Here is a 41226-nt window from a genome sequence, read left to right as displayed (position 1 = left end):
TAGGTTTAGGCACCACCCATTCTGCCTAGAAGCCTCTAACTATTCCCACCCCTCCATCAGAACAGCAAACACGGTCCGGTGAAAGGCCGCGAAAGACGCCGCCGGCGAAAACGGTGTATACTGTTCCCTCGTAATTGACGACATGCGAACAGCATTCGCTTCGGATTCAAAGCCCGGCTGGCTGCCCGGCAGTTCTCAGTGTCGGTACCCCTAGGCGTAGGCGGATACACGTATCCCGTCGAGGCCCATCCCGTGGGGAGACCGGCGGGATGAACCTTGTGTGAACCAGCTATGTTGCAGATATTTCTCATTGCCCTGTCCGTGTCCATGGATGCCTTCGCCGTCTCGATCGGCAAAGGCCTGACCGTACGCCGCCTGCGCGGACTGGATGCGCTGAAGACCGCACTGTGGTTCGGCGGTTTCCAGGCGTTGTTCCCGTTGCTCGGCTACCTGTTCGCCACGACGTTCGCGAGTTACGTGACGGCGATCGACCATTGGATCATCTTCGCGCTGCTGGCGTTCATCGGCGGCAACATGATCCGCGAGGCGTTCGAGGAAGACGAGGAGAACGCGAAGGAGACTGCCGAATTCGATTGGAAGCACATGCTGCCGCTTGCGGTGGCGTGCAGCATCGACGCGTTCGCCGTGGGCGTGAGCTTCGCGTTCATGCAGGTGCATCTGTGGTCGTCGGTGATCATGATCGGCGTGACGACCGGCGCGTTTTCCGCTGCCGGACTGTATATCGGACGCATGTTCGGCGCCCGCTGGCAGAAGCCGGCGCAGATCGCCGGCGGCGTGGTGCTGATCCTGATCGGCGTGAAGGTGCTGCTCGAACATCTCGGCGTGCTGTGAGCCGCCTCCCCAACTACGATCAGACTGCAAAAACGCTCCCCGCGGGGAGCGTTTTCGTTATGCGATCGAAGCCAGGACGGCAGCGATCGGGACAAGCACGCCGGACAGCAGCGTCGGCAGCACGACGATGCCGATCCATGGCCGGATAGCGTGTTCGTCCGGATCGGCTTCGGCCATCCACCAGTTCGAGGCGACGGACAGTCCGACGAACAGCAGCGCCACGACGATCGCGGACGCGATCATGGCCGTATTGTCCGCGCCGGCATCGGGCAACGCCATGTAATCGGGCAGGAACATCCAGCCGGAGGCGGCGATCAGAGCCACGCCGTCAAGCACGCTGTGCGACAGTCCGCGGATGAGATGCGAACGTTCCTCGCGGGCCATCTGTCGGATGAACGAGACGACGATCAGCACGACCAGCAGGCCGCCCACGCCGGCGAACCAGGCGACTTCGCGCGCCGTCGTCATGGATGCGATCGAGGTCGCGGCCCGGTCGCCCGAACCGGACAGCAGATCCGTCATCAGGCCGGTACCGGCAATGCACAGCGACACCGCGCCCGCAAGGAACGCGATCACGCGTCCGGGCACGCCGTCGCGCAACGGCGAGCAGACCGCGAACAGCACCATCAGCACGACCGTCCACGCGAGCACGCCCGTCTCGCCGGCGCCACCGGCGGTCAGCACCAGCATCGGCAACAGCGCCAAAACGGCATACATGGGCGTGTACTTGCTCGAGAACGGCGCGCCCGCCCCACTGGCCACCGTCGCCGTCGACGTATCAGCATCCTGACGCTTGTCCATATATACGCTCCCTGTTCGCCGCCCACGCCGCCGGACCGGACGCCGTCGGACCGTCACGGTCCATCAGGCCGGGCCGCCGCGGGCCGATCATCACGACTTCTGCATCCTATCCTACGTCCCGGCCCGCCGAATCTCGCGCCCTACGCCGACGCAACCTCCTCGCGAACGGACAAAACCGCACAACCGTGTCCATATCGTGCGCGTACAATAAGTCATCAATCGTGAATGACGATACGATACGAATGAATATCGCGTGAACGCGGCACAACCGCACGCGATCACACGAATCGTACGAATCATACGGTTCCCGCATCGGAACAGGTTCAAGGGGGCGACAGTGACGGACCTTACGTTGATGACGTTCGCGGCTGACCCCGCGACCGTTCTGCCGTCCCTCGCCCTGCTGTCGCATCGCGTGCGCGTGTTGCCGATGGACGCCGCAAGTCTCGTGAAAATGCCGGAGAACACGATCCTGTTCCTCGACGCGCGCGACGACCTGGCCACGGCGAAGACGCTGTGCCGGCTCATCCATGCCTCCGGACTGTCCACGCCGATCGTGCTCGTGCTCACCGAGGGCGGGTTCACGGTCGTGAACTCCACGTGGGGCATCGCCGACGTGGTGGTGTCCTCCGCGTCCCCCGCCGAAGTCGAAGGGCGTCTGCGACTCGTGTCCGAACGCGGCAACTCGCCTCTGGCCGCAGGCACGGCGGGCGGCGCGACCGGCGGCGACGCGGGCACCGTAAGCGCCGACGGGCAGATCCGTTCGGGCGATCTCGTGGTCGACACGAATGGCTATACGGCCTCCCTGCACGGTCATCCGATCGATCTGGCGTATAAGGAATTCGAACTGCTCAAGTATCTCGTGCAGCATCCGGGCCGCGTGTTCACGCGCGCGCAGCTGCTGCAGGAGGTGTGGGGCTACGACTATTACGGCGGCACCCGTACCGTCGACGTGCATATCCGTCGTCTGCGCGCCAAGCTGGGCGGCGAATACGAGCATCTCATCGGCACCGTGCGCAATGTCGGCTACCGTTTCGACCCGCCCGAGAACGAGTCCGACACGGACGCCACGCCCGACGCCGGCAAACGCTGAAGCGGCCGATGCGCGAGTCGAAACAGGCCCGGCTGGCCCGCATGCACGCCGAATACGCGTTGCTGTGCGAGGAGTTTCCCGCGCCGAAGTGCGCCCTGAATTTCTCCGATCCCTTCGAGTTGCTGGTGGCGACGGTGCTCAGCGCCCAGACCACCGACAAGCGCGTCAACTCGGTCACGCCGGCGCTGTTCGCCGCGTATCCGGATGCGGCCGCACTGGCCGCCGCGAACCCGGAAGCGGTCGAGGACATCATCCGCCCGCTCGGTTTCTTCCGTTCGAAGGCGAAGCATCTGCTGGGACTCGCGTCGACGTTGGATCATGAGTTCGCCGGCGTGGTGCCGCGCACGATGGACGAGCTGACCATGCTGCCGGGCGTGGGGCGCAAAACGGCGAACGTGGTGCTCGGCAACGCGTTCGGCGTGCCCGGATTCCCCGTGGACACGCATGTGATGCGCGTGACCGGACGGTTGCGCTGGCGATCCGACTGGAGGATCGCGAAATCGGACCCCGTCAAGGTCGAGGCGGAGATCTGCGCCTGCTTCCCTCCCGAGGAATGGACGGATCTGTCCCACCGTCTGATCCTGCACGGCCGCGCCGTCTGTCACGCCCGCACCCCCGACTGCGGAGCCTGTCCGCTCGCCGGAACCTGCCCGTCCGCGCAGTGACGGGCGACCGCAAGCCCTGACGCAAAACCGACCGCCCCATCCTCGGCACACACCCGAAATGCCCTCCCCCCGCTAGACTGGGCCGCATGCACAAGCAGACGCACAAGCGCAACGACGACAACTCGCTGCGTTCATGGTTGGTTTTCGTGGCGACGGCGGTCGCCCTGTCCGTGATCGTATGGCTCGTCTGGTCGGTGGCCGCGCATCGCAGCGTGCTGCCCGGCATCAGTTCGGCGCAGTCCTCCGCGTCGGTTTCCGTCGGCCTGACCGACGCACCCGATTCGCTTGACATCCGCACCGACGCCGCCCCGGCCGTGGAACGCGCCCTGCTTGGCAACGTGTACGAGACGCTGGTCACGCGCGACGACGACAACGCGATCAAACCGGGACTGGCGAAAAGCTGGAAGGTCTCCGACGACGGACTGACCTACACGTTCACGCTCAATTCCGGCATGCGTTTCTCGAACGGCGACGCGCTCGACTCGTCCGACGTGGTCTGGTCGCTACAGCAAATCGTCCAGAACAAGTACCAGGGCGTGTCCGCCCTGAATGCGCTCAAGTCGGTGACCAACCCGAACGCCACCACCGTCGAACTCATGCTGAGCCATACCGACCCGACGCTGCTGCGCGCGCTGTCGGGCCGCGCCGGCATCGCCTACGACGCGCAGGCGAACCAGGATTACGCGACCGCGGCGTTCGGCTCCGGACCGTTCACGCTCGCCAAGTACGACAAAGGATCGTCGATCGAGCTGACCCGCAACGAACAGTACTGGGGAGACCAGTCCGCCGCGGAGCGCGTCACGCTGCGCTATTACGACGACGAGGCCACGATGGTCAAGGACCTGCAGGACGGCAAGCTCGACATGGCGTTGCCGACGAACACGGACGCGACGAACGCGCTGGTCAACGACGCGAAATTCACGGTGAAGACCGGCTCGTCGACGGCGAAGGTGATGCTCGCGTTCAACAACGACGGCAATTCGATCTTCTCCGACCAGCAGGCGCGCCAGGCGATACGCTACGCGGTCGACACGAAGTCGATCGCCGGATCCCGCTCCGATTCGGCAGGAGCGCTGGGCGGCCCGATCGGCCAGCTTGAGCCCGGCTATGAGGATCTGACCGAACTGTTCCCGTTCGATCAGGCCAAGTCCGTCAGCATGATCTCCTACTTCGCGACCGGCGCCGCGTATTTCGGCGCGATCAATTTCGTCGTGCCGCAGTCGTACGAATCGCTCGGCAAGACGGTCACCGAACAGTTGCAGGCGGTCGGTCTGACCGTGAACATGCAGGTCACGGACGACGCGACGGCCGCACAGCGCGTCAAGGACGGGCAGTACGAGGTCGCGATCACCGTGACGGACGGAACCGACGACGCCGCGGCGTTCGGCACGGCGGACAACGTGTACCGCTATACGAACGGCGAGGCGCAGAGCGCCTGGACGAACGCGATGGCCGCGACGAACGACAAGGACTATCAGGACCGGCTGCACGATTTCGCGCACACGGTCAGCCAGGACGCGGCCTGCGACTGGCTGTACACGAAGAAGACCGTGGTCGCGGCCGCCTCGTCGGTCACCGGATATTCGACGAACATCACCGACCGGTATCTGCCGCTCGCCAAGGTCACGGTGAAGTAGCCGCCGTCCCCGTCCCGCCGCCCCTTGTCACCTAAGCCGCATAAAATCGCGCGTATGAGTGACAGCACCATCATCAACGCAAATCTGACCCCGCTGCCCGACAAGGTGGGCGTGGACGGTCTGGAAGACAAGTGGCGCGCCGAATGGGACGAGTCCGGCGTCTACAAGTTCCGCAACACCCGTGACCGCAAGGCGGTCTATTCGATCGACACGCCGCCGCCCACGGTGTCCGGTCACCTGCACGTCGGCCACGTGTTCTCCTACACGCATACCGACGTGATCGCGCGCTACAAGCGCATGAAGGGCTTCGACGTGTTCTACCCGATGGGTTGGGACGACAACGGCCTGCCGACCGAACGCCGCGTGCAGAACTACTACGGCGTGCGCGTGGACACCTCCATGCCGTACGATCCGGATTTCGTGCCGCCGTTCGAGGGCACGGACGGCAAGAAGATCGACGCCAAGGACCAGGTGCCGATCTCGCGCCGCAACTTCATCGAGCTGTGCGAGAAGCTGACCGCGCAGGACGAGAAGCAGTTCGAGGCGCTGTGGCGCTCCCTCGGCCTGTCGATCGACTGGTCGCAGACCTACCACACCATCGGCGAGCACCCGCAGCGCGTGGCGCAGAAGGCGTTCCTGCGCAACCTCGCCCGCGGCGAGGCGTATCAGAAGGACGCGCCGGGCCTGTGGGACGTGACGTTCCAGACCGCCGTGGCCCAGGCCGAGCTTGAGTCGCGCGAGTACCCGGGCTTCTATCACAAGGTCGCGTTCCGTTTCGAGGACGGCACGCCGATCTACATCGAAACGACCCGTCCGGAACTGCTCGCGGCCTGCACCTCGCTGATCGCGAACCCGGACGACGAGCGCTACAAGCAGTACTTCGGCCAGTACGTGTACTCGCCGCTGTTCAAGGTGAAGGTGCCGATCCTCGCGCACCCGGCCGCCGAGATGGACAAGGGCGCCGGCATCGCGATGTGCTGCACCTTCGGCGACGTGACCGACGTGCAGTGGTGGCGTGACCTGAACCTGCCGACCCGTTCGATCATCCAGCGCAACGGCCGCATCGTCATGGAGACGCCGGATTGGATCGAGGACGAGAACGGCCGTGCGATCTTCGCCGAAACCGCCGGCAAGACCACGTTCTCCGCCCGCAAGATCATCGTCGACCACCTGCGCGAGTCCGGCGATCTGGACGGCGAGCCGACGCCGACCAAGCGTATGACGAACTTCTACGAGAAGGGCGACAAGCCGCTCGAGATCGTCACCTCCCGTCAGTGGTACCTGAAGAACGGCGGCACCGACGCCAAGCTGAACGCCGAGCTGATCGAGCGCGGCAAGGAGCTGGAGTTCCACCCGGACTTCATGCGCGTGCGCTACGAGAACTGGGTGCATGGCCTGAACGGCGACTGGCTGATCTCCCGCCAGCGCTTCTTCGGCGTGCCGTTCCCGCTGTGGTACCCGGTCAAGGAGGACGGTTCGGCCGATTACGATCACCCGATCACGCCGAGCGAGGACATCCTGCCGATCGACCCGACGATCGACGTGCCGGCCGGATACACGGCCGAACAGCGCGACGTGCCGGGCGGCTTCACCGCCGAGCAGGACATCATGGACACGTGGGCGACCTCCTCGCTCACCCCGCAGATCGTGACCCGCTGGGCCGAGCCGGGCGAGGAGAACGAGGCCATCTTCAAGGCCACGTTCCCGATGGATCTGCGTCCGCAGGGCCAGGACATCATCCGCACCTGGCTGTTCTCGACCGTGGACCGCGCGCACTTGGAGAACAAGTGCCTGCCGTGGGCGCACGCGACGCTGTCGGGCTGGATCCTCGATCCGGATCACAAGAAGATGTCGAAGTCCAAGGGCAACGTCGTCGTGCCGAACAAGCCGATCCAGCAGTTCGGCGCGGACGCGGTGCGCTACTGGGCCGCTTCCGCCCGCCTCGGCCTCGACGCGACGTATGACGAGGGCCAGATGAAGATCGGCCGTCGTCTCGCGATCAAGCTGCTCAACGCGACGAAGTTCGCGCTGGCGATCGGCCGCGAAGACGAGAACCATCACGTCGCCGACTCGGCGGTCGCCTCGTGGGATCCGGCCGACGTGACCGAGCCGCTCGACCGCGCCGCGATGGCGAAGATGGCGCTCGTGGTTCGCCAGGCCACCGAGGCGCTCGAATCCTACGAGCACTCGAAGGCGCTGGAGGTCATCGAAAGCTACTTCTGGCAGTTCTGCGACGACTACATTGAGCTGGTCAAGAACCGTGCGTACGGCACGGCCGACGCGACCGGCCATGTGCCGAGCGAGGCCGCGGTGAAGTCCGCGCGCACGACGCTGGGCCTGGGTCTGGACGCGTTCGCGCGCCTGCTCGCCCCGTACCTGCCGTACGCGACCGAAGAGGTGTGGAGCTGGATGCACGCGGGCGCCGGTTCGGTGCACCGCGCCGCCTGGCCGACCCCGGACGTGTACGAGGCCGCCGCGTTCAAGGTCGCTCCGGAGCTGCTCGCCCACGCCGGTGAGGCGCTGGCCGCGCTGCGCGGCATCAAGTCGAAGGCCAAGGTCTCGATGAAGACGCCGATCCTGTCCGTGAAGCTGGGCGTGTCCGATGACGTGCGCGAGTCGCTGGAAAGCGCCGTGAACGACATCGCCGAAGCCGGCCGCGTGGTGGGCCGCATCTCCTTCGTGAGCGCCGCAGCCGCGATCAAGGCCGCGCACGAGACCGCGGAAGCCGCGGCCGACGCAGCCGCCAAGGCGAAGGCCGAAGCCGAAGCCGCCATCAGCGTGATCGTCGAGGACAGCGAACTCGGCGAGCCGCCGGCTCGCAAGAAGTGAGACTTCCTCACATCTTGCTGATGTGACAAATGTGGGCTTCCTCCACTCGGAGGAAGCCCACATCGTTTTTCTGCCCCCTGACAGGGGACTGTCGGGATCGTTCATGAATTTCCGCACGCAATCAGGCTGCCCCCCTGTCAGGGGGGAGCTGTCACGCAGTGACTGAGGGGGTAATCACATCCGTCACAACGTGCGGAACACCAGCAGGAAGCGCGTACCGGCGGCGTCGGCGGAAGCGTCATGACGCGAGGCAAGGTCACCCAGGGATCCGCCGTCGGCGAGCGCCTTCGCGGCCGCCGTGATCATGCCGGACGCGTCGCCGATCAGCAACGTTTCGTCGAGACTGGCGGAGGCGTCGGGACGCAGCAGACTGGCCGGATACAGTCCCTGGAATCCAAAGGCGACGGACGGCGTCTCGTCCACGGTCGTCGCATCGTCGGTCTTGCCGGCGGTTGATGTATCACCGGAATCACCCGAGGAATCGGATGCGTCCGAACCGTCAGCCTCACCGGCATCGGAAGACGATCCCGACCCGGAATCCGAGGACTTCTCTTTCGTGCCGCCGCCGAGCGACGCCACTCCCCCGGCGAAGCTCATCACGTCGTCCTTGCTCATCGACACCTGATCGTCGACCAGACTGGATTCCTGCCCGTCGCTCTGCGCCTTCTGCCGGGCCTTGTTCGCAGCCTTCTCGCGCGCCGCATGCAGCGCCTTGAGCCGTGCCGCCTCGGCCACCGCGGCGATGCCGGCGCCGTTCACGCCGATCTTCGGCTCCTCAGTCTTGCCGATGGCTCCGGATAACCCGCTTCGGCCGGTCGCGACGGCCGAACCGTCGCTCCCGCCGTTCGCCGCGACATCCGTGTCCCCCGCTTCGAACCGGTCCTCGAACCGCAGCAGCAACTGGCGGATCGCCTGCGCCTTGCCGGTGTGCTCGCTGGCGGTGGCGAGCGCCGCCATCGCCGCGTCCACGCTCGCCTGATCGGCCTTGAGATCGGCGTCCGTCGTGAACGATGAGTTCGTCTGTGCGATCGCCTGCTCCTGGTATGCGGCGGCGCCGGCGGACGTGCCGCCGGTCAGCTCGCTCAGATGTTCGGTGTACGTGTCGGTGTATGCCATCGAATACGGGATCATGGCCTGCGACAACTGCGATTGCCCGGCCGCGTATCCGGACGAGCCGAGCTGGGATTCGCGCCCGGCCTCCTGTTCGAGTTCGTCCGCAAGCCCGTTCACGCCCTGTTGACGGATACGCCGAATGATCGCATCCACCTCGTCGGCGGCGCCGGCGTGCCGGTGTGCGGCGCTGACCGCGTTCACCGCGTTGGCGAGGTCGACCACGGCCTTGGCAAGCGGCGTGTCGCCGGTGAGTTCGCCGGCTGTGCCGATGAGCGCCGTCATCTGCGTCTTGGTGCTGATGGACCCGCTCAGATGCGTGGTGTAGGAGCCGACGTATGCGGCCATGTATGCGTCGAACGCCTGTTTGTGTGCTGCGGAACGCTCGGCGATCGTGGAATCGGCGAGCGCGCGTTCCCGATCACGGAGTTCGGTCAGCTGGGCGATCAGGTCGTCGTTGTGCTGGTCGGAGGCGCCGGTCATCCGGTCGGCCAGCGTGGCCGCATCGGAGGACAGTTGCGCCGTCTGCGTGGCGAACGAGGCGGCGTCGGTGGCGGGGATCGCGGCCAGCGTGATCGTGCTCATGGTGAATCGCGTCGCGTTGACGTACACGTTGAGGTCGAGGACGGTGTCGTCGTCCGTGCCGGATTGCGTCACGTCCAGACCGTCGGCGTCGAGCAGGCCGTCCAGCGCGCCGTCATGGTCGGCGGAGAGCGTGCGGTCGTCGCCGACCGCCACGATCACATGGTTCGATCCGTCGGTCGTGACGGTCGTGCCGTCGCTGGTGGACAGGTCGTCGCCGACTTCGGCGGGGATGGTGAACGTCACGACCGGCACGAGCGCGGACGCGGCCTGTGCGATGTCGTGCGAGGCGAGTTCGTTGCGCGTCACGGTGACGTGCACGCCGACCAGTCCGTTCGCGCCGTCGACCGTTGCGGCGTCGGTCTGCGGTCCATCGAGCGAATACGCGACGTGTACGGACCATGGCAGCGCTTCCTGCCCGACCGGAATGCGCCGTACGGAATCGGAACGTCCGCCGCGCAGATACAGTCCACCGGCGCCGGAGTCATCGGCACTCAGGGCGCCGTACACGGCGGTGCCGAGATATTGGCTTGCGGAGCGTGCATCGGATGCGTTCGCAAGGCCGACACCGGAACCGCCGGCGGACAGCATCGCCAGCGTCATCGCCAGGGAGAGAGCGGAGGCGCCGACCTGTGTCAGGAACCGTCCGACCCGGATCATGCGAAAACGTCGAGCACGCCCGGGTCCCCGCCGGCCGCGGCGATGCGCGCATGGCGCTTCTTCGCTTCGGTAACGACGAATTCGCGGTACATTTCGGCGATGTCCGGGTCAAGCCCGGCCGCGACGGCGATGCGGTGGAGACGCTCGATCTGGTAGTCCTCGCGCTTGTAGTCGGCGGGTGCGAAGCCGGCGCGCGCCTTGAGCACGCCCACCTGGGACGTGTATTTGAAACGTTCCGCGAGCAGGGAGACGATGGCCGTGTCCACGTTGTCGATGGACTGGCGCAATGCCTTGATTTTCGCCACGGTTTCGGCGATTTCCGGATGCTCGGCCGCAACGGACGAGTCGATGACCGTTTCGGATTCGGGTGCGTGCGTGTCGTTGGCCGAGGGCAGCCAGTCGCCGTCGGATGCTTGCGTGTCGCTCATGGTTGACAGCCTATCACCGACGTCGCCCGTGCGTCCGGAGCCGGTTCCGAAATGTGTCGGGACTTTCGGGAATGCGGCATCGGCGATACAGTTCAGAAATACGTTTTGAGGATGACGGTGCTTTCGGTGCTCACCGGCACGGTCCGGTGGATGAGATTGAGCAGTTCCTCAAGCTTGCCGGGTGAGGCGACGCGCACGAGCAGCATGAAGCTGGGAGCGCCGGCGACCGAATAGCAGGAGACGATGCCGTCGATGTCGCGCAGCTTGCGCGGGATGTCGGATTCCTTCGAATAGTCGAGCGGGGTGACGGAGACGAATGCGCTGATCGGTTGGCCGCTGCGTTCGTGGTCGATGACGGCCGCATATCCGCGGATGATGCCGCGCCGTTCAAGCTTCTGCACGCGCGTCTGCGCGGCCGATACGGACAAGCCGGAGGCCTTGGCAAGCTGCGACAGCGTAGCGCGACCGTCCGTTTCCAGCATGGAGAGGATGATCATGTCCTTGTCGTCGACGTCGGCGGAGGTTGTCGCCGCGGTGTCGCCCGTCTCGTTCCTGTCATTGCGCACGCTCATGGTTGCTATGGTAGCCGCTTCCACACACCTTCGTATACCTTATTTTTTCCACATAATATGATATAAAGATGTAATATTTACGATATAGAGTGACTTTAGTTGAAAATTTACCAAGAGGTGATCGTATGAGCATTCCGATGATCGCGCAGGGCGCGCTTGGGGTCCCCCGTTCCGGCATCCGTGACGTGTTTGATCGCGTCGAGCGCGTGCCCGACGCGATTTCGCTGTGCGTGGGCGAGCCGAGCTCGACCGCCGCACCGCATATCGTCGAGGCCGCCTGCCGGTCGATTCGCGAAGGGCATACGAAGTACACGAACGTGCTGGGCATCGACGCGTTCCGCGAGGCCGTCGCCGATTATTCGCGCCGCGTGAAGGGACTGTCGTACGATCCGCACACCGAGATCCAGGCCGTGGACGGCGCCACGATCGGCCTGTTCCTCGCCTTGAAGGCGATCGTCAACCCCGGCGACGAGGTGATCATCCCCTCCCCGTTCTTCACGTCGTACGATGCCGAAGTACTGATGTGCGGCGGCAAGCCGGTGACCGTCGCGCTCACGCCGGATCATCAGATGCGGCTGGACGCCGACAACATCGAGGCCGCGATCACGCCGCGCACGCGCGCGGTCATCATCAACTCCCCCGGCAATCCGACCGGCGCGGTCACACCGGCCGACGAGCTGGCGCGTATCGCCGAGGTCTGCAAGCGCCATGATATCTGGGCGATCTCCGACGAGGTCTATCATCCGTTCGTCTTCGGCGACGGCCGGCGCGCGGCCGCCGACTCGCCGTTCCCCGCGGCGCCGTCGATCGCCGCCGTGCCGGGCATGCACGAACGCACCGTCGTGGTCGAAAGCCTGTCGAAGACGTTCGCGATGACCGGCTGGCGCATCGGCTACCTGCTTGGGCCGGACGAGCTGATCGAACAGACCGCCAAGCTTGCCGAGCTCATGCATTCGTCGGTCAATTCGACCGCACAGTATGCGGGCGTCGCCGCGCTTACCGGCCCAATGGATCCGGTGGTCGCCATGCGCGAGGAGTACCGGGCCAAGCGGCAGATCGTGCTCGACGGGCTCGCCGACTGCACGGCGGTGCGGCTGATCGAACCGCAGGGCGCGTTCTACGCGTTCGTGGACATCCGCGCCACGCGCATGGACGCCGACGAGTTCAGCCGCCGCCTGCTGGAGGCCGAGCGCGTCGCCGTCGTGCCCGGCGAGGCGTTCGGCAAGGAGGGCGCCGGATTCGTGCGTCTGTCATACGCCGGCGACGCGAGCGAACTGCGCGAGGGCGTGCGTCGTCTGCGCCGTTTCGCGCAATCCCACGCCGACCCGTTGCTCGGCCGTCACACGCCCGAATTCCATCACCTGGCGATCATGGCCTGATCGCTCGGCGTCACTCCCCTCCGGAGGTCGGATCAACGCCGATCCGACCGCCGAATCGCCTATCAAACATACGGTCATCCACATTTTCTGAGGGCCTCGAAAGTCATCCACAATTATTGTGGACAGACACGCCAACTGTGGATAACCCATGACCGTTCGACCACATGACCGGTTTTTGTCATGCCGCAAACCGTCCTTCCGCTAGCCTGAGCCGACACGGGCATCGCCGCCCGTCGTCGGCTCGGCACGGAAGGGTATATTGTGGAACGACAATGGATAGTGGACACGACATATATCGATGATTGGCTCGATCAACAGGACGACGCAACGGTCGATTGCATCACAGCGGCCATCGATCAGCTCGCACTGTACGGCCCGGCATTAAAACGACCCCTGGTCGGACAAATCAGCGGATCACGTTTTATCAATATGAAAGAACCGCGACCGCCATCAACGGGAAGGAGCGAGATTCGCATACTGTTCGCTTTTGACCCAGAACGCCGGGCAATCATGCTGCTAGCCGGCGATAAGGCGAATGCAGACAGAATCAGACGAGCGCGCCTGTGGAATCGATGGTACGACGATGCGATTCCGCAAGCGGACCTGCTGTTTGAACGACATCTCAGAAAGCTTCAGGAAGGAGTATCCCAATGACCACATATCATCCGCAAACCATGGAAGATTATCGACGCAAGCGCGGCATGACCGATGAAGGCATGGAAGAAGCCCGGCGTATCACCGAACGGTATATCCGCAATTACGAACGTCTGCATCATCCGCTGCGCTATCTGCGCCGGGCCTGCAAGGAACACGCCGATCGCAGGCGCGCTGCGGCGCTGCGATCCGGCAACATGTCGCGGATCACGATCGGGGCGTTGCGTCGGTACGCCGCCGCACACGGCGGTACGGTGCATATTACGGTCGAACTGCCGGACCGTACGTTCTCCGTCTGATCGGTCTGGTCACTCTCCGACGGCGGTCGGATCAACGCCGATCCGACCGCCAGAAGAACGTCGGCCCCGTAGGGTGGTCATGCCTGTGCGGGTTCCGCGGACGTGACAAAGCCGGCTTCCGCGGCACGATAGCGGTCGAGCTCACGTTCCAGCTCTCTGATGTGCAGCGCCTGCTGGTAGATGATGAGATCGCGCAGGTCGAAACGCTTGCCGCGTGACAGCGACGGTTTCACATCCGAGATGTCGAGATCATCGGCGCCGGCAAAGACTCCGGCAAGCTCGTCGGGACTCGGCAACGGCTTGCCGTCGAAGACGGATGTCGCGCCATCCATGCGACGGCGGGCCTTGTCGACGAGTTCCGGCGTCTGCCGCCACCGCGCCATGCACCGTTCGATGCGTTTGGCGCCGATCAGCGTGGGATCGAGTCCCGCGCGCCGAAACATGACGGTGGGTGATTCTCCGGCGAAATAACGGCTCAGGCAGTCGATCTTGAAGTCTTCGGTGTACATGATCCTCGTGGCCGTCACGGTGTCGACCACCGGAAGATTGCCGAGATACGCGACCTCTTCGGCGGTGAACATGTCGGTTCCGCGTTGTGTCGTCATTGACGCCTCCGTTGCTGGACGAGGGGATGCGAAAAACAGAGAGCGGCTCCCCGAGGAATGGATGTGAAGGGGAGCCGCAGTGTAAGTTGCAGGCGTCAGCGCATCAGCGCACGCTTGGCGGAACGGGAGCGCAGGTACACGGTGGCCGCGCCGCCCGCAAGCAGCAGACCGACCAGCGTGAACAGCATCGTGCCCGCCGCACCGGTCAGCGGCAGCTCGGTGATGGACTTGATGTTCCGCACCGTCACTTCAGCGGAGTTCCCGTCGGAGACGAGGCCCCACGTATCGCCGCTCACGGTATATGTCGGCGCGGCCACGGCCTCGTTGCCCTCTCCGGTGATGTTGGCTTCGATCTTGACCGTGAAGCTCAGGCCGATGTTGGCATGACCTTCCGGAGCCGCGATCTCTTCGATCTTGTAGGAGCCCTCGTCAAGTCCCTTAAACGCGATCAATCCGTCGTCACCGGTGGTGAACACTCCAACGGTTTCGTCCTGTCCCTCGCCGCCGGACGGCTGGACATCGAGGTCGCTCCAGCTCATCGACTGCTTGCCCTGGTCATATCCGTAGGCGAGATACTTCTTGGTTTCGGTGTTCTGGATGGTGAACTTCGCGCCCTTCAGCACATCGCCGGTGACCTTGTCGGTCTTCTTCAGCGTGTAATCGAAGTTGAATACCTTGACCGGCACGCCCGGGATCTTGTCCTTGTCCTCGTTGCTGGACGGATTGTGCGGATACTCGACGAACGGACGGTTGGCCGCGCCCTGCTCGCTGATCGTTCCGGTCACCGTGGCTGCATAGGTGATGGTGACGCCCTGGCCGACCAGCTTGTCGTTATCGAACACGGTATCGTCCGAAACCTTGATCTTTTCCTTGAGGCCGATGGACTTGATGTACTCGCTCAGGTCAACGGTGAAGGTCTTGCTGTTCGCGTCGAAGCCGGTCACCGTATACTGGTCGTCGTCCAGCGTCACGTCGCCCACCTTGACGACGAGGGAGCCGGCCTTGTACGCCAGCGGAGCGCTCTTCTCGAACTGGTCGGAGACGGTGAACGTGTAGCCCTTGACCTTGTAGCCGACATAGTTCGGGATCTTCGTGTCAATGGTATAGGTCGCATCCTTGCCGATGGCGATGGTCTGGTCGCCGACCTTCTTCTCGACGGTCAGGATCTGGTTCTTCATTTCCACGGTGCCATCGGAATAGATCTTCTCGGTCGTCGCGCCCTCGTTGATGGCAAACGGCGTTCCGACGATGATTGGAAGAGCCTTCGAAGAGCCTTTCTTGGTCATGTTGCCCGACTCATCGGTCTGCGTGTCCACTGCGGTCTGGTCAAGAATCATCCACAAGCCCGGCGACGGCATGGTCAGAGTGCCGGTCTTCGGATCATTCGCGTCGATCGTCATCGACACGGTCTGGTAATCGCCGGCCTCCAACGAGGCGACCAGCTGGGTGGCCAGGCTGCGGGAGGTTCCGTTGCCGAACCACGGCGAGTTGATGGACTGATCGAACTTGGCCTCATCCTGCTGCTGCGCCCAGGCAAGCGGGTCCGAGCCAGCCGGAACCTCTTCGGCGAGGGCCGCGTTAACCGCATCACGGACCTTGTCGGCGATGGCGGCATTGGTCGTCAGCGTGGCGGACTGGTTCGGGTTTTCACCGTACACGTCATAATCGGCAAGTTTGACGGCCTTGAAATCGGTGTGGCCATCGAGACGCACGGCATTCTCCGCGTTGATGGTGATCGTCGTATCGCCGTCGGTCACGATCGCCGCGTTGGCGGTGGCGGCACCGAGGGCGAGACCGCCGAGCATCGTCGCAGCGGCGGCGATACCCGCGAATAGTTTCTTCACATTCATGAGAAACCTCTTTCTTTCTTCTTGTTGGTTACTTGTTTCTGCAACCGCGGAGGCCGAGACCCCGTTCAGGACCTCCGCGATCCGCAAATCCGCTATGGCTCCGGCCGGATCACGACCATGGGAGCCGTGCCGCTCAGAGCGCCCGCTCCTTGCGTTTCCGGTAGGTTCGGATGCCCGCGCCGACGAGTCCAGCGACGACAGTGAGCGCCAACCCGCGCAGGATCCAGTCGCGCGCGGTCATGCCGTCGCCGGTCAACGGCAGCGAGGACACCTTGACGACATGCGTGTTGGTGAAGTCCGCCACGTGCACGCCCTTCCACGGGCCGTCGTCATCGGCTCCGATCTGTTCGCCGTCCGTGCCGAGCGACGTGCCGTCGTCCTTCGTAAGCCGGGTCATCGTCGCGGATGCCTTCAGCCCCTCGCCGGCCCGGTACGTGACGGTGATGTCTAGCCGGTACTTGGCCTGCGAGTACCTGACGAGATCCTTCATGCCACCGGAGCCGGGGTTGCCGTCCGTGCCGAGCTCCCGGATGACGTAGCCGTACGTCACCTTGCGCGTGCCGTTCTCGTCGGCCGCGACGTTCCTGACGGCGTTCCAGTCGAACGTGAACGTGCCCAGCGTGGCCGAGTTGGTCAGCACGGGATTGCCGTCGCCGTCATCGGCGGGCCTGTCCAACGTCACGGTGCAGGAGCGCGATCCTGTGCCGGTGTCGGACGCCGACGCGGAGTCGACCGAATCCCGCACGCATGCGTCGGCCGGCGACCCGTCGGTTCCGGCCCCACCGGTCGGCAACGGCGCCTCCACAGCACCGGCGGTATCGGACGTCTGCGCTTCCAGCCGGAACCCGAACGCCGTGCCGTCCGGCCACTGCGCGTCGGTGCCGTTCACGGTCTTGCGCACCGCCGCAGTCGCGGTCACCGGAGTCGGCGTGTCCGCCACCTGCACGACCACGGAACCGGTGTACAGGTTGGTCAGCGCACCGGTCATCCTGAGGGTCTCGTCGGTACGGTCACGTTTCAGACCGCCGTCGACGGTGATCTCCTTGCCGTTCACCGTCACCGAGCCCTTGTACAGCTGGCTGACGATCATGTCGGACCATCCGGAGTCGACCGCGATCATGACGCTGCGCGCCGTGACCGGAGCCGTGTCATCCTTGCCGCGCAGCGGACCGTACATGTACGGCACCGACTGTCCGCCGTCGTTGAGCGCCCCGTACGTGAGGTACAGTTTGCCGAGGCTCTTGTCGACGTTCCAGCCGACGCTGCCGGTGATTCCCGGTTCGCTCGTGCTGGTCTTGACCTGTGCCGTGATGTCGCTCAGCGTGCGGTCGAGATCGTCGACCGCGGCGAACTGCGACATCGTGGGCAGGACACTGCCCACGCCCTGCAGCACGGTCACATCGTCCTTGTCGGTGCCCGCGTCCGCGTAGACGCCGGTGTTGTTGACGATGACCTTGGTGACGTCCGTGCTGGTCTCGTACCGTTCCGGGGACTTGCTTTCGATCAGCCAGTACGTGCCGTTTGTCAGCGTATGGCCGACGGAGGGGAATTTGGCGGCGCTGGCCAGCGTCAGCCTGTTGCCGCCGGCGCCGGTCGCGGTCACGTCGAGTTCCCCGGTCGTGACCGAATCGATGGGCGTGCACTTGGCGAGCGCCGCGTAAGCCGGCTTGGCACCGTTGCTCACGGACGCCTGCGCGCAGTCGCTGTCCGCGGAGTACAGGGAGAACGTGGCCGACGTGCCCGCATCGTCTTTTCGGTAGATGGGGTCGCCGTTTTCGTCCACCTTGCGTACGACCAGTTCGTTCCTGACGTTCGGCACATGCACGTTCACCGCGAATTGGCGTGTGAAGACGTCGTCCTGGCTGACTCCGGTTCCGGCGTCCGTGTCGCCCATGTACAGGCGGCGGGTGTTGCCGGCTTCGGCCTTGTTGAGGTCGCTGGCGGACGTGTAGTAGTAGGCGACGGTGAACCGCGTCCTGTATTTTTCGCCGTCCTGCAGCAGGTTGTAGTACGTTTCGGCGCTGCCGGGCAGTTCCTCGATGTCCGCGGAATACGCGCCGGAGGATTTCAGAGAGAACCGCACCGGCTGCTTGCGCGCGGCCGCGATGACGTCGCTCACGGAACGGATCTCCGCCGTGTTCCAGCCGCTCACCGAATTGCCGGTGACCGTCTTCCAGTTGCCGGTATCGGCGAGCAGTTGCTTCGCCTGGTCGTTGTCCGTGGTCGTCTCGCCCGTATAGGCCATGATGACGGCGAACATGACGCCCTTGCCGTCGTTGAGCGCCTCGCGGATGTCCCCGTCCTGGTATTTCCCATCGAACTGCCCACTCAGCCACATCGTGTCCTTGGCCGTGTTGTCGGCGTTGAGCGGGTACACGTCATCGGGAGCGGTGACCAGCAGCGAGGGATTGGCGAACGCGCCGGTCCGGTACGCGCTGTCCGTGGTGGATACCAGGTATCCCTTGAAGCCCGGTGCGGTCGCTGGATGGTATTCCAGCTGGATCGTGTCGGTGAGCGTACGGTATCCCGCCGGAGCGACGGTCTCTTCCAATACGTAATGCGTGTTGTCGGGATTCTCCTTGTACAGGTCGTCGAACACGATCGGGTCGACGCTGCCGTCGGCCTTCGTCCGCTCCAGCATGAGCTGGCCGTTCTCGTCCGTCACGCCCGCGGCGAGCAGATCCCGTTCGCCGTCGTACGTGTAGTCCTTGCGGGCCTTGTACAGCTTGAATCCGACGCCGGCGATGGGCTTGCCGGATTGGTCGATTTTCAGGATGTCGCTTTCCTTGATCGGCACCAGGTTGAAGTTGAGGCTCATGTTGGAGTCGAGGTTGCCGCGCTCCAGATAATAGAACTTCAGTGTGTGGTTCGTGTCGCCCGCGAACGTGTCGGATTGCGCGCCCGTGCCCCACTGGACGGAGTCCTCCCGACCGGCGGCCCGGTACAGTTCCCGCAACGTGGTGCGCTGGACCACTTCGCCGGACTGCGTGCTGACCGTCACGACGCCGGTGCTGAAATCGATGTGGAGGGACACCGCATCATGGATGCCTCCGAGGTCGCCCACCAGCACGCCGTCGATGTATACCCATGCGTCGTCGTCGCCGGAGAACGAGAAGACCACGTCCTTGCCGTCGCTGGCCTTGCCGTCCGTGGTCTGCTGGAACCGGCTGCTCATGGACAGGCCGAAGTAATGATTCATCGCCGGGCCGATCGCCGACGTGCTCGTCACCAGCTTGCCATTGTTCTCGGCCGGCGTGCCGTTGACGGACTGGTACACGTCTCCCGCCGTATTGAAGGGGAAGAACATGCCGAGGCCTGTCTTGAAGGACGGGTTGACCGCCGGGGTGTCATACAGGGCGAAACTGTTCGTCTCCTCGTTGTAGGCGGCGAAGTTCTTCTGGCTGTCATACGAGTAATAGCCGTTCTGCAGCTGGAACAGTCCCTTGACGTTCGCATAGGACTGTTTGCCGTTCGCGGCATTCTCCAGATCGAACAGGTATGACAGGGAATCCGCGGCGGTGATGCCCGTTGCCGGAGGGGCCCCGACAAAGCCGGGAATGGTCGTTTTCGAGGAGTCGGCGCTCGCCCAGAGCACGGGGAAACCGTCACTTCCCAGCGTGCGCTGGACCATGCGCTGCATGGGTTTGGCGCCGGAATAGTATCCGGTGCATTTTCCGCCGCCGCCCGTCGTGCCGCCGTCGCCGGCACATGCGTTGCCCGTATACCGGTTGAAGTTCGCTTCCTGGTGCGCCACGCGGCGGAACCGCAATTGACGCCCCTGATTGATGCCGCGGTTCTGGTATCCGTCGACCGCAAGCTCGCCATCGTCCGTCTTGGCTTTCCATCCCGAGTCGGGAACGGTCTCGGTGGCGTTTACGTATACCGGATCGGCGGCATCCTGCCGGTACAGCCAGTAATCGAACAGGTTCACCGTGGTGCCGCCCGGATTGCTCACGTCGTCCTTCACCACGTGCTTGGCGAAGATGTCGTCGTCCACCGTGGATGAGGGTCTCCTGCAGTTCAGGTACAGGTTGTAGTCGTTGTCGGAGCAGTCCGCCAGACCGTAGTCCTCCTCGTCGGAAGATCGCGTTGCGACGGTGTTCGTCGACGGATCGGCATCGGACGCGTCGGTGACGGGCGCGTCGGAGTCGTCAATTACGGTCGCGCCAGCCGAACCGGATGTGGCGGACGAACCGGATGTGCCGGATGTGGCGGCCGTGACGTCGTCGGAGTACGCGGGAACGGCGAAGGCGGGCAGTGTGCCGATCAGGCAGACCACGACCATGCAGCCGGCCGTAACAGCGGCGATCAGGCCTCTGGTCCGAAGCCCCCCCCCACGCGAATTCTTGTGCGCATAGGCGTCATATCCGTTCTCCATCCCTCGTAACCGGATATCACGCATCACCGCGCACGCCTCATGTCATAGGCAGCACCATGACCAGCGTGATACCTCGGCTTCCCGTTTGACGGAAATCTCTCGTAACGCCACCCAACTATACTCCCTACTGGCCCCTATGACACCCTTTTCAGAAGTCGAGGAATCCCCCGTTTTACGCGCATAACGACCATGTCAAGCGTCTAACATACCCACCCGTGCACCCCGTTATGTCCGTGTGATCCACAACCACTATGCGGACAGGCAGGCCGTCCGCGATGCGCGCCCCGCCACATGACGGCCGTATAAACGCGACAAGGCTCCCCATAGGGAGCCTTGTCGGAGCCACATTCGGTATCGGCCGCAACCGCCGGAACGGATCGCCGTTCAGGCGCGGCCGCCGGCCGAACCGGTTCAGTTGCCGTTGACGGCGCTGGAGTTGGCCTGCTGGCTGATCGCGGCGAGGAAGTCGCGGTTGGTCGGCGCCTTCTTGAGGCGCGGCACAAGCGTCTGGTACGCCTGTTCCGGCTCAAGTCCGCCGAGCAGGCGGCGCAGACGGTAGACGATCGGCAGTTCGGCCGGCGCGGTGATGAGCTCCTCGCGGCGCGTGCCGGACGCGTTGATGTCGATGGCCGGGAACAGGCGCTTGTCGGCCAGTTCGCGGCTCAGGCGCAGTTCCATGTTGCCGGTGCCCTTGAATTCCTCGAAGATCACCTCGTCCATCTTCGAGCCGGTTTCCACCAGCGCGGAGGAGATGATGGTGAGCGAGCCGCCGTTTTCGATGTTGCGGGCCGCGCCGAAGAACTTCTTCGGCGGATACAGGGCCTGCGCGTCGACGCCGCCGGACAGGATGCGGCCGGAGGCCGGCGCGGCGATGTTGTAGGCGCGGGCGAGACGGGTCATCGAGTCGAGCAGCACGACCACGTCCTGGCCGAGCTCCACGAGTCGTTTCGCGCGTTCGATCGCGAGTTCGGCGACGGTGGTGTGGTCGGAGGCCGGACGGTCGAAGGTCGAGGAGATGACCTCGCCCTGCACGGTGCGCTCCATGTCGGTGACTTCCTCCGGGCGTTCGTCCACGAGCACGACCATCAGGTGGACTTCCGGATTGTTGGTGGCGATCGCGTTGGCGATGTTCTGCAGCGTGATCGTCTTGCCGGCCTTCGGCGGGGAGACGATCAGGCCACGCTGGCCCTTGCCGATCGGCGAAACGATGTCCATGATGCGGCCGGTGAGCTTGTTCGGCGTGGTCTCCTGCTTGAGACGCTCCTGCGGGTACAGCGGGGTGAGCTTGGAGAACTGCGGACGGTTGGCCGCCTCCTCGACGCTCATGCCGTTGATCGAGTCGATGGACTGCAGCGGCACGAACTTCTGGCGCTGGTTGCGGCGGTCGTTCTCGCGCGGCGCACGGATCGAACCGTGCACGGCGTCGCCCTTCCTGAGGCCGTACTTCTTGACCTGTCCCATCGACACGTACACGTCGTTCGGGCCGGGCAGATAACCGGAGGTGCGCACGAACGCATACGATTCGAGCACGTCGACGATGCCGGCGACCGGGACGAGATCGTCCTGCGGTTCCTCGCGGCGCACGTCGCGGTCGGCGTTGCGATCGGCACGCTCGGTACGGTCGGCACGCTCGTCGAAGTCGCGGTCGCGGCCGCGCAGGCGGCGCTGATGACGGTCGGCATTGCGGTCGTTGTGGTCGCCGTTACGGTCGGAGCCGGCCGCGCGATCGACGCGGTTGCGGCTGCGACGCACGAACTCGCGCTCGGCCGGCTCCTCGTCGGCGCGGTCGTCGCGCTCCGGCGCGGCCTGCGTGGCCGGCAGGGTCGCGAGGATGTCGTCGAGGTCGCGCACGTTGTCGTCGTTGGAGGAGTCCGCATCGTCGGTACGACGACGGCGGGGACGGTCGGAGTCCGCGTTGAAGTCGCGACGACGACGGTTCTGCTGGCGGTCGTCGTCGAACTTGCGACGACGGTCCGTACGGTCGGCGCGGTCGCCGGCCGAGTCAAGTCCCAGATCGTCGAGCAGCATCGCACCGGCTTCCTCTTCGCGGCGGCGACGGCGCACGGACGATACCGCGTCCTTCTTGTCTCCGATCGGCAGGTCGATCACCGGCGCGGCGGTTTCCGCGGCCGGTTCGGCGTCATCGGAGGTCTTGGACGCGCGAATGGCGCGGGTTTTGCGCACCGGTTCACCGGTCGGCTTGACGACGCGGCGCGAGGCACGGGCCGGGCGACCGGGCTGTTCGGAAGCCTTCTCGTCGGCGGGCTTGTCGGACGGCGCGTCCTGCGGTTCCGCGACGGCTGCGGGCTGTGCGGCTTCCGCGGCCGCGGGCTGCTGCTGATCGGGCTGCGCGTCGTGTTCGGCGGAGGCCTGTCCGGCGGGCTTGTCCGCCTTGTCGGCGCGAGGTGCGCGCACGGTGACGCCGGCGGGGGCGGCTCCCCCTGAGCGGGCGGCCTGCAACGTGGCCAGTAGTTCGGGCTTACGCATCGTCGACGTGCCGCGAAGTCCCATCTGCTTGGCGAGCTCCTTGAGCTCGGGCAGCTTCATATCCTCAAGATTCTGGCTGGTTGCCACTCGTATTACCTTTCCTTGAGCAACGCCGGCACACAGCCGAGCTCTGCACTAAGAATGATTTTGCGGTCATGACCGCTATCGAATCGCCCGCCGCACTCCATGCGTCGCGGACTGGTAGATACCTTACAACCGCACCCCGACCAACGCAAAACGGCCCGCCGCATGGCGCGACGAGCCGTTTCATCAGGTGGAAAAGTACTACTTTTCCGGAAGGAAAAATGATCAACGTGTGCGGAGACCGTCGTCCGAAGCCGAAGGCGTGCTGAGCACGTCGAGCGCTGAGGAAAGACGGTATACGCTCCGTTGATCATTTTTCCGGAAAAGTAGTTGATGTGTGCGGTAGCAAGGCGCACCGAGGGAAGACGTACGAAGGTACGTCGACCGAGGAGCAACGCAGCTAACGCTCCATCAACTACTTTTCCTCGTGGTAAGACTTTTCGGTGTTGACCGACCACACGTTCTTCTTGGAGGTCTTGCCGGCCTTGATGTTGCCGACGGCCTCGATGGCGGTGGCCATGGAGTGGTCCATGTTGTTGTAGTGGTGCTGGCCGTTGCGGCCGACGCAGTAGAGGTTGCCGAAGTGGTCGAGGTATTCGACGAGCTCGTCCATCTGGGCGTAGGTGTCGAAGTAGGCGGGGTACGCCTTCTTGACCTTTTCGCGGTGGGTGTCGAGCACGTCGGACGGGCTGGCGATGACCTTCATGCGTACCATCTCGTTGATGGCGAACTTGACGCAGTCCTCTTCGCTCATGTTCCAGAACGAGTCGCCTTCGTCGCAGAAGTATTCGAGACCGATCCAGACGGTGTCGTCGACGTCCTTGACGAGGTACGGGCTCCAGTTGTTGAAGATCTGGATGCGGCCGACGACGTAGCCGGGATCCTGCACGTAGATCCAGCAGTCCGGCACGATCGGCGGGTTGCCGAGCGTGGGGATGTTGGTGGTGTTCTTGAGGCGCAGTTTCTTGACGAGCAGGCCGACGGTGACGAAGTCGCGGTACGGCAGGCCGTTGGCGATGGTCGTGATGTCCTTCGGCGCGGGCTTGTCGGTCTTGTCGATCGCGTTGACGAGGTCCTTGATCGGCATGGACGAGATGAACTGGTCGGCGGTCAGCTCGGTGCGGTTGCCTTCGGAATCCTCGTACACGACGGAGCTGATATGACCGCCGTCCTGACGAATCTCGACCACGTTCGCGTCGGTGATGACCTTGGCGCCGTTGGCTTCGCAGCGGCGTTCCACGGTTTCCCACAGCTGGCCCGGACCGTACTTCGGGTACCAGAACTCCTCGATCAGCGAGGTTTCGACCTCGGCGTTGGAGCGCTTCTTCGGCAGCAGTTTGGCGACGGCGTTCTTGAGCACGCCGAGCACGCTCAGGCCCTTGACTCGCTGCGCGCCCCAATCGGCGGAGATCTGCGAGGGGTGACGGCCCCACAGCTTTTCGGTGTAGCCTTCGAAGAACATCGAATACAGCTTGCGGCCGAAACGGTTGATGTAGAAGTTCTCGAGGTTGTCTTCGGGCAGCTTGTGGAACATGGAGGCGAGATAGCTGAATCCGGCCTGCATGGTCATCACGAAGCCCATCGCCTTGAACGTGGCGGGCTTGAGCGAGATCGGGTAGTCGAAGAAGCGGCCGCCGTAGAAGATGCGCGAGACGCGGTGGCGCTTGAGCATCACCTCGTCGGTGACTTCCGGATCCGGGCCGCCCGGTTCCATCTCATGCTCGCGTCCGAGCTTCTTGTCGTCATAGCTGGGCGCGCCCTGCAGCGGCAGGACGTCCTTCCACCAGTCCATGATGCGGGTGTCTTTCGAGAAGAAACGGTGGCCGCCGATGTCCATGCGGTTGCCGTTGTGCTTGACGGTGCGCGAGATGCCGCCGAATTCGCGGGTGGCTTCGAGCACGGTCACATCGTAGTTGTCGGCGCCGCCGTCCTTGACGAACTCCCAGGCCGCGGTAAGGCCCGCCGGGCCGCCGCCGATGATCACCACGGATTGTTTCTGCGTCACGTGAGTCTCCTTATAAGTAAATCAGCGACAGTCTACCCCACACCCCAGAAACGCAAGCCCCACCTGTGCGTTTCCACACATTTCCTCTTCGCTTCCGCTCCCCTCCCCAACCGTTTCGCTGTAGTACTGTCCGCAACAACTATTCCGTTCCAGCGGCGGCCGGTGGGAGTCGGTCAAGCGGCTACGTTACGTAACATTTCGCATCAACGAGGTGACGGCTGGCATATGCATTGTCAGACCGTAAGACTCGGGCGAGCGCCCCGGAGCGTGTCGGACAATGCATATGCCAGCCGTCACCGGACTCTGCTGGATCTGAACGACCAGTGACAACAATCGTCAACAAGAAACAGCGAACGATCAGTGGATGTCGTCGGGGATGTCGATGTCGGTTTTCTGCACTTCCTCGACGTTCACGTCCTTGAACGTGACGATGCGCACGTTCTTGACGAACCGGCTCGGACGGTACACGTCCCAGACCCACGCGTCGGTCAGCTGCACGTCGAAGTACACGTCCTGCCCGGCGGACCGCACGTTGAAGTCGACCTTGTTCGCCAGGTAGAAGCGTCGTTCGGTCTCCACCACGTAGGTGAACAGTTTGATGACGTCGCGGTATTCCTTGTACAGGGCGAGTTCCGCGTCGGTTTCGTAGTTGTCGAGATCTTCTGCGCTCATCGGCTCTCCTCGGTGTCGCGCTTGCGGCTCAATCCGAGGTTGCGCCACCACGCGTTCTTCGAAGGCTTGCGGTCGGATTGGCCGTAGGGCCATGTGGAATCGCCCTCGACGGTATCTGACGGCGCGGACGGAGACGTTTCGCGCTTATCGTCGGCCGCATGCGCCGCGGCGTCATCGTCGTCGCCGTTCAGTTCGACGCCGATGCGGGCGAAGGCCTCGTCGCGCAGCCGATCGTTGTCCGACGTGTCGTCACCGGACCGTCCGCTCGTTTCACGGGACGTTTCACGATTGTTCTGCTGGATCGCGATGGAATGTTCGCGCATGGCGAGCGCCTCGCGCATGCCCGGATTGTCCTCGATCACATGCATGCCGAACGCGTCGAGCGAACGGATCGGATCGTATTCGTCGAACAGCGTGTCCAACACGATGAGATCCTGGTACTTGCCGTTTTCGGCGTCCCACAGCGCGTCGCGCGACGTTCCGGACTGTACGAAACCGAGCGACTGGTAGACGGACAGCGAGCGCGTGTTCTTTTCCGGAACGGCGACCCAGATGCGATGCATGCCGAGTCCGGCCGGTTCGGGTGCGAAACCGTAGGTCATGACGCGCGGCATCATGTCACGCGAATATCCGCGGCCGCGGTAGTCCTTGCCGAGCAGCACCTGAATGCGGGCGGACCGTGCCCAGCCGTCGATGTCGATGAGAAAGACCATGCCGATCACGTTGTCGGTGGTTTCGGCATCGATCCGACCGTCGTCGTCATGGTCGGAGTCGGTGAGCACCGCCCATGCGATCGTGCGGCGGGATTCCGGGTCCCCCACACCGGACTCGGATGCCGCCAGACCCTGCGACCACGCGACAGAGCGGCGCACCCATGCGTGCGCCACGGCCCGTTCGGCCTGCGCGTCCTTGCCGGTGATGCGGGAAGCGTTGTAGTAAGCGTCGAGCTCGTCCAATCGGGGCAGATCCTCGATGGTCGCCGGGCGCAGGTGCACCATTTCGCCTTTGATCTCGGGAATGTCGATCCGCGGAGGCAGTTCGCGGTTCGGTTCCTGATTCAGCGGCGTTTCGGCGGTTTCAGACATTCGTTCTTTCCCTCACATACGCTGGTAGAAGTCGGTACAGAAGATATCCTACCCGCCTTACCGTTTGCTGGGAAGATTTACGTCATGCGTTCACCAAGTATGCAATACGCGGATATGCGCGGTTGTGCGCGGATATGCGCGGATATGAAAAAGGCTCCCTTCGGGAAAAGAACCGAAGAGAGCCTGACGTATGGTTGCGATGCCAGGGGCTCAGCCCTTGATCTTGCCCATCACGATCTTGGTGACGGCCTTCGCGTCGGCTTGGCCGCGCGTCGCCTTCATCACCGCGCCGATGATGACGCCCATCGGCTTCATGTTGCCGCTCTTGAGCTTCTCGACGACGTCCGGGTTGGCTTCGAAGGCCGCGTCGACGGCGGCTTCGATCGCACCGGAGTCCTCGACGATCTTGTAGCCGTGCTTGGCGACGACCTCGTCCGGGGTGCCTTCACCGGCGAGCACGCCGGCGACGGTCTGCTTGGCGAGCTTGTCGTTGAGCTTGCCGTCGGCGATGAGCTTCTCGACCTCGGCCACGTCGGCCGGGGTGACCGGCAACTCCTCAAGCGAAACGCCCTTGGCGTTGGCTTCGCGACTCAGCTCGCCCAGCCACCACTTGCGGGCGCCGGCCGCGCTCGCGCCGGCCTTGACCGTATCCTCGATCAGGTCGAGGGCGTCGGCGTTGAGGATGTCGCGCAGCTGCAGGTCCGTCAGACCCCATTCGGCCTTGAGACGGTTGCGGCGCTCGCGCGGCATCTCCGGCATCTGAGCCTCGATCTCGGCGATGTGCTCCTTGGTGATGTGCAGCATCACGAGATCCGGATCCGGGAAGTAGCGGTAGTCGTCCGCATCGGACTTGACGCGGCCGCCGGCGGTGGTCTGCGTGGCCTCGTCCCAGTGGCGGGTCTCCTGCAGGATCTCCTTGCCTTCGTCGAGGCGCGCGGCCTGACGGCGGATCTCGTACTGGATGGTCTTTTCGATGCCGCGGAACGAGTTCACGTTCTTGGTTTCCGAACGCGTGCCGTACGGGGCGTCGGCGGACGGGCGCAGCGACACGTTCACGTCGGCGCGCATGTTGCCCTGCTCCATGCGGGCGTGGGAGATGCCGAGGGCGCGCACGATGTCGCGGATGGCGCGCATGTAGGCGCCGGCGATCTCCGGGGCACGGTCGCCCGCGCCTTCGATCGGCTTGGTGACGATCTCGATCAGCGGCACGCCGGCGCGGTTGTAGTCGACCAGCGAGTGGTCCGCGCCTTCGATGCGGCCGTCGGCGCCGCCGACGTGCGTGTTCTTGCCGGCGTCGTCCTCGATGTGCGCGCGCTCGATCGGCACACGGAAGACGGTGCCGTCCTCAAGCTCGACGTCGAGGTAGCCGTTGCCGTTGGTCGGCTTGTCGTACTGCGAGATCTGGTAGTCGCGCGGCATGTCCGGGTAGAAGTAGTTCTTGCGGGCGAACTGGCTCCACTCGGCGATTTCGCAGTGCAGGGCGAGGCCCAGCTTGATCGCGTAGTCGACGGCGGTCTTGTTGACGACCGGCAGGCTGCCCGGCAGGCCGAGGCTCACCGGGGTCAGCTGCGTGTTCGGCTCGCCGCCGAAGCTCACTTCGGCCGGGCAGAACAGCTTCGTCTTGGTGCACAGCTCGACGTGCGTTTCCAGACCGAACACCACATCGTACTTCTTGGTGGCATCGGCGTACTTCATCAGTTTTTCAGCCATAGTGCTTGTTCTCTTTCTTCCGATGCCTTACTCGGCGGCGTTGAGCCACGGGGTGTTCATGGACTGCCAGATCGGGCCGCCCCAATCCTCTTCGAGCGCGGCTTCGAGCGCGGCGGCCGGCTTGTACATGACCTCGTCGCGCTGCTGCGGCGCGATGAACTGGAAGCCGACCGGCAGGCCGTCGTCGGACAGGCCGGCCGGGATCGACATGGCCGGCACGCCGGCGAGGTTGGCCGGAATGGTGGCGATGTCGTTCATGTACATGGCCAGCGGGTCGTCCATCTTCTCGCCAAACTTGAACGCGGTGGACGGGCTGGTCGGGGAGACGAGCACGTCGACCTTGTCGAAGGCGTTCTTGAAGTCCTGGATGATCAGCGTGCGGACCTTCTGCGCGGAGCCGTACCAGGCGTCGTAGTAGCCGGCGGACAGGGCGTAGGTGCCGAGGATGATGCGGCGCTTGACCTCGTCGCCGAAGCCGGCCTCGCGGGTGTAGGCCATCATGTTGGCTGCGGTCTGCGGCACGCCGGCCGGCGGCATGACGCGCAGGCCGTAGCGCATGCCGTCGTAACGGGCCAGGTTGGAGCTGACTTCGGACGGCATGATGATGTAGTACGCGCCGAGCGAGTACTCGAAGTGCGGGCAGGAGACCTCAACGACCTCGGCGCCCATCTCCTCGAGCTTCTTGACGGCTTCGTCGAAACGGGCCTGGACGCCCGGCTGGAAGCCTTCGCCGCCCAGTTCCTTGACGAGGCCGACCTTCATGCCCTTGAGGTCGCGCTTGGCGCCTTCGCGGGCGGCGGCGACCATCGGGCGCGGACCTTCCGGAATGGACGTGGAGTCGCGACGGTCATGGCCGCCGATGATCTCCTGCAGGAGCGCGGAGTCGAGCACGGTGCGGGTGACCGGGCCGATCTGATCGAGCGAGGACGCCATGGCGATCGCGCCGAAACGGGAGACGCCGCCGTAGGTCGGCTTGACGCCGACGGTACCGGTCAGGGCGCCCGGCTGGCGGATGGAGCCGCCGGTGTCGGTGCCGAGGGCGAGCGGGGCCTCAAACGCGGCGACCGCGGAGGCCGAACCGCCGCCGGAGCCGCCGGGGACGCGCTCGGTGTCCCACGGATTGTGCGTGGTCTGGTACGCGGAGTGCTCGGTGGAGGAGCCCTGCGCGAATTCGTCGAGGTTGGTCTTGCCGAGGATCGGCATGCCGGCGGCCTTGAGCTTTTCGATGACGGTCGCGTCGTACGGCGGCACCCAGCCTTCGAGGATCTTGGAGGCGGCGGTGGTTTCGATGCCCTTGGTGACGATCATGTCCTTGATGGCGATCGGCACGCCGGCCAGTTCCGGCAGCTGCGCCTTTTCGTCCGCGGACTTCGCGTCGAAGGCGTCGGCCTGTTCGCGGGCCACGTCGCCGGAGACCTTCAGGAAGGCCTTGATGGACGGCTCGGCGGCTTCGATGACCTCGAGATGCGCGTCGACCAGCTCGCGGCTGGAGACTTCGCCGGCCTTGACCTTGGCGGCCATTTCGGCCGCGGTGAGCTTGACGAGTTCGTTGGTTGCTTGCGTCATGGCTGTTCTCACTCCTCGCTTCCCAGAATGCGCGGCGCGACGAACATGCCCGCCTCGGTCTTCGGGCCGCCGGCAAGCGCCTCGGCCTGCGTCAGCGGGGTCTCCGGAACATCCGGGCGCAGGTACGCCTCCAGCGGGACCGGGTTGGCGGTCGGCGGCACGTCGTCGGATGCGACTTCCTGCACCTTGTTGATGGAGTCGGCGATGACGTTCAGCTCGCCCTGCAGACGGGTGATTTCCTCATCGGTGAGCGCGATTCGGGCGAGATCGCCCAAATGCTCGATTTCTTCGCGTGTGAATGTAGGCATGCGCCCTACTATACGAGTCATTTGTGACACGCCCCTAACGCCGTCTCACCCCATCCCGAACGACGGGACATCGAGCGCATGCTCCCCCTGATAGGGGGAGCTGTCTCGCGCAACGAGACTGAGGGGGTCAACACCCAACGTCACAGATGCTGGGCGATGTAACTATGCATGGCGACCGCGGCAGCGGCACCGGCGTTGATGGAACGTACGGAGCCGAACTGGGAGATGTAGACGACGTCGTCGGCCAGTTCGAGCGCCTTCTCGCTCAGGCCCGGCCCTTCGGCGCCGAACAGCATGAGGCAGCGCTTCGGGAACCGGTAGGTTTCGATCGGCACCGCACCGGGGATGATGTCGAGCGCGATGACCTTGGCCGCTTCGAGTTCGCGGATGCGGGCGTCGGCACGGGCGATTTCGGAGGTCGCCTCGCTCACCGCGGCGACCGCTGCGGATGCGGGTGCATGGTCGTCGATCGAGGCCGACGCGACGCCGGACTGCGTCGCGATCGCGTGCGCCTTGATCGCTGCGGCTTTGGCCCGGGACCGCTCGTAGGCGATTTCGCCGGCGATTCGGTGATGCCAGCACTCGACGAGTTCGGTGATGGACGGATGGTTTTCGACGTGCTGGTACAGTTCGGTCATCAGCGCGCCCTTGCGGTTCCACTTGTGCGGGCCGACGATATGGACGCGGTTCGCGGTGAACGCGTTGGCGGTGCGCACCATCGAGCCGATGTTGAAGTCGTGCGTCCAGTTTTCGACGGCGACTTCGAAATCGTGACGGCCGCGGGCGTCGAGATCGGCCTTGATGGCGTCGACGGACCAGTAACGGTACCGGTCGAGCACGTTGCGTCGATCGCCCTCGTCAAGCAGCTGCGTGTCAAGACGCGGATCGAAGTTCGGCGACGACGGGTCGTCGGGACGTGGATCGTCCGGATGGGTTTGCGACCACGGGCCGATACCGACCTCGCGGAATTCCGGCTCGCCGGACATTTTGGCGGCCAAGGAGACGGGATTGGGCGTATGCATGCGTCAGCGCAGCTCGGACTCGTGGTAGACCTCGACGAACGGCAGTTCGTGGGTCTCGTCGGTGACCGGATCGATGACCTTGACGGTCGGCTTGTCCATGTCGACGCCGCCGATCAGCGACGCGATGGCGACGACCTTGGCCCCTTCGCGTTCCACGATGCCGAAATCAAGGCTCAGCTCGTTGCCGTTGCGCAGGGTGACCAACGAGGAGGTCTGCACATAGGATTTCTCCGAGAGCCACGAGTCAAGCAGGATCACGCGCTTGCCCTTGATGGACGGTCCCTTGATCGATGGGTACACGAAATCCATCACGAATCCGTCCAGATCCACGCCGCGAGAGGCGGCCGCAAGGATCATGGCGGAGACCATGGGTACCGCGGCGGCGGTCAGTGCGCCCACCGCGTCGAAGTCGTCGATCGAATATCCCTGTTCCTCAAGCGTGTCAAGCAGGATATGTCCGAGGATTGCCGCGCCGCGATGGTCGAACGAGACTTTCGACAGCTCGCAGAACGGCCGGCCTTCGAGTTCGTGCCTCAGCAGCTGCTTGAGCTGGTCGCGGGGATCGAGCAGCGCGAACGGCGTTTCGTCGGCGGATGCCGGGGACGCGGCGGCCGCCGCGGATGAGGTACCGGTCTTGCGGAAGGTGTTCTCTTCGGTCATGGTCTTCAGCCTATCGTTCCGGGACGTCAATCGGCGTCGTTGTCCGTCTGGGTTTCCGGCGCGGTGAGCTCGCGGATGTCGGCCTTGCCGGAGTCGATGATGTCGACCGGCTCGATGATCTTGCCGGAGTCGATCTTCTGCAGTTTGCGCGCGGTGACGAGCACGCGGGATTCCAGCGACGTGGCGAACTGGTTGTAGGCCCCGACCGTCTTGGTGATGGCCGCACCGAGCTTGGTGGCGCGATCGCCCAGTACCGCGAACCGCTCGTACAGTTCGCGCGACAGGTCGAACAGCTTCTTGGCGTCGTCGGTCAGGCTCTGCTGCTGCCACGCGTAGGCGACGGATTTGAGCACGGCCCACAGCGTGACCGGCGAGGTCAGGGCGACCTTGCGGGCGAACGCGTCATCCATCAGTGTTGGATCGGCTTCCAGCGCCGCCTGCAGCAGCGCTTCGTTGGGAATAAACGCCACCACGAAATCCGGCGCCACATCGAACGCGTTCCAGTAGGCCTTGTCCCCCAGCGTCTTCACATGATCGCGCAGCGCCTTGGCGTGCGCCCGCAGCAGGTCGGCGCGACGGTCCAGGTCCTCGGGCGAGGCGGTTTCGGGGATCTCGCATGCCCGCTGGTAGTCGGCGTACGGCACCTTGGCATCGATCGGAATCGTCTTGCCGCCGGGCAGATGCACGATCATATCCGGCCGCTGGATGCGCCCGTCCTCACCGGTGACCACCACCTGCGTGTCGAAATCGACGTGTTCCAGCAATCCGGCGGATTCGACGATGTTGCGCAGCTGCGCCTCACCCCACGCGCCGCGCACCTTGTTGTTGCGCAACGCGGCCGACAGGGAGCTCGTTTCGCGGTCCAAACGGGCCTGCTGCTCGCCGAGCCCCTTGAGCTGCTCGCCGAGCGCACCCATTTCCTGCTTGCGTCCTTCCTCGATCTGCGTGACCTTGGCCTGCAGTGCATCGAGGTTTTTTTGCACCGGCGCCAGCGCGGAAAGCACCTTGCTCTGTTCCTCCATCGCATGAGCCTGCTCGGCGCGGCGACGTTCCGCCTCGGCCGCCGCCTTGTCGCGCTCGTGCTGAATACGTACCTGTTCGGCCTGCTGGGATTGCGCCAGCTGCGATTTCGCGAATGACAGCTGCTGCGTCAATCCTTCGATCTGCCCGCGAAGTTCCGCCGACTGCGCCGTCAGCTGCATCACCTGCGTGCGCGCCGATTCGCCCGCCGCCTTCGCGGCGTCCAGCTCGTCGCCACGGGTCTCGCGGGCCAATTCCTGTCCTCGCGCCTTGCCCAGCAGGAATCCCGCAGCAAGCCCCAGCGCCGCCGCCACTACCATCACCGCGATCATCGCGGTCACCGTCATCATATTGTCGAACATATGTTCTAGTGAATCGTACGGACTGGACGACGTAGCTCCCGCGTGTCGCCGCCTCAATCTACGACTTCACCAATCTCGCAATCGCCGCCGACGCCTCCCGCAGCTTCTCGTCGGCGACGTCGCCGCCTTCGACCGAAGCCTCGCGCACGCAATGGCCCAGATGGTCGTCCAGCAGCAGCAACGCCACCGACTTGAGCGCCGAATTCGCCGCGGAGATCTGCGTGAGCACGTCGATGCAGTACTTGTCGTCCTCCACCATCTGCGTCACGGCTCGCACCTGGCCCTCTATGCGCCGCAGCCGCGCGATCACCTTCGCCTTGTCCTCGCCGTATCCATGCATCGCACTCCTCCAATCACCGATTCGCCGTCGGCACAACCGCCACGCCCATTATATACCCCATAGGGGTATTGGGTATACTCTGGTGAACAGCGATACGATAAAGACGACGACAGAAGGAGCGGGCATGGAACTGAACATCTTTCTCATAGCGATCGCAGCCTTGGCGGCCGCCGCGCTCACTTGGCTGATCATACGGTTCTTCTTCGCGCCCCAGCAGGGCACCGCCGGCACGCTGGCAAACGGCGTGCAGACCGCCACGATCACCGTCAAGGGCGGCTACTCCCCCGCCGTGGTCGACATGCAGGCGGGCACGCCGATCACACTCACGTTCGACCGGCAGGAAACCGGCGAATGCACGTCGCACGTCGTCTTCGGCGATCTGGCGCTCGACGCGATGCTGCCCGGCAACGCCCGCACCGACGTGCATCTGCCCGCATTGCCTGCCGGCGACTATCCGTTCGCCTGCGGAATGAACATGGTGCACGGACTGCTGCGGGTGACCGGGCCCGAAACCGGCGGCAACACGGGCACCGGCCACGAACACACCGGTGAAGTCGATGCACGGACCACGCCCGCCGCACCTTCCGCACCTTCCGCATCCTCCACGCTCCCGACCGACGCCCTCGCCGCGGAACGCCGCGAGTCCGAGGAACGCACCAAGGAGATCCGCCAGCTCACCAAGCTCGTCGCGATCGGCACCGTGCTCACGCTTCCGGTCTTCGTGCCGATGATGCTCATGCTCGCGCCGAACGGCCACGACATCGTGCCAATGTGGCTGATGAACCCGTGGCTGCAGGCATTGCTCATCACGCCGGTCATGTTCTACTGCGGCGCGCCGATCCACCGCGTCGGCTGGCCGGCGCTCATCCATCGCGCACCCGACATGAACTCGCTGGTCACGCTCGGCACGTTCGCCGCCTACCTGTACAGCCTTGCGTTGTGCGTGATGTCGTCGCTGTTCCCGGAAGGCTCGCGCGAACCGTACTTCGAGTCGGTCGGCGTGGTGATCACGCTGGTATTGGTCGGCCGACTGCTGGAGACCAAGGCCCGTGAAGGCACCGGCAAGGCCGTGCAGTCGCTGATCAGACTGCGCCCGCGCACCGCACACCGCACCGACGACGCAACGTCCTGGCAGGATCCGTCCAATGCGCGTGACATCGGCATCGACGCCGTGCGCGCCGGCGATCTGCTGGTCGTGCACGCCGGCGAACGCATTCCGGTCGACGGCGAGATCGTCGCCGGCGAGGCGAGCGTCGATGAGTCGATGATCACCGGAGAGTCGAAGCCGGTCGTCAAGTCGGCGAACGCAACGGCCGCAACGAACGCGTCGTCCGCAACGAACGCAGACATCCCGGCCGACGCGACGACGCTGACCGGCGCGACGGTCGTGCTCAAGGGCGATCTACTCATGCGCGCCACGCAGGTGGGCGGCGACACGGTGCTCGCGCAGATCATCGCGATGGTGTCACGCGCGCAGGCCACGAAGGCCCCGGTGCAGAAGCTGGCGGATCGGATCGCCCGCATCTTCGTGCCGGCGGTGATGATCGTGGCGGTGTGGACGTTCGCGATCTGGCTGGCGATAGGCCCCGAACCCCGGCTTGCGCACGCGCTGGTGACGGCGGTGAGCGTGCTGATCATCGCCTGCCCGTGCGCGCTGGGATTGGCCACGCCGCTGTCGGTGACGGCGGCGATGGGCCTTGGGGCGACGAACGGCGTGCTGGTCACGTCGGCGAAGGCGTTGGAGCAGGCGCGCGAGATCCGCACGGTCGTGTTCGACAAGACCGGCACGATCACGCGCGGCGTGGTCGACGCTCCGTCCGACGGCGATACGCCCGCGACCGGCCACGGCACGAAGCCCAGTTACGAGCATGATCCGGTCAAGGAAGGCTCGCGCGAGGCCGTAGCCGCGCTGCGTGCGGCCGGCATTCGCACGGTGATGCTGTCCGGCGACCGAGCCGAGGTCGCCGCGCGCGTCGCCCGCGAGGTCGGCATCGACACGGTGATCGCGCAGGTCAGGCCGGACGGCAAGGCGTATTGGATCCGTCAGCTGCAGATCGCGCGGGATCTCGCGCACGCCGCAAACGACGACGGCCGTGCGAGCGCGACCGTATCGTCGACGTCCGAACTCGGCGACGTCGCGGACGGACTGATCGCGATGGTCGGCGACGGCATCAACGACGCTCCCGCGCTGGCTCAGGCCGATCTCGGCATCGCGATCGGCACCGGCACGGACGTGGCGATGCAGTCCGCGGACGTGACGCTGATGAACGGCGACCTGCGCGGCGTGCTGAAAACGATCAACCTGTCGAACGCGACGATGCGCAACATCCGAGAGAATCTAGCGTGGGCGTTCGGCTACAACGTGATCGGCATTCCGATCGCGGCTGGCGTGCTGTACCCGTTCACCGGATGGCTGCTCAGCCCGATGATCGCCGGGCTGGCGATGGCGTTGAGCTCGGTGTGCTTGGTGCTCAACGCGAACCGTCTGCACGGCGTGCGGATCGGCGACGTCCCGGCTCCGAACGGCAGCGTTCCGGCGAATGACGGCATGACCGGCACGGGCGCACACCGCCGCGAACCGCAAGTCATCATCGACGAACGCACCGAACTCACGCACTTGGAACCGGCAGGCACATCCCACGGTTCCGACGATACAATGTCCACCAATTCCAACAGCAAGGAGCATCACATGGAAATGCACCACATGCACATGAACGCCGCGCCGACCGACGGCGAAACCGCCACCGATCCGGTGTGCGGCATGACCGTCGCCGTGACCGCGGACGCGATCACCCGAGAATACGACGGCAAGACGTACTACTTCTGCGGCGAGCACTGCGCGAACAACTTCATGAAGGCCCCGCAGGTCTTCCTCGAGCAGTAAACGCCCGCACAAAGCATGCCGAAGGTCCGGAAGGAGACAATCCTTCCGGACCTTCGTCATATCAGGCTTCGCTCTGGTCCGTAGACCGGAATCGCACCCCGCGCAATACGGTATCGCAGCGGCGCTGTCGCGCTTCGCACGATGCAATGTTGTTGGCGGCTTCGCCACAGGTACCCCACCCGTCAGCTTCGCTGCCACCCTCCCCTGAAAGGGGAGGGAAGTTTCCAGAGAAAGCAGCCTCTCCCTCCCTGAAGAGGAGGAAGATTTGGCCTTTCCCTCCCCTTTTCAGGGGAGGGTGGCGCGCAGCGCCGGGTGGGGTACCTGCGGCCAATGGCCGCCAGAATACCGCATCGCGCGAAACGCGATCCCGCCTCCCAAGCGCCAGCCGGCCAGCCGAACCCAGATTAGTCGGCCTTCACACTATCGACGTGCACCGAGCCGTCGTCATCCGGGTCGGTCGGCATCGCGTTGAGCTCGAGATGGTCGCCGCCGGTCTGGTCGACGAGCACCGTGTCGCCGTCGTGCACCTTGCCGGAGAGCAACATGCGGGCCAGCTGGTCGCCGACCTCGGTCTGGACCAGACGACGCAGCGGACGCGCGCCGTACGCCGGATCGTAGCCGGTGTCGGCGAGCCATTCGCGCGCGGCGTCGGTGACATCGAGGCGGATGCGGCGATCGGTCAGACGCGAGGCGACCTGTGCGACCTGGATGTTCACGATGCCGCCCAGCTCCTCGCGGGTGAGCGGGTGGAACATGACGATCTCGTCGAGGCGGTTGAGGAACTCCGGCTTGAAGTTCATGTGCACCGCGTCCATCACGGCCTTCTTCTTGGCGTCCGCGTCCATGTCCTGATTGACGAGGAACTGCGAACCCAGGTTGGAGGTCATGATCAGGATCGTGTTCTTGAAGTCCACGGTCCGGCCCTGACCGTCGGTCAGACGACCGTCGTCAAGCACCTGCAGCAGCACGTCGAAGACTTCCGGATTGGCCTTCTCGACCTCGTCGAACAGCACCACCGAATACGGGCGACGCCGCACGGCCTCGGTCAGCTGGCCGCCTTCCTCGTAGCCGACGTAACCCGGCGCGGCACCGATCAGACGCGACACGGAGGCCTTCTCCATGTACTCGCTCATATCGATGCGCACCATGGCCTTCTCGTCGTCGAACAGGAAGTCGGCGAGCGCCTTCGCCAGTTCGGTCTTGCCTACGCCGGTCGGCCCCAAGAACAGGAACGAGCCGGTCGGACGATTCGGGTCGGAGATGCCGGCACGCGAGCGGCGCACCGCGTCGGAGACAGCCTGAATGGCTTCCTTCTGGCCGATCACGCGCTTGCCGAGGTACTCCTCCATGTGCAGGAGCTTCTCGTTTTCGCCTTGCATGAGGCGGCCGACGGGGATGCCGGTCCATTCGGAGACGATGCCGGCCACCGAATCGGCGTCGACATGGTCCGGGACCATCGGCTCGGGCTTGTTCGCACCGTTCGCGGTGTCTTCGGCGTCGGCCTTCTCGGCCGCGTCGAGCTGCTTCTGGATCGCCGGGATCTCGCCGTACAGGATGCGGCTCGCTTCGGCCAGGTTGCCTTCGCGGGTGAACTTGTCGGCCTTCACGCGTAGCGCGTCCATCTGGGCGCGCAGGTCGCCGACCTTGTTGTGGCCGGCCTTCTCCGCGTCCCAGCGGGTCTTGAGCCCCGCGAGCTTCTCGCGCGCGTCGGCCATTTCGGCCTGCAGCTTGCCGAGACGCTCCTTGGACGCCGGATCCTCGGCCTTCTTGAGCTGCATTTCCTCCATCTCGTAACGCGTCACCTTGCGCTGGAGTTCATCGATCTCCTCCGGGGAGGAGTCGAGTTCCATACGCAGGTGCGCAGCCGCCTCGTCGACCAGGTCGATGGCCTTGTCGGGCAGCTGACGGCCGGAAATGTACCGGTTGGACAGCGTGGCCGCGGCGACCAGCGCATCGTCGCCGATCGTCACCTTGTGGTGCGCCTCGTAACGTTGCTTGAGGCCGCGAAGGATCGCGATCGTGTCCTCGACGCTCGGCTCGCCGACGTACACCTGCTGGAAACGACGCTCGAGCGCCGGATCCTTTTCGATGTTCTCGCGGTATTCGTCGAGCGTGGTCGCGCCGATCAGGCGCAGCTCGCCGCGCGCCAGCATCGGCTTCAACATATTGCCGGCGTCCATCGAACCTTCGGCCGCGCCCGCGCCGACGATCGTGTGGATCTCGTCGATGAACGTGATGATCTCGCCGTTCGCGCTCTTGATCTCGTTCAGGACGGCCTTCAGTCGCTCCTCGAACTCGCCACGGTACTTCGAGCCGGCCACCATCGACCCAAGGTCGAGGGAGATCAGCTTCTTGTTCTGCAGCGTGGTCGGCACGTCGCCGGCGACGATGCGCTGCGCAAGTCCTTCGACGACGGCGGTCTTGCCGACGCCCGGCTCGCCGATCAACACCGGGTTGTTCTTGGTACGACGCGACAGGATCTGGATGACGCGGCGAATCTCCTGATCACGGCCGATCACCGGGTCGAGCTTGCCTTCCTTCGCGGCGGCCGTCAGGTCGGTCGAGTACTTCTCAAGCGCCTTGTACGAGCCTTCCGCGTCCGGGCTGGTGACCTTCGCGCCTCCGCGGATGCCGGGGACGGCCTTGCGCAGCGCCTCCGGGGTCACGCCGTTCTGACGCAGGATGTCGGCCGACTGGTTCGGCGCGCTTGCCGCGATGCCGATGAGCAGGTGCTCGGTGGAGACGTATTCGTCGCCCATCGCCTGCATTTCCTTTTCGGCCTGCGCGAGCGCGGCGGTCAGCTGGCGGCTGGCCTGCGGCTGCGACGTGGTGGAGCCGGACGCACTCGGCAGCGCGACCAGCGCGTTGCGGACCGCCGCTCCGATTGCCTGCGGGTTGCCGCCCGCGGCCTGGATGAGCCCCTGGATGACGCCGTTCTCCTGACGCAGGAGCGCGTCCATGACGTGCAGTGTCTCGACCTGCGCGTTGCCCGCGGCAGATGCGCTCTGGATCGCGTCGCCGATCACTTGCTGGGCCATCGTGGTGAACTTCTGTTCCATAACAACCTCCCAAAGTCTTGTACCCGCGGCCGTGTGACCGCGGTTCATTCATGTTCTGACTTACTCAACCGGGTCTGCATCCATTCTATTCCCAAAACTTGAGTCAAACACGCTCAAGTTTTGTTTTCGATACCCGCCTACGCTGACGGCATTCATGCTCCGATCCCACACTCGTGTGCAAACCAACGCAAATCAGCGCATAAGCGTTGGTTTGCGCACGGCCTGCTCCCCACGGCCGGGAAACCGCATTCACGACGCAACGCAAGGCACGCCATCGCAACATAACCGCGCCTAAACTGTGCCGCGGACGCACCGTCCACCCACACGACGAGAGAAACTCGAGAACCGACCATCATGATCTTCCAATCCGGCGCGCTGCTGATCGCCATCCTCGGCACGTATGCGCTCAAGCATCTGCACATCTTCGGCGAGCGCGACTACAAGGTGGCGCAAGGCATCGTGTTCAACATGACGCTGCCGTGCGCGATCATTCTGTCGTTCGCCACGAACAAACACGACATGCGCATGCTGTGGATCGTGCTGTTCGGCTTCTTCGCCTGCGCGATCCCGCTGTTCGTCGTCTACGTCGGTTCGCGCGGCGACGAGCGCAACTACCGCGCGTTCCAGATGCTCAACGCGTCCGGACTGAATCTCGGCGCGTTCTGTCTGCCGGTGGTGCAGACGTTCATGGGAGCGTCGGCCGGCCTGCCGATCATCATGCTGGACATCGGCAACGCGACGGTCGCGACGGCAGGATCGCTGACGATCACGCGTACGTTGCTGCACATGGATGACAATTTTCGATCATTGCCGCTCAGTTTGCGGCTGCGCAACATCGCGCATGATTTCCTGGGATCGATTTCGTTCGATATTTACATGTTGATGCTGGTGTTCATGTTCCTTCACATCACCATTCCACAGCCGATCATCACGTTGATCACGCCGTTCGCCAACGCGAACGCGTTCTGCGCGATGGCGATGATCGGGCTGATGATGGAGATCCCGGACAACCGCAAGGACCGGATCGAGCTGGCCAAGGTGATCGCGTGGCGCGCGCTGTTCGGCGTGATCATCGCGGTCGCGGCGTGGTTCGTCCTGCCGTTCGACATGCGCATCCGCGAGATCATCGTGCTCGGATCGTTCGCGCCGATCACGATCTTCTCGACCAAGTTCACCGATTCGCTCACCGGCAACGCGAAACTCGCCGGATTCTCCCTGACCGTCACCGCGATCCTCAGCCTGATCGTCATGACGGTCCTGCACGCCCTGCTTCCGGGCGCGTAAGAAAACGCGGGCGTGGCGGCTTTGGCTCCCTCGGTTGAAGAAGTCAAAGCCGCCACGCCCGCGAATAATCAGCCCTGCACGGTCCCGCAATTTCAGACGGCCTACGGCCGACCCAATACGGCCTCGCTACCGCTCGGCTCGTGCAGGACGAAAGCCCACCGGGCTTTCGTTTAACCCTGCACGGTCCCGCAATTTTGGACGGCCTGCGGCCGACCCAATACGGCCTCGCTACCGCTCGGCTCGTGCAGGACGAAAGCCCACCGGGCTTTCGTTTAACCCTGCAC

Annotated in this window: 29 protein-coding genes and 1 pseudogene; 10 read left to right on the top strand and 20 right to left on the bottom strand. The window is 64.5% G+C overall.

What is annotated here, in order from left to right:
• Positions 1-291 precede the first annotated feature (291 nt).
• Positions 292-852, top strand: a complete 561-nt coding sequence (locus GFD25_RS09650) for a manganese efflux pump MntP (RefSeq protein ID WP_163232290.1) — start codon at positions 292-294, stop codon at positions 850-852.
• A gap of 57 nt (positions 853-909) precedes the next feature.
• Here the strand turns inward: GFD25_RS09650 and GFD25_RS09645 are convergent, their stop codons facing one another.
• Complete coding sequence (locus GFD25_RS09645; protein WP_163232288.1) at positions 910-1653, bottom strand: hypothetical protein; 744 nt, start codon at positions 1651-1653, stop codon at positions 910-912.
• A 337-nt stretch (positions 1654-1990) separates the two neighbouring features.
• Here GFD25_RS09645 and GFD25_RS09640 point away from each other — a divergent pair, with 337 nt between their 5' ends.
• From GFD25_RS09640 to valS, 4 genes are all read left to right on the top strand, one after another.
• Complete coding sequence (locus GFD25_RS09640; RefSeq protein ID WP_163232286.1) at positions 1991-2746, top strand: winged helix-turn-helix domain-containing protein; 756 nt, start codon at positions 1991-1993, stop codon at positions 2744-2746.
• An 8-nt stretch (positions 2747-2754) separates the two neighbouring features.
• A complete protein-coding gene (gene nth / locus GFD25_RS09635; protein ID WP_163232284.1) occupies positions 2755-3411 on the top strand; it encodes an endonuclease III in 657 nt (218 codons plus the stop codon).
• A gap of 86 nt (positions 3412-3497) precedes the next feature.
• Positions 3498-5048, top strand: coding sequence for an ABC transporter substrate-binding protein (locus GFD25_RS09630; RefSeq protein WP_163232282.1), 1551 nt, complete (start codon positions 3498-3500; stop codon positions 5046-5048).
• Between the two features lie 54 nt (positions 5049-5102).
• Entirely contained in the window at positions 5103-7877 is a 2775-nt protein-coding gene (gene valS / locus GFD25_RS09625; protein ID WP_163232280.1) for a valine--tRNA ligase, read from the top strand.
• A gap of 183 nt (positions 7878-8060) precedes the next feature.
• On the opposite strand, the gene GFD25_RS09620 is transcribed toward valS, so the two are convergent.
• From GFD25_RS09620 to GFD25_RS09610, 3 genes are all read right to left on the bottom strand, one after another.
• On the bottom strand, positions 8061-10229 hold the full coding sequence (locus GFD25_RS09620) for a hypothetical protein (RefSeq protein WP_163232278.1): 2169 nt from the start codon (positions 10227-10229) through the stop codon (positions 8061-8063).
• On the bottom strand, positions 10226-10657 hold the full coding sequence (locus tag GFD25_RS09615) for a chorismate mutase (protein WP_163232276.1): 432 nt from the start codon (positions 10655-10657) through the stop codon (positions 10226-10228). The genes GFD25_RS09620 and GFD25_RS09615 overlap by 4 nt, the downstream gene beginning before the upstream one ends.
• A 92-nt stretch (positions 10658-10749) precedes the next feature.
• A complete protein-coding gene (locus GFD25_RS09610) occupies positions 10750-11154 on the bottom strand; it encodes an Lrp/AsnC family transcriptional regulator (protein ID WP_239512529.1) in 405 nt (134 codons plus the stop codon).
• A 200-nt stretch (positions 11155-11354) separates the two neighbouring features.
• Here GFD25_RS09610 and GFD25_RS09605 point away from each other — a divergent pair, with 200 nt between their 5' ends.
• From GFD25_RS09605 to GFD25_RS09595, 3 genes are all read left to right on the top strand, one after another.
• On the top strand, positions 11355-12608 hold the full coding sequence (locus tag GFD25_RS09605; RefSeq protein WP_163232271.1) for a pyridoxal phosphate-dependent aminotransferase: 1254 nt from the start codon (positions 11355-11357) through the stop codon (positions 12606-12608).
• 261 nt (positions 12609-12869) lie between these two features.
• A complete protein-coding gene (locus GFD25_RS09600; RefSeq protein WP_163232262.1) occupies positions 12870-13262 on the top strand; it encodes a type II toxin-antitoxin system RelE/ParE family toxin in 393 nt (130 codons plus the stop codon).
• On the top strand, positions 13259-13561 hold the full coding sequence (locus GFD25_RS09595; protein WP_163232260.1) for a hypothetical protein: 303 nt from the start codon (positions 13259-13261) through the stop codon (positions 13559-13561). The genes GFD25_RS09600 and GFD25_RS09595 overlap by 4 nt, the downstream gene beginning before the upstream one ends.
• Positions 13562-13638: 77 nt before the next feature.
• On the opposite strand, the gene GFD25_RS09590 is transcribed toward GFD25_RS09595, so the two are convergent.
• The 15 genes and pseudogenes from GFD25_RS09590 to GFD25_RS09525 all read right to left on the bottom strand — a co-directional run bounded on the left by GFD25_RS09590 (position 13639) and on the right by GFD25_RS09525 (position 33715).
• Positions 13639-14166, bottom strand: a complete 528-nt coding sequence (locus tag GFD25_RS09590) for a transposase (RefSeq protein ID WP_239512526.1) — start codon at positions 14164-14166, stop codon at positions 13639-13641.
• A 95-nt stretch (positions 14167-14261) separates the two neighbouring features.
• Positions 14262-16016 carry a SpaH/EbpB family LPXTG-anchored major pilin gene (locus tag GFD25_RS09585; RefSeq protein WP_163232258.1) on the bottom strand — a complete coding sequence of 585 codons (1755 nt, stop codon included), beginning with the start codon at positions 16014-16016 and terminating at the stop codon, positions 14262-14264.
• A gap of 133 nt (positions 16017-16149) precedes the next feature.
• The gene (locus tag GFD25_RS09580) at positions 16150-20301 is read right to left on the bottom strand and encodes a SpaA isopeptide-forming pilin-related protein (protein WP_163232256.1); all 4152 of its coding nucleotides are present in this window, start codon (positions 20299-20301) and stop codon (positions 16150-16152) included.
• Between the two features lie 504 nt (positions 20302-20805).
• Positions 20806-22968 (bottom strand): transcription termination factor Rho, encoded by a 2163-nt coding sequence (gene rho / locus GFD25_RS09575; RefSeq protein ID WP_163232254.1) that lies wholly within the window; start codon positions 22966-22968, stop codon positions 20806-20808.
• A 412-nt stretch (positions 22969-23380) separates the two neighbouring features.
• The gene (locus GFD25_RS09570) at positions 23381-24970 is read right to left on the bottom strand and encodes an FAD-dependent oxidoreductase (RefSeq protein WP_163232253.1); all 1590 of its coding nucleotides are present in this window, start codon (positions 24968-24970) and stop codon (positions 23381-23383) included.
• 357 nt (positions 24971-25327) lie between these two features.
• Positions 25328-25642: a DUF2469 domain-containing protein gene (locus GFD25_RS09565; RefSeq protein ID WP_033494454.1), complete on the bottom strand. Its 315-nt coding sequence runs from the start codon at positions 25640-25642 to the stop codon at positions 25328-25330.
• Positions 25639-26727: a GNAT family N-acetyltransferase gene (locus tag GFD25_RS09560; protein WP_163232251.1), complete on the bottom strand. Its 1089-nt coding sequence runs from the start codon at positions 26725-26727 to the stop codon at positions 25639-25641. Before GFD25_RS09560 ends, GFD25_RS09565 begins: the two co-directional genes overlap by 4 nt.
• Positions 26728-26937: 210 nt before the next feature.
• Positions 26938-28437, bottom strand: coding sequence for an Asp-tRNA(Asn)/Glu-tRNA(Gln) amidotransferase subunit GatB (gatB, locus tag GFD25_RS09555; RefSeq protein WP_163232249.1), 1500 nt, complete (start codon positions 28435-28437; stop codon positions 26938-26940).
• Positions 28438-28464: 27 nt separating this feature from the next.
• Positions 28465-30003 carry an Asp-tRNA(Asn)/Glu-tRNA(Gln) amidotransferase subunit GatA gene (gatA, locus tag GFD25_RS09550; protein ID WP_163232247.1) on the bottom strand — a complete coding sequence of 513 codons (1539 nt, stop codon included), beginning with the start codon at positions 30001-30003 and terminating at the stop codon, positions 28465-28467.
• Positions 30004-30011: 8 nt separating this feature from the next.
• Positions 30012-30311: an Asp-tRNA(Asn)/Glu-tRNA(Gln) amidotransferase subunit GatC gene (gene gatC / locus GFD25_RS09545; protein WP_163232245.1), complete on the bottom strand. Its 300-nt coding sequence runs from the start codon at positions 30309-30311 to the stop codon at positions 30012-30014.
• Positions 30312-30451: 140 nt separating this feature from the next.
• Positions 30452-30781, bottom strand: coding sequence for a TrmH family RNA methyltransferase (locus GFD25_RS12595; protein WP_420837555.1), 330 nt, complete (start codon positions 30779-30781; stop codon positions 30452-30454).
• A 26-nt stretch (positions 30782-30807) separates the two neighbouring features.
• Positions 30808-31333 (bottom strand): annotated as a pseudogene (locus tag GFD25_RS12590) (RNA methyltransferase); the annotation flags it as partial.
• Between the two features lie 3 nt (positions 31334-31336).
• Complete coding sequence (locus GFD25_RS09535) at positions 31337-31993, bottom strand: type I phosphoribosyltransferase (RefSeq protein ID WP_163232241.1); 657 nt, start codon at positions 31991-31993, stop codon at positions 31337-31339.
• Positions 31994-32019: 26 nt separating this feature from the next.
• Positions 32020-33375 (bottom strand): DNA recombination protein RmuC, encoded by a 1356-nt coding sequence (locus tag GFD25_RS09530; RefSeq protein WP_163232239.1) that lies wholly within the window; start codon positions 33373-33375, stop codon positions 32020-32022.
• A 58-nt stretch (positions 33376-33433) separates the two neighbouring features.
• Complete coding sequence (locus GFD25_RS09525; RefSeq protein WP_163232237.1) at positions 33434-33715, bottom strand: metal-sensitive transcriptional regulator; 282 nt, start codon at positions 33713-33715, stop codon at positions 33434-33436.
• A 124-nt stretch (positions 33716-33839) separates the two neighbouring features.
• On the opposite strand from GFD25_RS09525, the gene GFD25_RS09520 reads away from it, so the two are divergent.
• A complete protein-coding gene (locus GFD25_RS09520; protein WP_163232235.1) occupies positions 33840-36599 on the top strand; it encodes an HAD-IC family P-type ATPase in 2760 nt (919 codons plus the stop codon).
• 404 nt (positions 36600-37003) lie between these two features.
• Here GFD25_RS09520 and clpB read toward each other — a convergent pair whose 3' ends face one another.
• Entirely contained in the window at positions 37004-39658 is a 2655-nt protein-coding gene (gene clpB, locus GFD25_RS09515) for an ATP-dependent chaperone ClpB (protein ID WP_163232232.1), read from the bottom strand.
• A 354-nt stretch (positions 39659-40012) separates the two neighbouring features.
• On the opposite strand from clpB, the gene GFD25_RS09510 reads away from it, so the two are divergent.
• Positions 40013-40942: an AEC family transporter gene (locus tag GFD25_RS09510; RefSeq protein ID WP_163232230.1), complete on the top strand. Its 930-nt coding sequence runs from the start codon at positions 40013-40015 to the stop codon at positions 40940-40942.
• The last annotated feature ends 284 nt before the right edge of the window (positions 40943-41226 follow it).

Origin of the sequence: Bifidobacterium aerophilum (genome assembly GCF_010667685.1) — a bacterium.
In the GTDB taxonomy this organism is placed as follows: domain Bacteria; phylum Actinomycetota; class Actinomycetes; order Actinomycetales; family Bifidobacteriaceae; genus Bifidobacterium; species Bifidobacterium aerophilum.
Note: the sequence above shows the minus strand (reverse complement) of the source record. Positions and strands in the feature narration are given on the sequence as shown.

Bases quoted from the DNA above. Each gene is read 5' to 3' on its own strand.
- GFD25_RS09645 (WP_163232288.1), bottom strand. From the start codon at position 1,653: ATGGACAAGCGTCAGGATGCTGATACGTCGACGGCGACGGTGGCCAGT.
- gatC (WP_163232245.1), bottom strand. From the start codon at position 30,311: ATGCCTACATTCACACGCGAAGAAATCGAGCATTTGGGCGATCTCGCC.
- gatB (WP_163232249.1), bottom strand. From the start codon at position 28,437: ATGGCTGAAAAACTGATGAAGTACGCCGATGCCACCAAGAAGTACGAT.
- GFD25_RS09610 (WP_239512529.1), bottom strand. From the start codon at position 11,154: ATGATCATCCTCTCCATGCTGGAAACGGACGGTCGCGCTACGCTGTCG.
- GFD25_RS09520 (WP_163232235.1), top strand. From the start codon at position 33,840: ATGGAACTGAACATCTTTCTCATAGCGATCGCAGCCTTGGCGGCCGCC.
- GFD25_RS09595 (WP_163232260.1), top strand. From the start codon at position 13,259: ATGACCACATATCATCCGCAAACCATGGAAGATTATCGACGCAAGCGC.
- GFD25_RS09530 (WP_163232239.1), bottom strand. From the start codon at position 33,375: ATGTTCGACAATATGATGACGGTGACCGCGATGATCGCGGTGATGGTA.
- clpB (WP_163232232.1), bottom strand. From the start codon at position 39,658: ATGGAACAGAAGTTCACCACGATGGCCCAGCAAGTGATCGGCGACGCG.
- GFD25_RS09535 (WP_163232241.1), bottom strand. From the start codon at position 31,993: ATGACCGAAGAGAACACCTTCCGCAAGACCGGTACCTCATCCGCGGCG.
- GFD25_RS09630 (WP_163232282.1), top strand. From the start codon at position 3,498: ATGCACAAGCAGACGCACAAGCGCAACGACGACAACTCGCTGCGTTCA.
- valS (WP_163232280.1), top strand. From the start codon at position 5,103: ATGAGTGACAGCACCATCATCAACGCAAATCTGACCCCGCTGCCCGAC.
- GFD25_RS09585 (WP_163232258.1), bottom strand. From the start codon at position 16,016: ATGAATGTGAAGAAACTATTCGCGGGTATCGCCGCCGCTGCGACGATG.
- GFD25_RS09560 (WP_163232251.1), bottom strand. From the start codon at position 26,727: ATGTCTGAAACCGCCGAAACGCCGCTGAATCAGGAACCGAACCGCGAA.
- GFD25_RS09590 (WP_239512526.1), bottom strand. From the start codon at position 14,166: ATGACGACACAACGCGGAACCGACATGTTCACCGCCGAAGAGGTCGCG.
- nth (WP_163232284.1), top strand. From the start codon at position 2,755: ATGCGCGAGTCGAAACAGGCCCGGCTGGCCCGCATGCACGCCGAATAC.
- GFD25_RS09650 (WP_163232290.1), top strand. From the start codon at position 292: ATGTTGCAGATATTTCTCATTGCCCTGTCCGTGTCCATGGATGCCTTC.
- GFD25_RS09580 (WP_163232256.1), bottom strand. From the start codon at position 20,301: ATGGTCGTGGTCTGCCTGATCGGCACACTGCCCGCCTTCGCCGTTCCC.
- GFD25_RS09605 (WP_163232271.1), top strand. From the start codon at position 11,355: ATGAGCATTCCGATGATCGCGCAGGGCGCGCTTGGGGTCCCCCGTTCC.
- GFD25_RS09565 (WP_033494454.1), bottom strand. From the start codon at position 25,642: ATGAGCGCAGAAGATCTCGACAACTACGAAACCGACGCGGAACTCGCC.
- GFD25_RS09525 (WP_163232237.1), bottom strand. From the start codon at position 33,715: ATGCATGGATACGGCGAGGACAAGGCGAAGGTGATCGCGCGGCTGCGG.
- gatA (WP_163232247.1), bottom strand. From the start codon at position 30,003: ATGACGCAAGCAACCAACGAACTCGTCAAGCTCACCGCGGCCGAAATG.
- GFD25_RS09620 (WP_163232278.1), bottom strand. From the start codon at position 10,229: ATGATCCGGGTCGGACGGTTCCTGACACAGGTCGGCGCCTCCGCTCTC.
- GFD25_RS09510 (WP_163232230.1), top strand. From the start codon at position 40,013: ATGATCTTCCAATCCGGCGCGCTGCTGATCGCCATCCTCGGCACGTAT.
- GFD25_RS09615 (WP_163232276.1), bottom strand. From the start codon at position 10,657: ATGAGCGACACGCAAGCATCCGACGGCGACTGGCTGCCCTCGGCCAAC.